We start from the raw sequence: 44547 nt of genomic DNA on the forward strand, positions 1-44547 counted from the left end.
AAATCCTCGCCTCACTGACAAACCAAGTCATTCTCGCTGAACCATGCATCTTGAGGTTACTTGGGTATATAAAAGCCGCGCCATCACTGCGCGGATCGCTTGCAGCAATTGAGCTGTCTGAAAAAATACGAACCGCGCCTGCATGACCAAAAAACTCGGCCAAATTGGGCGCGGCAACGGCATCATGCCCGCGCGCTAGAAGCTTATGTTGAACCCGCTCAAACAGTGGCGCGCCAACTTTAAGATTTTCTGCTGACTTGCCCCAGGTTTTTCCCAGTAACCAGCGCGGCGCGGCTATCGCCTCTGCAAGACTCATTTTCTGCACAAGATAGCGCCAAATGATCGCGGCCTGAGTTTGCGGTTGCCCTTCTCCCCCCATCGTGCCATAGAGCAGACGAGAGCCGTCACTGAGCAGTGCCAGGGGCGGATTTAACGTGTGCATTGGCTGTCGATTTGGCCCTAATCGATTGGGATGGTTCACATCAGGGTGAAATCCAAGACAGCGGTTATTCCACACCACACCCGTGCGCGGATCGGCGAGCCCAGAGCCAAATTCCCAATAAAGGCTTTGAATGTAGCTCACCGCTAAACCATTTTTATCGGTAACGCCCATCCACACCGTATCGCCACACGGCCCCGGCTCAGGCCAAGGTCTCGCGCTCTCGTCTATGCGTGAATATTGCTCAGCCAGAGCAGCAGGTGTGAGGCGAGCTTGCAATTTTTGATCACAATCGGCATCACAGCTTAAGTATGCATTACGCCAAGAAAAGGCCTCTTTTACTGCCTCAACCAGAAAGTGCAGCGCCGCTTCTTCCCCGTCATCACTCTGCCAATACGCTAAAGGCTTAGCCGCACGCGTCACCATTTGGTCCAATAAGCCAATGATGTTCAATGAAGCGCCGCCTTGCGTCGGCGCGCCTAAGTTGAAAAACTCACCCCACTGAGTTTTGATAGACAAGGGAGTCATCCAGCGGGCTTGAGTAGCAGCAATATCGTCAGCGCGAACTGGACTGCCTTCGCTTTGTAAAAACTCAGCATTTTGCGCCGCTAATGAACCGTCATACCAGCTTGTTAAACCTTGCTCAGCCAATTGCTGATAGGTTTTGGCAAGCGCAGGTAGTGTTAACGTATCACCGACTTGTCGCGGTTGACCGTCTGCGAAAAAAAGCGACACCAAACCCGGGTGTGGGTATTCTCCCGCCAACTTGACCATGGCGTGATGTAAACTGGTACTGACCGCAAAACCGTTTTGCGCACACTCTATCGCGGGGGCAAAAATTTGACTCAGCGGCATTTGAGTTGAATATCGGCCTAACGCGGCTTGCCAGCCTGCCACCGCGCCTGCTGTGGTTAACGCCACATTAGAGCCTCGTTGATGGTTTCCAAACTCAACGTCGGTTAGGTTTTGCGCCGCGTGGCCTGCGGCATTGATTGCCACTGGCCTATCTCCGGGGCGATGAATTAGCCAAAATCCATCGCCTCCTAACCCCGTCATATGGGGATACACCACAGTGAGCGCGCTCGCCATTGCCACACACGCCTCCACCGCATTGCCTCCTTGGGCCAAAATTTGTTTGCCCGCTTGCGCGGCCAGATAGTGAGGCGCCGTTACGGCAGCTTGATAACTCATGCTCCCTCCTTAATATGAGGTGTCTTGGGTTGAGGAGTCTCACATTGCACCGGTGAAGACGCTTGAGGTAGCACCGAGTTAAGCTCGTCTATATCAAGCGTGCTAAACACGCTTTTCGCCATAGCAAACAAACTCATATCGCTCCCTTCTCGGCCAAGTAAGCTCAAACCGTGTGGCAAGCCATGCACACCATTTTCTGACGAATTCGCAGTGCCTGTTTGCTTTGCCGACTGCACATGCACCGGACATTGCAATTGAGGCCAACCACTAAGACCTGCGATAGAGGTAAGGCCCAGCAATGTATTGCGATAATCGGTTGAGTGACTTTCGGTGCCAATTGGCTCAGGTGAGCAGATAAGCGGCGCAATAGATGGCACCGTTGGCAGAATCAAGATCGAATCCAACGGAAGCCAATTGCACTTTTGTTCAGACCAACGCTGATACAAGCGGTTAGCTTTAATAAGCTCTATCGCCCCATCCTCGGTGGTTGTCAGCCACTGCCCCCAACGCAGGCGCTGAGCAATGTCAGCGCCAAAGTGCGTTAAATGATCGCTAAGCCATACGCCATGAGTTTGCCATATCGCCTCGGCCTGCAACGCAGCAAAGCAGCTTTGCCGTTCGGTGGTGTTCAATGGCGGAGACGCTATCTGGCGCTTTGGTCCATCAAATTCACAATACCTGCGATAGGCTTCTGTTTTTAATTCGCAGTCAACGCCATCCCAAAGCGCTTCGCACCATAACAAAGTTTGCTCAGCGAAAAGTGATGCTGCGGTATCAAGCGGCCTATTTTCACCCAGCAGTACTGATGTTCCTTGCTCCAAAACAGATAATCTTTGGCTCATCAGTCCCGCCGTATCAAAACGCGGTGCTAATGGTATGAGCCCATCGACAGGCACTCTCCCGTGAGTCGGCCTGAGGCCATACAAGCCACAATAACTGCTCGGCACTCGAATAGAGCCGCCCGTATCGGTCGCCAATGCCAAATCACACGCTTGATTAACCAAAGATACTGCAGCACCGGAACTTGAACCACCACTGGCCCGCGTAGGTGCTAAGGGATTGCGTGAAACCCCATATTGAGCGTTATCACCAGCCAGTGAATACGCCAGTTGATCAAGCTGAGTTTTGTGAACCAATTGCGCGCCCTGCTGAACTAAGCGTGTCACTGCGCCAGCGTGTTTTTGCGCAGGCGCTGCGCTATCGCGCCACACCGTAAGTCCTGCGCCAGTTTTAAACCCCTTCACATCAAACAGATCTTTCACCGAGACACGAACATGAGCCAGGGTTCCGCTGGTGTGATGAGACGCTAGCGCGTGGTGAGATGAAGAAATATCGGCGACTTTGTAGGCTTGCGTTTTCCCTTGTTGAATCGTTTTCTCACAAGGCGTCGTCTTTGCCGCAAACCGAGCATGTTCAAGCTTAACTTCCTCAGGCTTAGCTTCCTTAATTTTAACTGCCTTAGTTTTTACTGCCTCAGTTTCAGCTATCTCAGTGTTCGCATCCGTAGCGCTCTCAGTTTTAGACAGGGTTAAAGGAGCACGTTTGGGTTTGGCATCATTTGGCGCTGGGAATTGATTCAGCCAGTGATGCGCGATTTGCTCTCGTGTGGCGTACCAAACATGGTCAAATTGACGAGTGTATTCGATAAAACGGCGCAATCCGGCCAAACGGCCCGGACGCCCGATAAGGCGGCAGTGCAAACCAATACTGAGCATTTTGGGGCAATGTTCGCCTTCACGATACAGCTCATCAAAGGCATCTTTGAGATAGTGAAAAAACTGTTCGCCACTATTGAACCCCTGCGCCGTGGCAAAGCGCATGTCATTAGTATCTAGGGTATAAGGCACCATCAGTAATGGATTGGCATAATGCTCATCCCAATAAGGCAGGTCATCAGCGTAGCTGTCGGCGCAGTAGAGCAAATCATCGCGCTCTGCAATCAATTTTAATGTGTTTGGGCTGGTGCGCCCGGTGTACCAGCCTTTTGGCTTGGCGCCGGTAACTTGTTCATGAATGGCTATCGCTTGTTCAATATGAGCGCGTTCGTCCGCTTCGCTCATATGTTGATAGTGAATCCAGCGCAAACCGTGACAGGCAATTTCCCACTCCGCGGCAAGCATCGCCTTAACCGCATCGGGATGCTTTTCTAGCGCCGTCGCGACACCAAACACGGTAACGGGAAGCTGCTGCTGGGTAAACAGTCGATGCAAACGCCAAAACCCAGAGCGACTGCCATATTCGTATATCGACTCCATACTAAGGTGCCGAGCGCGGTAAGACTCCGCGCCTATGATTTCAGAGAGAAACTGCTCCGAGCCTGCATCGCCGTGCAGTACACAGTTCTCCCCGCCCTCTTCAAAATTGACAACAAACTGTAATGCGATCTTCGCGCGGCCTGGCCACTGCGGATGAGGCGGTTTTTCACCATAGCCAATCAGATCCCGTGGGTACTCCTTGAACATTTCGCCTCCTTGCAAATCCATTCCCAAACCTAAGTTAAGCAAGAATCTGACCAAATGTTCAACTTTTGTTAAAAAAGTGTATTTGTGACGACTGCGCCGCCCAATTGAACTTAAATGAGCGACTTAAATTAAATCCAACCCTTTTAGAATCATAGTGACGTTAAATTCTTGCGCCTCGTAAAACTCAGAGTCACTTAATGGACGCGATTTCAATAAGGCAATCTCTGTATCAAAATCGGCATAGAACTGTGTGGAACCCCAAATCATAAACAGCAGATACAGAGGCTCAATAGCAGGCAGTGAGCCCTGCTCTACCCAGCGCTGAATAACATTCGATTTGTCTTTGCTCCACCCTATCATTGGGCGCTCTAAAATGTCGCGCACCACAGGGGCACCTTGGATAATCTCCATTGCAAAGATCTTAGACTCCATGGGATGTGAGCGGCTATAACGCATTTTCTCGCGAATATAATTACCAATCACATCGGCGGGGGCTTTAGCACCATTGTCATCCGAAAAACCTTGGTTCCACATCTCAATGATGTCAGCCAAAAGCGCTTTGTATAAGCCCGTTTTTGATTTGAAATAATAAAGAATATTGGCCTTGGGCAGTGCGACTCTATCGGCAATCGCTTGAATCGATGTCCCTTTAAATCCATGTTTAACAAACTCTTGCGCCGCAGCGCGCAAAATCAGGGTTTGATTTTTGCGTCTGATCGCCCCTTCAGGCGCTCCCTTAACCTTGGGAAGTGACTCAACCGTCTCTGTCATTGTGCAGTCCTTGCGTTTTTATTCATTCTATCTGTTGAGATTCAGCAATCTTTGCCTGCCTGTCAAGGGGATTAAAACGCACCAAACCTGTGCCACTGCACCAAAATTGCACTGTTTAACACCACCGTACTATCTCAATTCACGATAATCTCTTCGCATAACAATGCAGCAACAATAAGGTAACGCAACATTTCTGAACACTTGGTCAGGTTATTGCATCTGAGGGTGGCATGGAGATAAGGCGATAATGGAAAGGATACCACTTACTATGCACAAACCACCTCTGCTGGAACTTTGGAATGTCAGCAAATTGTTTCCCGGAGTCATTGCCAATGACAAGGTCAACCTCAAGCTCGCAGAAGGCGAGATTTTAGCGCTGCTTGGAGAAAATGGCGCGGGAAAGTCCACCTTAGTGAAGATGATCTACGGCGTTAACCAACCCGACCACGGCGCCATTTTATGGCGTAACCGCGAAGTGACGATACACTCGCCTAACCAAGCTCGCGCCATGGGTATCGGCATGGTATTTCAACACTTTTCCGTGTTTGAAACTCTAACGGTGCAAGAAAATATCGAACTGGGCTTAGACCAAGATTTTGTCGCCAAACTAGATAGTTTACGCCAGCGTATTATTGATATTAGCCAAGAGTATGACTTGCACGTTGATCCAGACCGTTATGTTCACAGCTTAAGTATTGGCGAACGTCAACGGGTCGAGATTTTGCGTTGCCTGATCCAAAACGTCAAACTCCTCATTTTAGATGAGCCAACCTCCGTGTTGACGCCACAAGAAGTGGCGGGACTGTTTCGCGTGTTAAAAAGCCTTGCCGCAAAAGGTTGCAGCATTTTATTTATCAGCCACAAGTTGAAAGAAGTTACTGCATTGTGCGACCGCGCTGTTATCTTACGTGGCGGCGTGGTCAGCGGCTCATGCGAGCCCGCCAATGAAACCCCTGAGTCAATTGCGCGCATGATGGTCGGTAGCGACGCTGAGTTATCCCAAAGCTACCCTAAACGGTGCGGGAACAACCCAATTTTCCAAACCCATCAGCTCAATTTAAAACCCACCCACCCCTTTGGCTGTGGCTTAAACCAGCTCTCACTCACCTTGAATCGAGGTGAAATTCTTGGCATTGCAGGTGTTGCCGGCAATGGACAAGAAGAGCTACTTAACGCGCTAAGCGGAGAAATCGTCGATACCACCGCCAATGCCATCACCTTTGGTGGTCAAGCCATTGGTCACTTAAATGCTGGCGCTCGCCGCGCCCTAGGCATGGCGTATGTTCCAGCGGATAGGCTCGGTCAAGGCGCCGTTCCAGAGATGAGTTTGGTTGAGAACACTCTGCTTACCAATGTCGGTCGCTTGACTCGACTTGGCGTAATTATGCCCAAAGCGTTACAAGCGCTCACCAAGCAGTTAATTGATGGCAATCACGTCAAATGTCATAACGGCTTATCTGCAGCCAAAAGCCTTTCTGGCGGTAATCTACAAAAATTCATTATGGGCCGCGAGGTCGAGCAGCAGCCAAGCGTATTGATTTGCGCTCATCCTACATGGGGCGTCGATATTGGCGCTGCCAGCGCCATTCATCGCCAGTTGATTGCGCTGCGTGATGCTGGCACCGCCGTCTTGGTTGTATCCGAAGACATTGATGAACTCTTTATGATCTGCGATCGCATGGCGGCACTTTACGAAGGCCACCTTTCTGAAGCCGTCGCCACTGAGCAAACCAATATTGAACAAATTGGCCAGTGGATCGCGGGCAGTTTCCTCACAGATAGCCAAACAACAAACCATAAGGTGGCGACTCATGCTTAAAATCGAACCTCGAATCGAAAGCTCAAAATTAATGGCGTGGTGCTCCCCCCTTATCGCAATTACGCTCACCGCACTGCTTTCCAGCGCAATGTTTATTGCATTGGATGTGAGCCCACTGCACGCATTTGATGTTTTTATTCTGCAACCTATCAGCGATCCGTACAATTTGGGTGAGTTACTGGTTAAATCCACTCCGCTACTTTTATGCGCGATTGGCCTTGCTCTGTGTTATCGCGCAAATATTTGGAACATCGGCGCCGAAGGGCAGCTGTTATTAGGCGCGGTCGTCGCCAGTGCGATTGCGGTACAAGCCGATAGCAATAGCAGTGGCATGATGCTGGTGTTTGCCATTTTTGGCGGTATGGCTGCTGGCATGTTTTGGGCGGCGATCCCAACGTTACTCAATCGCCTATTTCACACTAACCTCATCCTCACCACCATCATGCTTAACTACATTGGATTGTATCTTTTGCTGTGGGCGGTCCATGGGCCACTTGCCGATCCTCAAGGCTTTGGTTTCCCCGAATCGGTTATGTTCACCGATTCGGTGCTCATGCCAACATTAATGGACGAAGGCCGTGCCTCCGTTAGCATCGTTATCGCGATTGTCGCCGCAATCGTTGCCGCTTTTGTATTATTGAAAACACAACCTGGGTTTCAATTGCGGGTCTTTGGCGCGTCCCAGGCAGCCGCCCGTTACGCTGGTTTTTCAAGCCATCGCATCGTCTGGGCTGTCATGCTATGCGCGGGGGCGCTGGCAGGGTTTGCAGGCGCAGCAGAAGTGACAGGGCCGATAGGTCAGTTGATCCCATCGGTCTCACCAGGTTATGGCTACGCGGCAATCATTGTGGCATATCTGGGCCGTTTAAACCCGCTTGGCATCATTCTCGCCGCTTTGTTTATGGGCATGCTCTATATGGGCAGTGATTTAGCTCAAATTGAATTGGCGTTACCGATGGCGATAACTGGGCTGTTCCAAGGCACACTGCTGTTTTTCTTACTCGCGTGCGATTTCTTAATTTATTACCGAATCACACTGTCCCCCAAATTTAGTGCCGCTTCAGAGCACAACCAAATTCATGCCAAGAAAGAGAGTCACACCGCGACTCCGTCATCACGCCCTCAAGGAGTCGTATAATGGACTTATTACTGATTCAACCTATTTTGTTAGCCGCGCTTAAAACCGGAACGCCGCTTCTTATCATCGCGCTGGGTGAGCTGATATGCGAAAAAACCGGTGTGTTAAATTTAGGGCAAGAAGGCATGATGCTGATGGGTGCCATGGCAGGCTTTGCAGGTGCATTTTATACGGGCAATCTTTACGTTGGCATCGCCCTTGCCATAGGGGCTGGCATGGCAATGGCGTTGTTATTTTCACTGCTTACCTTAACGTTAAACACCAATCAGGTGGCGACCGGGCTGGCGCTGACGATTTTCGGCACCGGCTTAAGCGCCTTCTTGGGCAGTAGTCTTGTCGGCTCAACCTTAGATGGATTTCAGCCAATAGCGATACCGCTCCTCAGCCAACTGCCGTTTCTCGGCCCACTGCTGTTTAATCAAGACATTTTGGTTTATACAAGCTTTGCGTTGGTAGGAACGGCGTGGTTTGTCATGCACAAAACTCGAATTGGCTTAACCATACGTGCGGTGGGCGAAAATCCTCATTCGGCGAATGCCCTTGGCATTAAAGTGCGTCACGTACGCTACGCAGCCGCCTTATTTGGCGGTGCAATGGCCGGGTTAGCGGGCGCGTATCTATCACTCGCCTACACGCCAATGTGGATGGAAAATATGACCGCAGGCCGTGGCTGGATTGCACTCGCACTCGTGGTATTTGCCTCATGGCGCATTGGCTATTTGGCGCTCGGCGCGTATTTGTTTGGTTTTGCGTCGATTTTGCATCTAGTGATGCAAGGCTTTGGCTTTTCGATTTCGCCAAACTTACTCGCGATGACGCCCTATGTTGCGACTATCGCGGTGATGGTGATCATTAGCTCCAATGCGTTAAAACAAAAATTGGCGACACCAATGAGTTTGGGCAAACCGTTTGATCCCAAATTGAACTAAAGAGTGTTCTTCTTAATCACTTGACGTTGCAAATAGCTGATAAGCCAACAAAGCCTCTGAGCGTGAGCGCTCTAGGTAATATGAATGCCAGTCAGCAGCGCTGCAACGTCAAGTTGAACGGGTCTAGAACCAAAATCTAGCAACCGCTGATATCTTTGCGGATCAAGTCACTTAAGTTTGATACTTTATGATTGTAATAAACTCGGCATTTGCTGCTTCGAACAGTCAGTGGTTTATTATTCTCGTCGACACCGTCAAAACGGTAGCCGATATAAGCTTGATTTATGTCATGTGACAGGTCTACTTCAAATTGCGGATCCAGTGTCACCAATTTGTGAATTTGATAGTTGTCGGGCACCCAACCAAGATCGCCTCCCCCTTGAATCATAAAGATGTCGATACCATTATTTTTGCTGGCATCGGTATCTGACCCATTGCCATCGTCATCTATTTGACCATTGCCATTAATATCCAACCAAACTTGCTTACCACCGGTATCAAGTAAAGCATTCGGCATTGTGGATTTCACTCTTACCAGGCGCAGCCCATCTTCAAAAGCCGCTTCTAACGCTTCAATCGCCGCAACCCGCGCCTCGCTCTTCATATCCAGATACTTAGGCACCGCCACTGCAGCCAATACACCTAAGATGACAATCACCACCACCAGTTCTAACAAGGTGAAGCCCTGTTTTTTATTCATGTTGCCCTCATTAGCGAGAAAAATCGGCGATAGTGTACCGCCAATTTTTCAGTTTATCCTCTGGCATCAGCGTGAATTTACGCTAGATCGGTAAATTTGTGATTAGGTGACGCTGCCTCTGTCGCCTTATCGGCTTAACATTGATAATAAACATTAATAAATATTTAGCAGCGCAAGTGGATTTTATAGTTTTCGACTTGAATATTGGGTACTTTTGATACTCTTCTAAATGTCAATCAATTCGCATTTTCGATTGTCGAAGCCTACACTTGCGCTGTGTACACCGCACTTAATTTATTTTCACACGCTTAAGTTTAACCAATTATTCATAGTGGAGAATGCTTATGCAACTGAGTAACAAAGAAAAAGTAGTCGCGTTGTTGAAAGGTTTAGAAACAGGCGATAAGAGTGCAATTGAATATATAAACCCGAATAAATACATTCAACACCGTTTGAATGTTGCTGATGGGTATGCAGGCTTTGAAAAGCTTATGTCCGATTTGCCCCAAGGTTCGACAAAAGTTAACGTCAAAAGAGTATTTGAAGACGGTCCTTATGTATTTGCGCATATGGACTACGACTTTTTTGGCCCTAAAGTTGGTTTTGATATTTTCAAAATAGAAAATGGGTTAATTGTAGAGCACTGGGATAACTTGACGGAAAAAGCGTCATCCCCTAATCCCAGTGGTCGTACTCAAATTGATGGCACCACGGAAATAGTCGATAGAGATAAGACCGAAGAAAATAAAGCCTTAGTATCTAACTTTGTGAAAAACATTCTTATTGGTGAACACTACGACAAAATCACCGATTATATAAATCCTGGCTCATCTCACTATTTACAACACAACCCTGTAATAGCCGATGGTATTGATGGGCTTAAAACAGCGCTCGAAAAAATGGCTGAACAAGGACTAAAAATGTCCTACAGTAAAAATCACAAAATACTCGGCGAAGGGAATTTTGTTCTGAGTATTAGCGAAGGCAATTTTTGCGGCGATCATGTCGCTTATTATGACATGCTAAGAATTGAGAACAATAAAATAGTTGAACACTGGGGGGCCATAGAAACCATTCCTCCAGAGTCTGAGTGGAAAAATAGCAATGGAAAATTTGGGTTTAATTGAGAGTGATTCTGTGTAACTCAAATAAATAACACCTCAACACAGAATTTCACTGTGTTGAGGATGACATGATGCAAATGAACAACACTGCAAGTTCAAATGAAAACTGATACAAGCCTTAATGCTCCAAACACCACGCCTGCAACGCAAAATCGATGAGAACTTGCTGTCGCCTTGATATTGAGCCTCGAGTCCAACAGCCCTCCTCTAAAAAGGATTCAAGTTCATTCTGAGCTTTAAATGGTGCCTTTAGAAAATACCCACTATTTTTGCAGTCAAAATCTAAATTCCCTTTGCTGGCATTTGCGCTCAATGGATCAATCGTCAAATTTCCTAAACTGTGTAGAAACTGCTCTTCAAATTCGTCATCCACTTCTGGAAGAATAGAAATATCATTTACCACCACTTTGCGAGGATTTTGCGCAGCGATATGTTCAATAGACAACTTAAGTTTACTGCTATCACTGACAAGCTCCTGCTCAGACATTGGCGACGCTTTTGGCTGCACCATAGTGCGCAAATGGTTTTCATACTTCCAGAAAAAATAGTTCAAGTCCTTACCATAAATCCATTCATAGAGATCAGGGTAGGATAAGTTGGTTCTAAACGATTTATCATCACAGTACTTTTTTATGATAGCGATGAGTGTGTCATTGAGTTTTTCAAAATTGCCACCAAAATGCTTTGCTAGTGAAAAAAGCTTAGATTGCCCGGTATTGCCGCGGTTTTGGTTAACCGCATAAATTCTAAAACTAAAGTTAACAAGAATTTTAACTACCTTTGAAAAATCCACTTTATTTTCAGATTTATCGAATTTGTAGGTCTTTATTAACAATGGCCAAAAGTTACCCATTCGATTTAAAATCATCAATTCTTTCATTTCAATTTTTTCAGATTTAATGATTTCATGAACCGTATAGAAGGTTTCTTTTAAATCTTGAGTGTAATCATTGACATAGGATAACGCTGACGTATTATCGCCAGAGGAGATCATTTGATTGACATGGCTTTTTATTCCTTGCACATGCTGCTGATACTCTTTACCAGACCATTTTTCATGACAGATATAGTGATATTGCAAAATAGAATCCTCATCTATTTTGCTACTGAACTGTTCATATTCTTTATAAATATCACTAAATCGCGTTCTGATTTTTTTTAGCAGCTCTTCAGGAACATCTTCCGACGCAACATAGCTTCGATACATCATGAAGCTTTTGATTTTTTCTAAGTTGGTTAATCCTTTACCACGGTCATTGGTGGTTTCAAAAATGAGCGTCGCTTCCGCCGTATCTTGAACCGAGTAAACCAGAACCCTCGAGTGCTCATCAAGCTTAGTTTTCAGTGTTTGCAGCGCTGATTTGTCAAGTAAGTTCAGCTTACTTGTAAAAAATTGCTTTGCGTTATGTAACCGACGCTGAGCGGGCGTCCTGATGAAAGGCTTACCATCTTTATTGCCTAAAATATAACTGTGGAAAAAATCGTTATCTTCCTCAAGCGCTCTCAACTTAAATTGACGACGGTGCTTTACGTAGGTTTCATAAAGAAGCTCTAACTCATCCTTTTCTTCGACTGACGAAGAAAGCAATGTTAGTTTTTCGATGAGGCATGTCATAAATATGATGATTGTTGTCAGTCTTTGTTGCCCATCAACAATATCAATAATCTTATAATTACTCTCTAAGCCCTTTTCTTCAAATAATACGGTGCCAAGAAAATAACTTCGACCCAATTTCTGATTGTGAAGATCATCCAAAAATTCGGTTAGCTGAACTTCTGACCAAGCGTAAGCTCTTTGATATTCTGGAATGTTAAATATCGTTCTACCGTCAAATAAACCTGATAGTGTTTTTTCACCATTATCCAACTCAGTCACTCCTATAACATAAACCATTGATTTATTTATTATACTTGATCATTTTGCTGTTTATATCATCTGCCCAACGTTCAAATTGAAACACTTCAAAATTGGTTGATACATAATTGACGACGTACTCATCCGTCATCACAGCTTGCACCGTTATATCATTATTCACACAGACAACGTTAAACTGAGCTTTATCCGATCCCATACGACTTGATATCGACCCGATATGCGCTGACAAATCACCATCGGGGCAACGTCCATTTGATTTCATCGATTCAAATACTTCACGTGATTTTTTAGCATAACGCACTAATGTGTTCGCAGAGAGACGATTTAAGTTATATAGAGCCACAAAGTCTGCACCTTGTCCTTTATAGAACGAAAATGTGGCACGGTCATTGACGATTCTTAATTCAGCGCTGGGAAGTGCGTAATTATGACCTTTAATCCTGATCTGTTTTTCAACGTTGGCGGCCAAAACGCCACTCGATACACATAAGATCAGGCTAAGAAGGATGCTTTTCGCTCGACTGTTTTTCATGGTCACTCCGATGCTTTGAATATTTAGTGCGCATTTTACAGAATGGCGTACCAAAAGCAAACATTCGAAATCGATACGCTACGTATCATGAAGACGTTCATGTTGTCAGCGGCTCGCAGCACACGATTCCAAAATAGTGCAATGCCTCATCACAGTGCACGGATGCGATTTATCATCAGCGCTCAACCACGTAAATCAATGCTAATTTGTCCCCTTTTCACGCCATTAATAAATTTTTAATAGCCGCTTAAGCCTTACCGCATAAGGGCGCGTGAATAATGGTTGATTTTCTTCGGCAAAAAATACGACCAATTGGTCAACTTTTTGCACTAGTGCGATATATGCCGAAAAAATACCTGCACCTTCAAATAAGACGGTTATCAAATAAGGCGAGTATCGGAATTTTTCAAAAGGGAAATAACAACAAAGCATGGAGAGAACAATGAGAATAACCACCTGGATGAAGGCAACCGCCCTCTCAATCTCAACCTTATTATCGACATCGGTATTGGCTGACGATCCATTAAAAGTTGGGTTTGTGTATGTTGGGCCGGTTGGCGATCACGGCTGGAGTTACGAGCATGACCAAGGCCGAATTGCGATGAAACAGCATTATGGCGACCAAATCGAGACCACGTATGTCGAAAATGTCGCAGAAGGCGCCGATGCCGAGCGAGTGATCACTCAACTGGCAAAATCAGGCCATGATTTGATTTTTACCACATCGTTTGGCTTTATGAATCCTACGATCAAAGCCGCCAAACGCTTTCCCCAAGTCAAATTTGAACACGCTACGGGTTATAAACGCAGCAAAAACGTCTCGACCTATACGCTGCGCACATATGAAGGGCGCTATGTGTCTGGCGTCGCCGCTGCAATGGCAACCAAAACCAATACGATTGGCTATATTGCCTCGTTTCCCATTCCAGAAGTCATTCGCGATATTAACGCCGTTTTTCTTGGGGCCAAAAGTGTCAATCCTGAAGTCAAAATCAAAATTGTTTGGGTCAATACTTGGTATGACCCGGGTAAAGAGTCCGATGCTGCTAACGCGCTAATGGATCAAGGTGTGGACATCATTTTGCAGCATACCGACAGCCCAGCACCTTTAATTGCTGCGGAAAAACGTGGCGTGATGGGCATTGGACAAGCGTCAGATATGAGTCACTTTGCTCCCAAATCACACATGTTCTCAGTACGCAATGTATGGGGGCCTCACTACATTCGTAGCGCCGAGAAAGTGGTCAACAAAGATTGGCAACCGGAAGATTTTTGGGGTGGCTTTCAAGACGATATTTTACAAATCGTATCGATTAATCCCAGCTTACCACAAGAGCTACAAGCTGCGATTAAAGCAACTCAAGCCAAAATTAAATCCGGTGAGTTTCACCCCTTTACTGGCCCCCTTCTCGATAACACAGGTAAGGAGGTCGTCGCCGCTGGCTATACGCTAAACGACACAGAGCTTGCGAGTATCAATTGGTATGTGGAAGGCATCGACGCCACCATTCCAAACTGATCGCATTTATCGTCCGCGCTCAGTCAATCAGAGCGCGGACATTTTTTGATACGAAAACTGACCATTTGGACAGAAAATTCACCAGCAGACGCAGGGAAGCTTATGCTAGAACTTATGATTAACGATGAAATCATCACCGTTGACAACTCGGCGCCCGATACTATGTTGTTGCCCTTTTTGCGCGAGCATCAAGGGTTAACCGGAACAAAAGAGGGATGCGGCAGTGGCGATTGTGGCGCGTGCACGGTTGTTATGGTCGATAATGCCTTAGATGCCGTGTCAATCAATGATTCAAGCTCAACCGGAAGTTCTGCGCGCGCTGAGAGCCATAACAAGAGCACCTCGCCACTGCAATATCGCCAGATCAATGCGTGTATTACACCGCTTCACGCTCTGCACGGCAAACAAATCATCACAGTGGAGCACTTAAAGCAAGGCGATACTCTACACCCAGTGCAACAGGCACTGGTCGAGCGCCATGGCACCCAATGCGGCTTTTGCACTCCAGGTATTGTGATGTCACTTTACGCGTTATCAAAGCAGCAGCATGTCGCCAACCCAATGGATTTTCTAGCGGGTAACCTGTGCCGCTGCACCGGGTATGGCCCAATCATTGAAACGGCCAAAACGGTTGCCGGTGTTGACTACTACGACCCAGCTCAGCCTGATGAAGATAAAATTGAGCAATGGATGGCAAGCTGCTCATCCCAGCAAACACCGAACTATTTAAAACCGCGCAATCGCACTGAACTGGCAAAGGCAAAAGCGGCGATGCCACAAGCGGCACTTATCGCAGGCGGGACGGATCTTGCGTTAGAAGTGACTCAACAGCTCAAAGACATCAAACAAATCATTGATATCTCTGAAGTAAAAGAACTACTTACTGTCGACGACACCGAAACCGAATTACGCATTGGTGCTGCGGTACCACTGCATCGTGTCCACCAGCTGTTACAGCAGTATTTCCCAACGACCGACGAAATTATCGAACGACTGGGAAGTTTAACCATTCGCCATCGTGCGACCTTAGGCGGAAGCTTAGGCCACGCATCGCCCATCGGTGATATTGCTCCGTTGCTTATCAGTCTCAATGGCACTATCGAACTGGACGATGGCAATCAGAAAACGCGCTACGCGCCAGAAGATTATATTACCGGCTATCGTCAAACCCGGTTAAAACCAACGCAATGGATCAGCGCCATTTACTTGCCCAAATTGCAAGCAGATCAACACCACGCTATTTACAAAGTCAGCAAGCGATTTGAAGACGACATCGCGACGGTAGTTGTCGCGCTTAACGTTACATTAAGCCGCGATAATACCGTGACAGACTGCGTCTTAGCGGCAGGCGGTGTTGCAGCAAAATCAACGCGATTAACCGAGCTTGAAACGCGATTGCGTGGTCAAAAATTGACTCAAGCTGTGATAGATAAAGTGAAAGCGGATGTGCCAAACGTGATTCAACCCCTTTCTGATGTGCGCGCCAGCGCCGCATATCGTGTGCAGTTGGTGCAAAACCTGATTCAACGTTTTTATCTGCAATTCAATCACATTCCAACAAGGTTGGTGCATCATGCGTAGACTCACACACATTACTTCGGTGGCGCAAACTGAGCCTCAGCTGCAACATGGCGCGGTCGGTCAGTCTCATCGCCATGAAAGCGCCGCAAAACAGAGCAGCGGCGAAGCGCAATTTATTGATGATCATCCGATGCCTCGCGGTGCTCTTCACGCGGCAGTTGTCGTCAGTGAGATTGCAAAAGGCATTATTAGTCAAATAGATATCAGCGCAGTCGAGGCCGCCGAAGGTGTGGTGCAAGTACTGACATTTGATGATATTCCCGGCGAAACCGACATTGGCCCCATCCTCAAAGGCGATCCTTTACTCTCTGATGGTTCCATTCACTACCACGGCCAACCCATCGCACTGGTATTGGCACGCACTCACCGCCAAGCATGGCAGGCGGCCAAATTGGCGCACATTGACTATCAGGCGCAGGCTGCGATAACTGGGGCTGACCACGCGCGTCACCAGCCGCACCTATTGCCCTCACGCCGTTTTACCGCCACTGAGATGCCTCATGACGCGCCGGTTTACACCATAGATGGCAGCTTACAAATTGGTGGCCAAGAGCATTTTTATCTCGAGGGCCAAATTAGCCTTGCCGAGCGCACTGAAGATGGCGGCATTTTTGTCCGTAGCTCAAGTCAGCATCCCACTGAGGTACAAACCTTGGTTGCAGAAGTATTAAATCTGCCCTTTCATTTGGTCACGGTTGACATGCGGCGCATGGGTGGTGGTTTTGGCGGTAAAGAGTCTCAAGCTGCACAATGGGCCTGCCTTGCCGCGCTGGGCGCTTTTCATACAGGCAAAGCGGTGAAGTTACGCCTACCGCGCAGTGTCGACATGTCGATAACCGGCAAACGCCACCCTTTTTACAGCCATTATCAATTAACCGCAGACAAAGACGGACAGCTGCTGAGTGCCAATATTGAACTTAACGGCTTATGCGGTCATTCAGCGGATCTTTCTGGCGCCATTGTTGATCGCGCTATGTTTCACAGTGATAACGCGTACTGCCTTGGTAACGCGCACATCGTTGGCAATCGGCTAAAAACCGACACCGTGAGCCACACCGCGTATCGCGGTTTTGGTGGCCCACAGGGCATGATAACCATTGAAAAAGCGATGCAGGCACTGAGCATTCATACTGGCCTTGACGCGCTAGAGTTACGACGCAAGAACCTTTATCGCCAAGGGCGCAACACCACGCCGTACGCGATGGAAGTCGAGCAAACCGAGACCATAAAAACGGTGATGGACCAGCTTGCTGTCTCGGCAGAGTATGCCAAACGACGCCAACACATTGAGAAGTGGAACCGAGATAACCCAGTGTTAAAAAAAGGGCTCGCCCTCACTCCGGTTAAATTTGGCATCTCGTTTACCGCGACTCACCTCAATCAAGCTGGCGCATTGATACACATCTATACCGACGGCAGTGTTCAGGTCTCTCATGGTGGTACTGAAATGGGCCAAGGCCTGCATACCAAAATTCAGCAAATTGTCGCTCAGACGCTCAGTATTCCGATAGAAAAAGTCCTCGTCACCTCAACACGTACTGACAAAGTCCCCAACAGCTCACCCACAGCGGCCTCGTCAGGAGCCGATCTTAATGGCATGGCCGCTCACAATGCCGCGCTCATTTTGCGCGAGCGACTGCTTAATTTTGCTAAAGAACACTATTTAACCGAAGCGGTTGAAATCACACACGGTAAGGTGCAAATCGGTGACACTCAGCTCGATTGGGGCGAGTTAGTACAACAAGCGTATCTGGCTCGCGTCTCGCTCTCTAGCAGCGGTTTCTATAAAACCCCAAAAATTTGGTTCGACATGGAAAAATCCGTTGGGCGCCCGTTTTTCTATTTTTCCATCGGGGCGTCGTGCTCGGAAGTAACCATTGACACTCTCACCGGAGAAATGCGTCTGGAGCGGGTTGATATTCTTCACGATGTTGGCAATAGCTTAAACCCAGCGATTGATATTGGACAAATTGAAGGCGCGTTTATTCAAGGTGCGGGTTGGCTTACCACTGAAGAGCTGGTGTGGAATGAGCAAGGCGTACTTTTGAGCAACAGCCCGATGAATTACAAAATTCCGACCATAGGGGACTATCCCCAAGAGATGCACATCGCGCTGTATGACAAAGCCAATCCGGAGCACAGCATTTACCGCTCCAAAGCGGTGGGGGAGCCGCCCTTTATGCATGGGATCAGCGTTTGGTGTGCCATTTATGATGCCATCGCATCAATTAGCAACCATCAAATTGAACCCACTTTGCACGCTCCTGCGACCGGAGAGCAAATATTAAACGCCTGTGAGGCGCAACGCGCCGCACTGCAAAATCAGTTGGATGCTGCCACAGTGAGCGACGTTGATGCGCACCTAGATAGAAAAACTCAGGAGGTTCAAGATGCTTAACGATGCGTTAACTCAATCACTTGGACGTCATGGTGAGCTAAACTGGCTCAATGCCTGTCATGCGTTAAGTCAAACTGGCGAACCCTATTGCCTTGTCACCGTGCTGGCAGATGTCGGCTCCGTGCCGCGAGCGCGTGGGACCAAAATGGTGATCACGCCGCAAAGTCAGTACGACACGCTGGGAGGCGGCAATCTCGAATATCAAGTCATTGCTCAAGCGCGCGAAGGGTTGGCACAAGGAAACACAACGCCTCAGGTTGAACGGTTTTCATTGGCGGCCGATCTAGGACAATGTTGTGGCGGCGGTGTACAGGTGCTCTTTGAGTTTATGCAAACCCACTTGCCGAAAGTGGCGATATTTGGCGCCGGCCATGTCAGCCAAGCGCTTATCACCATTTTGTCTCAGCTTCCGTGCCATATTAGTGTGATTGATAACCGTCCTGACTGGCTTGAGCGGTGCAATAACCAGCATAACACCATGCAACCTAACAACATTCAAAATGGCCATATTGCTACCCACTGCGTCGAATCGCCAAAGACATGGGTCGAGCAGCTAGCCAAAGAGAGTCATGTGGTGGTGATGACACAAGATCATCAGCTCGATTTTGAAATTGTGCGATTGGCGTTAGAGCGCGGCGATCTGCCGTTTATTGGCCTGATTGGCTCGGCCGGCAAAAACCAGCGCTTTCGTTTTCGCCTCAAAGAACAGCTTCAAGCGCCAGAGCGCCTCGACGCGCTCACCTGCCCGATTGGTCACCCCGATATTAAGGGAAAACTGCCGATGCAGGTGGCGGTTTCTATCGCCGCGCAACTGATGAGTCAATTTGACGCATTAACCACTGCTGATGCCACTCAAGAACAGGCTTTAGCTCAAGAGAATGAACGTCAGTGGCGCCACACAAGCACCTTAGCCAAAACGCTTCAAACATTTTCTGCCGCGCCACAACCGCAAGCAAAAGCCATACGAGAGGAGGTGAAATGACCGTATCTGCTACTTCACATTCAATACCATTAACGGGCAATCAATTGGCTCAAATTTGTACCAGCGTTCGCTGGCAACAAGCGATGCAGGCGCAAGCACCCTTTCACTCTCATAAGGCGCTAACAGATGCTGCGGACAGTGCGTTTGATCAATTAGACGAGCCAGATTGGCTCGAGGCATTTTATGGTCACCCTATGATAGGCGATTTGCACACCCTGCGCGCCAAATATTCCCAAGGGGCTGCGCTTAGTCAAAGTGAGCAAGCGAGCATTGCTGGGGCAAGTGACGCTGTGCTTACGTCGCTGCTTGAACTCAATCAGCGTTATCTGAAAAAGTTTGGCTTTATTTTTATCGTTTTCGCCAGTGATAAATCAGCCAGCGAGATGCTAAACCTGCTGACACACCGCATTTCACTTTCACGCTCTCAAGAGCTAAAAAACGCCGCGTTGGAGCAACGCAAAATCAGTCATCACCGCATGGAGAGCTACCGATGAGCCAGCTAAGTTGTCACATACTCGATACCGCAAACGGCCAACCTGCGGCGGGGGTCCCCGTCTCCTTGCACCGTTATCCGCCAGCTCAATCTTCCCATGATGCGTTGGCAACACCAACGGTCAATACCGCGATTGAGCATGCCACGACCGATAACGATGGGCGCGCTCGTTTTAGCGCCCGCCTCACACAAGGCGAAAGTTACACACTTCGGTTTGCAAGTGCAGACTATTGTCTGCGTCATTTTAATCAAGTGTTTTTCCCGCTGATTGAAGTGCATTTTTGCGCCGATGATCCGCGTCATTATCACATTCCTGTGCTGCTTTCACCTTACTCATACACCACTTATCGAGGCAGTTGATTATGATAAAACACTCCTCTCCTTTCGCTAGCGGCGCGGTGCAACGTTCGGTACATCGAGGCAGTATTTTGCATTTTCCAAAACGCACCAACGCCCCTGAGTCTCACTACCAATATTTCAGTGATGGTGTGATGGTCATTGAAAATGGACGTATTCAGCATTTGGGCGAAGCACATGCCTTTTTTCAGCATCCCGATAACCAGCAGTTGCTCAATTACGGCGGCGTGGAAATGCACAAGGGACTACTGATCCCGGGCATGATTGATAGCCATGTGCATTTTCCTCAAATCGAGATGATCGCCAGCTATGGTAGTCAATTGCTGGAATGGCTCAATACCTATACCTTTCCTACCGAAACACAATTTGCAAATGAAGCGTATGCCAAAGCGCAAGCGGCCTTTTTTCTCGACCAGTTGATGGCGCATGGCACCACCACCGCCAGCGTCTTTGCTACGGTACATTCTCAATCCGTGGATGCGTTTTTTAGCGCGGCAGAAACATTAGACGCCCGCATGATTTGCGGCAAAGTGATGATGGACCGCTTTTGCCCCGCGGAATTACAAGATACCCCCGAGCAGAGCTACCGCGATAGCAAGGCACTTATCGAGCGCTGGCATCACCGTGGCCGCGCCATGTATGCAATCACGCCACGTTTTGCGCCCACCAGCACGCCAGAGCAATTGGCTAAAGCCGGACAGCTTGCTAATGAACATCCCGACACCTTTATTCAAACCCATCTTAGCGAGAATCTAGGAGAAGTTGCGTGGGTGCGTGAGCTCTATCCTGAGAGCCAAGATTACCTGAGCGTTTATCAAGCGCACGATCTGGTGCGCGACCGCGCGTTGTTTGGTCATGCAATACATCTCGACGCTCGCGAGTATCAGGCACTTGCAGCCAGTGGCGCGAGCATCAGCTTTTGCCCTTCTTCCAATCTGTTTCTTGGCAGTGGCCTGTTTGACTATCAACGCGCCAAAACCGAAGGCATTCCAGTCGCGATTGCCTCTGATGTCGGCGCTGGCACCAGTCTGAGCCTTTTTGCCAATCAAGCCGACGCGTACAAAGTCTGCCAACTGCAAAATACCCCACTCAACCCCTTTGAATCGCTCTACCTCTGCACCCAAGGGGCAGCGGCTGCTATGGGCATTGATCACTTAGTTGGTAACTTGAACCCCGGCAGCGAAGCCGATTTTATCGAACTGGATTTAATGGCATCGCCCATGCTGCAACAGCGCCTGCTGCGCTGCAAAACCTTACGCGAACAACTTTTTGCCATTATCACACTCAGCGACGAACGCATTATTGAGCGCACGTATGTGTGTGGCAAAGCGGTTTATCACAAACACGCAAATAAAAAATTCGAACATAAAAAACAAGGAAGTCAATTATGTGGCCACAACTCTATGAATGGATTGCGTTATTCATCAAATGGTTTCATGTGATCTGCGGTGTTGCATGGATAGGGGCGAGCTTTTATTTCACCTGGTTAGATAACAGCCTAGAAACACCGCCTAAATGGAAAAAAGATCGTGGCATCAAAGGCGACTTATGGGCGGTCCATGGCGGCGGTTTCTATGAGGTGGCCAAATATCAAGTTGGCCCGAAAACGATGCCACAAAATCTGCACTGGTTTAAATGGGAAGCCTACACCACATGGCTTACCGGCACGGCGCTCCTCATCTGGATGTACTACTTTAACGCCCAAGCTTATCTTATCGACCCTCGCATCTTGGTTCTCACCAGCGCTGAAGCAATAACGCTTGGAATTGCTGGTGTCATCAGCGGTGTACTGTGTTATGAATGGCTGCTTCGCTCACCTTTGGCAAATTCCCGTACGCTCTTTGTGGTCAGTTTAGTGACGCTGGGAGGGCTATTTTTCTATGGCTTTAGCCATGTTTTCAGTGGTCGCGGCGCGTTTATCCACATGGGCGTTTTGCTCGGCTCAATCATGGTCAACAATGTGTTTTACAAGATCATTCCCGGCCAACGAAAAATGGTGGCTCAAGTCGCCGCTGGCGAGCCCGTTGACCCCGCGCCCGGTTTGGAAGGAAAAAAACGTTCAATTCACAATAACTACCTAACCCTGCCCGTCATTTTTTTAATGATCAGCAACCATTACCCGATGATATACCAGCACCAATACAACTGGCTTGTGGCGCTTATCATCATGCTAATCAGCGCCGGCGCGCGTCACTATTTCAACTTAAAGCATTCCGGTCAGCATCGACCAATGGTATTAATCAGTAGTGCGGCGGCAATGGGCGTTCTTGCGGTGGTAGTAAGCTGGCCAATGACGCGCTCAGCGCCCACGCCCGCAATAGTGTCATCGTCGGCATCAAAAGCTGCACCGCCTGCATCAGAGGCCACCACTCAAACCAAAGCGCAAATCACACCATCGCAAGAGAGCCTCGAGTTGGTGAACATGGCAAATACCGACAGCATTGAGCAGCAAGTGATGACCATCGTTAAGACACGCTGCAGCACTTGTCACAGTGTCACGCCTTCGGATGACGTGTTCACCATGGCCCCTGCAGGCGCCACATTTGACAATTGGCAAGATATTGAGCGTTGGTCGGGTCGCATTATTGCGCGCACGGTCGACAGCGCCGACATGCCGTTTCTCAACAAAACAGAAATGACCTTAGAAGAGCGCGATACACTCAAACGCCTTCTATACCCAAGTGACCTCAAGATGCTGGATTCAGAGCCGGCTCACTGAGCTGAGAGCAAGGCAAACAACGCAGCGAAATAGCGAGTCTATTTTCAAGTTGTTTAACACCGCTATCGGTTCAGTGATTGGCTCCCAAGGGGCCCTATTGGTTATAAACAAGGTCTTGGCTCATCAGCTTTGTTGACGATTTTCGATTGAGAACCACTCAATCTTCAAATCCTCGCCTCACTGACAAACCAAGTCATTCTCGCTGAACCATGCATCTTGAGGTTACTTGGGTATACACTCACTATTTGTATGTTTATATGATTATGAGATCACATTCTTACTCACGCAAAAGTGCAGCTCTCTCGTATGCACAAATGCGAATATCCAACTGAATTTGTGACACTATTATTAGTTTCGACCTAACAATTGATTACTTTGTGACTTAGATCATCGTGCGTAACATTTCGGTTTGCCGCCAAATTTTATTTGTCTAACAATAACACCATTAAACTTACCCACGTGACGAAAGAGAACAAGGATATGAACATTTCAAAAGTTGCTGCTGCAGTTGCACTCTCTACCGGTTTGCTTTTTGGTTGTGATGGCTATACTCTGCCATCAGAAGACCCCACACCACAATTACCCGATGAACCAAGCTCACTTCTTGAAGGCGGTTATTGGCAAATCGCTCAGCAAGCTAGTCCTACTACTATGTCTGCTGCCGATTTGCCAAACGTGTATGTTTTCGATAATGGTACGCAAAGATATTATTATGACGATAAAACCCCTGGCGTTTATGAAGTCAAAACTGCAACATATGAAGAAAATCTAGATGCTGAAACACTTAAATTTACCTTCTATGACAGTGATCTGAATGGCATAGAATTAGATGATCATTACAGCGTAGAAAACGGTGCATTCTCCATGCCTAACCTCAACGTGCCTTTAACAGGCAGTGATGAGGCAGATAACGCAGATGTTAAACAGGCGGTTATCGATGCGAACAAGGATTCTGGCGTCAATAATGCAGTTAACATCCTTGATACCCTTGGCGGTGATGGCGGTGATACTGGTGAAATGCGCCTCAAATTGGCTGAGGGTTCTGATGTTGAAAGTATTGCAAGCGGTAAACTGACCGTAGACTTCATCTACCAAGAAGATGCTGATACGGCGCAAGATGCCGATGACACGGGTGATAACGCTTACATCTCCTTCTATGCTCAAGCGGAAAAGAACGCGAACCTTCACGGTGAAGTCATATTTGAACACAACAAAATCAAATACCGCGACAGCGACAGCGTGATGCAATACGCAAAAGATCCTGAGACGGGTGAAGATGCTACCTTTACGCCAGGTGAAGAGTTAGAAGTTGAAGCCAACTGGGGACCTGAAACGTTTTCGTTCTCAGTGAACGGCGTTGAATACGCAAAAGACATTACTGTGGCTGACGGCACCGCTGTGAAAACCGTTGCGCTTCGCCTTGGCGATAATGGCAACACCACCAACTACGAAGTGGTCGCGGATAACTTAAAAATCTATTCACACGACACTGAAGCGGATACATTGGTATTTGAAGATGATTTCGATAGCCGCGCCGTTGGCACTGTTCTAACCAGCAGCCCATACAGTTCAAATGGTTCACAGGCAACTGTTATTACTGTTTCAGGTGAAGCGCCAACGCCAGATCCAGAAGAACCAACAGATCCTGAAACGCCAGCAGTAACGGATGATTTTGAGTCGTATACCCTTGATACCACAATTGTTTCACCATGGGAAACGCCTAACGTAGATGGTAGTACACTTTTGGCAGAAGTTGTTTTAGATTCATCTATTTCAGATTCAAAAATCCTGCATTTGGCAGACCTAAGCACCGCAAACAAGCCGTTTGCAACTCGTGAATTTACAGATGGTCCAGCAACCGCTGGCTCTGTTACGATTGATGCTTATTTCCCATCAAGCAACGCTAAGTCAACGTACATCAATATCGGTAGTGGTAAAAATAACGCTGACCGTTATTTTGAGCTGAACCAATCAGGCACATCACTGAAGTACGAAGCGGGCAGCGTCGATCCCGTGCTCACTACTATTGTGCAAGATAAATGGTACACCATCACATTAGCATGGACTGAAGCTGGAATGATTACTGTGTCAATCGATGGTGAAGTACTTACTACGGTTGATCAAGCAGACACTGGCCTTGACAGTTCAAATGTACCAAGCCAAATCACGCTATACAGTGGTGACAATTCAGGTGCAGCAAACCACTCTTACTTTGATAACCTAAAATCTGATCTGTTTTAATCTGTGCCTCGCTGATTAAAACCCTCCCCCAAAAGGCCGACATTTCGTTGGCCTTTTTTTATCCTATATATACCCGCCCTACTTGACGTTGCAGCGGTGCTGAGCGGCGCTCATAAACCTCATCACAGAGCGCATCTATGTTCATCACGATATATTCAGAGACTTTGTTCGCAGGTCGCCTACCTGCCCCTTTAAGTCGTTTGGGTATACCTAAGTAGCCTCAAGATGCATGGATACTCAAGATGTATGGGAATGAGATAAGCACAACAAACTCAGCACTGATTACGTCGCAATCAGCCCAAGCGATGTCAGCACCATGACCCCCAAAGAGCAAGTGAATGTCGACAACAAAGTCGTTAGCGCAATAATATTGGCCGCAAGCGCCGCATTGCCCCCCATGCTTCGCGCCATAACATAACTTGCAGCGGCCACAGGCGCGGCATTCATGAAAAACAGCACCGCCAACTCAATATTACGAAAGCCAAGCCATGCGCCGCCAAGGGTAATCAACACCGGCGCTAGCACCAATTTAAACAACGTCGCAAACCAGGGCGCTCGAGCGCTGGCGCGCATGGCACTGAGGTCCAGCGAACCTCCTGTGCACAGCAACGCTAAAGGCAAGGTCATTCGGGCTAAATATTGACCAGACTCTGTCACTATGCTTGGAACAGGCACAGACAAACCATAAACCACGCCACCGGCAACAATAGAAATGATGAGTGGGTTTTTGGTTAGGCTTTTGCCCATCAGCTTTGCCAACTGAAAGCCAGAAGCGCCCCCTTTTGGCGTCAAGCAGAGCGTGGCTAGCACGTTATACAATATCGTCGTTACCGCCACATACAAAGCGGCCACTGCAACGCCTTGCGCGCCATAGGCATTGGCAACGTAAGCGATACCAATAATTGCCGTATTGGCGCGAAAGCTGCCTTGAATAATAACGCCACTGTCCGCTGACTGAGGAAACGCCGCCTTCACGGCCACGCTAGTAAAAACAAAAAACACCACACTGGCTAATAAGCCGTACAAGATAAAAGGTTGCGCTAAAGACAAGCCGCCACCGGCATTGGCAATGCTTAAAAACAGCATGGCAGGTAATGTCACCTGAAAGACCAGCTTGGAACCAACTTCAATAAAGTTTTCATTAATCAAACCCATGCGTTTAAACAAAACGCCTAGCACTAACATTAGGCAAATTGGGCCGGTAATCGAGAGCGAAAAAAGCAAGATAGGCAACATAAATAAGGCGACTCCTTGTCGCTCAGTAATACATTCAAAGTCAATATCGATTGGGGATATACCCATGGGTAAAACAATATAGTGTTTTTACCCAAAACAATCACCACCGCCAAACGCGATGGGTAGGTATGACAACAAAAAAAAGCGGCCGATGAAGGCCGCTTTGTAACGTTGTGGAGGAACGTTAATAATTAATCAAGTTTGTAGATTATGCAGTTTGCTCAGTCGCTTCTGCGCTCTCAGCTTTCGCATCTACCGCTTTCATCAATAGCAGACCGACGCCAGCTACGATGATACCACACAGGATGAACACGAAGCGGCCCCACATTGGGTTAGACAGTAGAGCCATCAGCATGATTGCAACACCCGCCAACATGTGCAGTTTACCAAGCATTTGACGCTGTTTGTTGTCCAGTTTCTTCTGCTCTGTTGAGTCAGATACAAGTGGCGTATCCAAGTTTTCAAAGAACTGATCCAAGTCCGCTTGACGTTTTGGTGATAGCGGTTTGTAGAACAGCATTGAGAAGATGAAGAAGCCACCTGTTATAGTGATGTGCGCAATTAGACCAATTGCTACTTTCACATCAGACCATTCACGTTTAGTCAGCTCTTCAAGACCAAAGAACGACGACACCATGTCAGCTGTGATAACAAAACCAACAACATAAGAGACGATACCACCGACAATTAGCGTACCCCAACCTGCCCAGTCTGGCGTTCTCTTAATAAAGAAGCCTAAGAATGCTGGAATGGTCATTGGGAAGCCAATCAGAGCACCGACGTACATCATGGTGTCAAATAGGCTCAAACCTTTTAGCGAGTTAATAAACTGGGCGATAAGAATAATCGCAATACCAAATACCGCTGAGGTGATTTTTGAAACAGTTACCAACTCTTTTTCACTCGCCTCACCCTTACGGATGATTGGCTCGTAGAAGTTTTTAACGAAAATACCAGAGTTACGGTTTAGACCTGAGTCCATTGAAGACATGGTCGCTGCGAACATTGCTGCAATCAGCAGACCCACCATACCCGCTGGCATGTACTGTTCAACAAAGTAAAGGTAGGCAAAGTCACCGGCTTTACGGCCCGCTTCTGGGTACGCTTGCGCAAGGTTAACACCTTGACCTGCAATGAACCATGACGGCATGAACCAAATAAACACACCCACAAGCATCAACACACACGCCAGTAGCGCTGCTTTTTTCGCATTGACTGAGTCTTTTGCTGCCAAGTAGCGGTATGAGTTCAGCATGTTGTTGGTGATTGAGAACTGTTTCACGAAAATAAAGAATGCCCAGATACTAAAGATGCTTAGGTAATTCAAATTTTGCCCTGAAACGAATGATGCACCTTCTTGTAACGGGAAATTATCAATTACCGAAGTAACACCACCACCTTGAACGACAGCAACTACGGCACAAGTCACCGTTACCGCCATGATGATAACCATCTGCATAAAGTCAGATGCGATAACCGCCCATGAGCCGCCGGTTACTGACATTGCCAGTACTACTAAACCGGTGATCCAAATGGTTGCTGTCATATCGAAACCGAAGATGCCCGATGCAATGATAGCCAACGCGTTTAGCCACACGCCCGCAGAAACGATTGAGTTAGGCATTGATGACCAAGTAAAGACTTGCTCGTTCGTTGCACCAAAACGCATACGAATAGCTTCAATTACCGTCACAACACGTAGTTGGCGGAATTTAGGTGCAAAATACGCGTAGTTCATAAAGTAACCAAACGCGTTTGCCACGAAGATAATCGCAACAGCAAAACCATCGCTGTATGCTTTACCCGCAGCACCTGTAAACGTCCATGCAGAGAACTGCGTCATAAAGGCAGTTGCCCCTACCATCCACCACAGCATATTACCGCCCCCACGGAAGTAATCACTTGTGGTGTTAGTAAATGTTCTGAACATCCACCCTATCGCAATTAGAAATAGGAAGTAGATTCCTACAATAGTAATGTTGAGATCCATAACTCAAACCCTTTGTTGAATTGTTATTTGTACAGACCAACTCATCATAATCGAGTTTAAGTTTATTTGTAGTACAATATGTCAATTGTGTGATTGCCGACATACTATCGAGCAATGTGTGATTAGCCTCATGTTTTTCAGGGCAATTTGCCGCTGATACCGTTCCATTTTTCAATGAATGATTAGCACAGCAATAATCACCACCAATAGTTCACCCATGTATAAAGCTGCTTACGCAATTTATACCCAAACAACTTGGAGCTGCAGGTAGGCGGCAAACGAACAAAGTCTCTGAGTACTTCGTGAATATAGACAAACCATGTGATGAAGTTTGTGAGAGCTAGCTCCCTAATTTTTTTGAAGAAAATCCCTACAGCTTCAAGTAGAAAGGGTATATGAATTTAAAAGAGATACTCTCGTCATTATCATTAGATGTCCGGCCAGAAATCACTGAGTTATACAAAAATGTTTAGCTCCGCTTATTGACCAAAAACACATTAACGTGAGCATTGAGTAAATTAATAGTTAAAATCTTGCATCGGATCACGATTCAAAAACCAAAGTGTCCGATATGCTCACAAAACCCAACACGATTAAGTAATACAATATCGCCAGTCGACATTACGAAGTTGTTGGCGCAGCGATGTGATTCACTTTCAATCCGCGCTTTGCATCATTGCCGTCGAATCATTTTCCACTTTCGAAAAAAAGCGAATAATTCTATGAACCTATCTAAAACACGCTTTCAACTCGGATTTAAAAGTAAACTCATTCTCATGGTTTCTTTTGTCAGTCTGATCTCCATGCTCAGCTCAAACTGGTTCTCCTTTGACCTGGCCAAGGAGCAAGTTGAAGAGACGATTTATAACGAAATTTCTAACTCTCTCAATGTGGAAGTTACTGAAATTGAAGGAAACGTACAGCGCACCATCGATACGGTCAATGCGGTTGCAACCGAAGTACGTTTAGGTAAATTCGACACACCAAACGAAGTTTTGATGCACTATGCGGCTATGCTGGGTGGCATCGATAAAATGGTGATCGGTTTTGATGATGGACGTTCATTTACTTCACGTCCTTCAGAGTCGTTTCCGAATGGCATCGGTATTCCAGAAAAATACGACCCGACAAAGCGCCCGTGGTATCAAGCGGCAAAACAACAAATGGGGCTCTCATTTAGCGATCTCTTTTTTACTCGAGAAACCAATATTCCAATGATTGGTGTGATGTACGGCTTGCCAGATCGCGTCATTATGGCGGATATCCGTTTTGATGAGTTGACCAATCAGCTCCTAGAACTTGAAGAGATTTACCAATCCAAAGCGATCATGGTTGATGATAAAGGTATGATTATCGCGTCAACAATGGAAGGCATTGAGGCACAAACTGCGATTTCTGCCCAGCCAGAAACCAGCGGTTTTATTAATGCGATGAAAGCGCCCTCGACCTTCGTTGAAGGGCAAATCGGAGGACAGACTCTTTTATTAATGGCCAAAAAAGTTCAAATTGGTGATTACAAACAGTGGTACATGATTTCAGCCATGGACCCATCATTAGCGCTAGCAACGCTTGATCGCGTATTGTTTAACGCGCAATTAATGATTTTCTGCATGATCGCGGGTTCAATTGGTTTAATGATGGTGCTGCTCAATAAACTCTACTCACCAATTGTCTCACTGCGCCGCATTGTGACGGATCTATCTCGTGGCGATGCCGACCTCACTCAGCGCTTGACCCTGCGTTCCAGCGATGATCTTGGCAAAATTGCTCAAGACATTAACCACTTTGTTGATGGCTTACAAACCATTATCAAAGAGGTGAAAGCGAAAAATGTGGAGCTAAATAGCAAGGTGGTGAGCATTGAATCAGGTTGTCTTGAAAGCCACAAACAGCTAACAGTTCATGCGGGCGAGACCACCCAAGTGGTGGCGGCGATTGAAAGCTTATCGGAAACCTCAGCAGATGTAGAACGCCATTCTCACGATGCGGCCGAAGTGGCGCAAGATGCAACCAATTACATTGAAAATAACCATAAGATCAACAATCTTGCGAAAGTGTACGTTTCTGAATTGAAAGATCAGGTTGATGCCACCTCAGCCAACATTATGGCAATGGCCAATGAAACTCAAAGCATTCAATCGATTGTAACCGTCATTGGCAGTATTGCAGAACAAACCAATCTCCTAGCGCTCAATGCCTCAATTGAAGCGGCGCGCGCCGGTGAGCATGGCCGTGGATTTGCTGTGGTAGCAGATGAAGTTCGCGCGCTCGCCAATCGTACTCAAACGAGCACATCGGAAATTGAACACGCACTGTCAAGCTTACAAGGTCAATCGAATGAATTGGTCAATTCGATTGAACAGACTAAGATCAACTGCGATAAAACCCAAAGTCAGATTGACCAATCAGTACAAATGCTTGGCAACTTAAGTGAAAAAATTGATAACTTGAGTAGCTTCAATCAGGACATTTCCCAAGCTTCGGTGAGCCAAAACTCGCTCACTCAACGCATCACGAAAAACTTGCATGAAATTGAACGGATTGTGCAATCGCTCAATAACTTCAGCCAACATCAGGTTGATGAGTCTTACGAAATTAAGCAGCTTAACGACAGTGTGGTTGCGTTAATGGCTCGATTTAAAGTGTAATATTCCTGTTTTATACCCAAACAACTTGAAGATGCAGGTAGGCGACCAGCGAACAAAGCCTCTGAGCATAGATAAACTATGTGATGAGGTTTGTGAGTGCCCGTCAACACCGCTGCAACTTCAAGTAGGACGGGTATACTTAAGCGAGAAAATAAAAAAGGCGACCAACAACGGTCGCCTTTTTTTGTTTATACCCAAATTATTATTCAGCCTTAAATGTCACGCGATATTCACCAAGGCCTTGGTAACAAATTAAGATCTCTTTATCAAACGCCACTTCAACAATGCCGCAGTATGAACCAGTGATAATCGCTTGGCCCGCCTTAAAACTGACGCCACGACGGCTCATAAAATTAATCAGCCAGTAAATCGGTGCAACGGGATCGCCATTAGGGTGATGACCGGCAAAAGATTTGGTGGTTTCGCCCTGAATCACATCAATTTCAATTTGTGATGCGGCAAACGCTTTCGCACGATCGATTTGTGGCCCAAGAAACAGGCCTTGGTTCACTAGACCATCTGCTAGACGCTCAAAAAACTCAGCGCCACTGTCGTCAGCAAAACGTGATTGCATCAATTCAAGCGCCATATGGCAGCTGCCAATCGCGTCGTTGATTTGTGACTCATCATAACCAACATCGCTGGCAGGCAGATCTTGTGACAATACGAAAGCAATTTCCGGCTCGATACGCACACAATCGTTGTCCGCCATCATAAAGCACTCGGCACTTTGTTTTTCCGTATCAGAAAGACGTTTTACCGTGTCAGAAAAAATCGGCGCAACAATCATTTGCTGCTCTGAAATGGGCAATAAACACTTCCAACCTCCGATGGCATCACTGCGCTGCTGCGTCATCGCTGCTTGAATTTGCAAAGCATCCTCGATAGAGGCAGGGCGCACATTCTCAGCCAAACGTGGCGCTTTCATACCAGCCACACGGCGGCTCAGCAACTCTTTTGCTGCCAGTTCAAACTTTTCCATTATCGTTTCCTTTATGAATCGAGTGCACTCGATATTTTCCCATTAAAAAAGCGCTCGAGAATATCAAGCGCTTATCAATTGAGGCGATGGTGATACCACCACCGCGACTGTTTATACTAGTCGCTATAAATAGCTGACTGGATTATTTCTTTAAACCCACAAAATAGTCAAAGATTTCTGGCACATTGCCATTACCTAGACCCGCATCTAGTGCCGCTTGCAAGTTTGCAGATGTGCCTTGAGCGATTTGCGACTCAGTGCCAAGATCGCTGACCATTTCCAGGAAGTAGCCAAGGTCTTTATTCGCGTTTGCAATTGAGAAACCAAGGTCGCTAACACCATCTACCGCGTAATTCTTACAGAATTGCATAAATGGCGAGTTTGATGGGCCAGCTGACATAATGTCAAACAACTGTTGACCATCCACACCAGCCAGTTTTGCAACTGCAAAGGCTTGAGACATGGTCGCAACTGTTGTCATACCCATAAAGTTATTAACCAACTTCGTGGTGTGACCCGCGCCAAGCGCGCCAAGGTGGAACACATTCTCGCCCTGCTCTTCAAGCACAGGTTTGACTTTATTGAACACTTCAATGTCACCAGCAGCCATGATGTTTAGCAGGCCTTGTTTTGCGTGAGCAGGCGTACGGCCAAGAGGAGCGTCAACCATGCCTGCGCCTTTCGCTGCTAAATCAGCGCCAATTTTACGAGTAGATGCTGGAATTGAAGTACCAAAATCAACCAATACGGCACCAGGTTTAATGCCCGCGAGAATACCGTCATCGCCGTAAACTAACTTCTCAACAACCGCTGATGTTGTTAGACAAAGCATTACGATATCAACATTTTCTGCTAACTCTTTACCTGTCTTCGCTTCTTTTGCACCGCGCGCAACACAAGCGGCAACGGCATCAGCGTTAAGATCCATCACAGTTACTTGATAATCACGGTTTTGAAGGTTCTCAACCATGCTACCACCCATTAGGCCTAACCCAATAAAACCAATTGTTGGTTTAGTCATCTTACTCATCCTTTTCATCACTCAGTAATATTGTATTACTTAATTACCATTAGATTACTCTGACTCACGGAGAGTCGCAATGCAAACTTGCCTGATTTGAGATCTAATTTGAGATTTTGTGATAAGGGTAACACTGATGGTATTGACAAGGAACGCTTGTTAATTAACTAAATTTTATAGAAAAGAGTTGCACATAGGCGCGTTTCTAATCTAATACTGACTGGCATAAATTCAAATTACACTCTGCAAACACAATTGCATTTATTCCATAGACAAAAATAATACAATATGATTTACTTTTGATAAATCTATTATCATTTAGACAACATATAGTACAGGATTCCGTTAATTTTGTCTGCTTTTTGGCGCAATCTTCCACTAAGTAGAAAATAAACGGTATACCCATGTGACCATAGTTATGACTCGCTTACTGACTTCTTTACTTTTATCTGGCGGGAGATTGGCATCAACACCTGTGGTTCCTATTGCCGATTACCCTGCACGCAGGCTTAGACTGGTTGTGCCATTTGCCGCTGGTGGTGGTACCGATGCAGTCGGTCGAATGCTAGCTAGAGCACTTCCCGATCACCTTGGCCAATCTATGTCAGTGCTGAATCTCACTGGAGGTGCAGGGGCACTTGGTATGAGTTTTGGCGCCAATCAGCGACCTGACGGGTACACTCTCACTTTGGTAACGCGTGAAATCGCGGCATTACCTCAAATGGGTCTTATGGCCCATCAAGCCAGCGACTTTCGTTTGATTCGCATGATCAGCCACGAACCGGCGGTAGTGTTGGTAAATGCGCAAAGTCGCCTCCATACCATGCATGATTTGCTGGCATTAACCCGGCGGCAGCGTGCACCGCTGCAATTTGCCTCTACGGCGACACCCAACGTCTATTTGATGGCATTAGAAAAAGCCCTTGGCATCGGCCTTAATGCTCGCCCATACAATGGCGCAGTGGAAGCGACGCTCTCGGTGGTTCGTAACCACAGTCATGTCACTATGGTGAGTGTTGGAGAAGCAATGACTCACTTGCGTAGTGGGCAGCTTAGAGCGCTAGGCGTGTTAGCAGAAAACCGCATTGGGTATCTACCCCAGGTTCCAACGCTAAAAGAGCAAGGCTATGGCGTTATTACTGGGACATGGCGTGGAATTGCAGCGCCCAAGCATACACCAAATGATGTCGTCGAAGCGCTTGGCGCCGCGTTTGATAGTGCGATGGAAAGCCATGAATTCATTCGCTGTAGTCAACTGAGCGCGTTTAATTTACATCGTTTAGATGCACAGGATTTCACCCGTTTTGTTGACAAAGACACTCAATTAATCAAATCACTGATTGAGCCCAAAAGATAAACTCAAAAAAAGCCGAAGCATGGCTTCGGCTTGGCTGACGTTGTTTCATAAAAATGGATTGATAAACTCAATTTGTTAGGCTGGTGCCTGGTTAAGACTCTCTGATTGCGGCTCGATCATAATCGCGGCATTTTTCATCGCGTGTTTGGTGGAACATTCAAACACATTCGACTGCGCAAAACGGTCTGCATCTTTTACGGGTATGTCATGAGCTAAAATAACCAGACGCGCGTTGGCGATATCGAGTGAGGAAAGGCGATTTTGAACGCCATTTTGCCCTTGAGTTTCCACTTTGATCTTGATTCCCGCAGCCACCCCAGCTTTTTCTAGTGCTTTAGCGGCCATAAAGGTGTGCGCCACTCCTGACGGACAACATGTAACGGCGACGACATCGTACTCCCCTTCTCCTGCTTGAATCGGTGTTTTTTCTGGTGCCATGCTCGTTTGAGGCTCAGACTCTTGCTCTACAACTGGCTTCCACAAACCCACAATGACTGCAGTCGTCAATGCGCCAGCGGCGATACCCACAATATAGGCGATACGTCCTTCGACAACGGGCACCACAATTAGGCCACCCCATGGCGCGTGGCAAAGCACATTGGTCATAAATCCAATGATATTGCCGACAATACCGCCAGCCACAATCGCAGGTAACACACGCATCGGGTCGTTCGCAGCAAAAGGAATCGCCCCTTCCGAGATCCCTATCGATCCCATAATCACTGCAGCTTTACCCGCTTCTTGCTCTTCTTGAGTAAATTTCTTTTTAAATAAAAACGTTGCAAGAGCGAGTCCTAGCGGTGGCGTACAAATTGCGATGGCGACACCGCCCATCAACCAAGGCTGAGTATCAACTTGAGTTTGCGCAAATAGCGTAGCGACCTTATTGATTGGTCCTCCCATATCAAACGCAGTCATGCCGCCAAGAATGGCGCCCAATATTGCTTTTGACGCGCCCGCCATCGACGCCAAAAATTCATTCATCGACGCCATGAACAGTTTAATTGGCTCGCCGATCCCCCAAAGTACAAATCCAGCAGAAATTAAGGTGCCACAAAGTGGGTAAATAAAATAAGCACCAAGCGCAGTCATTGTCGGTGGCAATGGTATTTTTTTAAGTTGTAATACAATGCCACCAGCTAAAAACCCAGCGATAATACAACCTAAGAAACCGCCTCCCATATCGGCCATAATCGCCGATGCGATCATCGCAGGCGCCAATGCAGGCTTGTCTGCTATGGAATAACCAATATATCCACCAAGAATAATAGGGAATAGTACTAACCCCTTAATACCAATAGTAGAAATACCCGCTAGAACGCCATCCGCTGGGACTGCGCCTTTGCCTGACACCATCACAGCCAGCGCCAAAAGCACGCCACCAGCAACAATAAATGGCAACATATGCGAGGTACCAAAGAGCAAGTGCCCCTTTAAAGTCGACAGTGTTTTTTTATAGTCACTCTTATTCGTAGTTTGAGCGGTTAGGGTACTCATAATTACGACTCCTTGTTCCAAGTTTATTTTAATTTGCCCTATTAATAGGAACATTCATTTCACTTATTTAATTTAGGCTTCGATGCTGCATCGCGAAATAGCAAAATAAACTCGAACACTGTACGTTTGTACCCTTGGATTTTAAGTGTGATTTCACTCCAATTTATTCTGAGTGAAGGCATATACCCAAACGACTTGAAGATGCAGGTAGGGGTTGCGAGCGCCAGTCACTCACTTTGGTAAAGAAAGGCGCTGCAACTGGGATAGTAAGCTTATAAAGAGCCACCGAGTGAAATCAACAAACCGGCAATGGTACCGCTCATCAGGTTGGCTAAAATCGCCGCGACCAGCGCGCGCCCGCCAATGTGCGATAACTCTTTGCCGCGAGTAGGTGCCATGGCGCGCAACCCGCCAATCACTAAGGCTAATGAGCCGATATTGGCAAAACCACACAATGCAAAGACGACAATGGCTTGCGTTTTTTCCGATAGCTGGTCGGCAACTTCGATAAAACTAACGTAGGCAATAAATTCATTGACGATGATTTTTTGGCCAATAAATGACGCAGCTTGCGCGGCTTCATCCCACGGTACACCCAAAATAAACGCCAGCGGTGACAGCAAGTAGCCGAGTAACATTTGAATCGAAACGCCATCAAAGCCCAATAGCGCCGCGGTTCCACCAATAATACCGTTCAGCATGGCCATAAGTGCCACAATCGCAATCAATAGCGCAGTAACGCAGGCCACTTGGTAAAGTCCCACCATTGAGCCTTGTGTGATTGCATCGAGCAACGTTTCTGGTTTGTCGTCGCTTTCATCGGCAATTTTATCCAGATCACGACGCGGCGTTTCGGTCTCAGGACACATCAATTTTGCAAACAGGAGTCCTGCTGGCGCGGTCATAAAGCAGGCGGTAAGAATGTATTTCACATCAATCCCCAAATTGATGTAGCCAATCATGGTGCCTCCTGCTACCGAGGCCAATCCACCGGTCATTATGGCAAACAACTCTGAGCGCGTCATAGTGGCGATAAAAGGACGTAACGTGGATGGGGCTTCAATCGGTCCAACGAAAATATTTGCCGTCGCAGACATCGATTCGGAATAACTGATCCCCAGCAGTTTTTGCAGTCCAAAACCCAACACTGCAATTATCCGCTGCATGATTTTCAAATAGTACAAGACCGAGATAAGCGCTGAGATAAAAATCACAACACACAGTACGTTAATAAAAAAGATGAAACCAACTTTGTACTTGGCGAGATCGCCAAACGCAAAGCTCAATCCCTCATTTGCGTACGCTATGACATGATTGACGCCAGTGGCGATACCTTGCAACATCGCCTGCCCTGCTGGGACATACATAACGAAGGCACCAAAAAAGATTTGAATCAACAACGCGCCAATTACCGTCCGCAAACGGATTTTAGCGCGATTGTCAGACAGCAACACAGCAATGGCGACCAAAACAGCCATGCCAATCAAGCTCATTACAATGCTCATAACGTAAAGCTTCTCTGTATAAATTAAGGAGCAGACAAGCCCGCAGGGTCAGGCTTATCAGGGATCGGCGTGATTGTTAGCGCTGACGAAAACAAAAAAAAGGACAAATGTCCTTTTTTGACGAAAACGTTTGCCTTTTGCTGAAATCACCGCCAACTTAACGCTGATTAATAATGTCCAGCTCAGCTAAAAACCGCTTGAGGTCGACGATCTGATAGCGCCCTTTTTGCTTTTCCAACCCTTTTTCATCGAGCAGTTCTTTGATAACTCGTCGCAATGCTCTTGGCGTAGCGCCTAGCTCTGCCGCATGCTGCTCTATGTTGAAATCAAACCAACTCGAAGAGGCGAGTTCAGACTGCTTGACCAATAAGCGGACGGCATTAAAGCGTAAGCTGTGCAAAATATTATCTAGGGTGTGACCGATAGATTCTTCGTAACGATGAGAAATAAGCTGAAGGAACGCGACAGCTAAGCTCGGCTCGGCCATAACCGCTTCGATTAATTTGACGCGACTGATTTGAAATGCATTGGCTGGGCTTGATGCCACAACACTAAAGACACTTTGCCCTCCTTGGCGAAAAATCTCCATCTCTCCAAGAATGCCCGAAAACGCTTTTTGGCTACTTACAGTATATCGTTTGCCTGCTGGGCTTAAATAGCTCACTGAAAAGTCTGCCTTCGTGACCAAAAAAAGCGTATCGCTTGATTCTCCCTGCACAATAAATGCCTGCCCTGCACTTAACTTGATGGGGCGGCAACACGGAAGTGCGAGCAAGCGCTGATATAAGGTTAAAGACAGAGTCTGAGGCATAAATAATCTCACATGCAAAAATGCAAAATCCATTTTGCGGCGGTAACGGACAACTGTCCTTTTCAACGCGGGAGCTTATCCCTACAGTGCTCACGTCTCAAGTCTTTTTCATCAGGAGTAAGCCCCACTATGGCAACCCCACATATTAATGCGCAATCGGGCGATTTCGCCGATACCATTTTAATGCCAGGCGACCCGCAACGAGCAAAGTACATCGCGGAGAATTTTCTGGAAAACGCGGTTGAAGTGACTAACGTGCGCGGCATGCTTGGATTCACTGGATACTATCGTGGCAAGCGTCTCTCTGTCATGGGCCACGGTATGGGCGCGCCATCAGCGTCCATTTATGTTCAAGAGCTTATTACTCATTATGACGTGAAAAACTTCATCCGTATCGGTAGCTGTGGCGCGATTCATGATGATGTCCAATTGATGGATTTGATTATTGCGATGGGTGCAAGCACCGACTCTAAAATCAATCGTATTCGCCTGCGCGACCACGATCTTGCACCACTTGCAAACTACGATATGTTGCACACCGCCGTCACACTGGCCAAAGAAAAACAGTTGTCGGTCAAAGTGGGGAATGTTTTCTCTTCTGACCTTTTCTATCGTCCTGATGAAGATTTCTATCCTTTACTTGCTCAATATGGCATTTATGGTGTGGAAATGGAGGTCTCGGCATTTTACAGTTTGGCAGCCCAATTTGGTGTCAAAGCACTGGCGATTTGTACTGTGACTGACCACATTTTGCGCCATGAAGCGTTAAACGCCGAAGACCGCGTTACCACACTTAACGACATGATTGGCTTAGCGCTCGATACCGCTATCACGCTGTAAGCGTTTAACCTCATTCTTGACCCGAAACAGAAAGGGGACGTTTTCGTTAACGGAAAACGTCCCCTTCGTTTTATCAATGCATCGCGATGAACAAATGCAACTTCAAGTGGGACGGGTATAGAATTACGCCACAGCGGCTTCAGTGCGTATGCGACGTAGATTTTTCAGTGCAAGACACACTATCGCAGTCACAATCGCCCCGGTTGCCATTGCCAATAGCGCTAATAAGGGGGAATTCATTGCGCCAAGCAGCGCCACGACCGGGCCACCATGCGCCACGCTGTTTGTGATACCAAATGAGAACGCCATTACCGCCGCCACCATAGAACCAATAACGTTGGCAGGGATCACAGACATCGGATCTTGCGCGGCAAATGGAATTGCGCCTTCTGAAATTCCGACAAGCCCCATCGCACCGGCGGCTTTACCCGCTTCAAGCTCTGACGCTTCAAACAAATCAAATTTGCGTGCCATAAACGTCGCCAGTGCCATGCCTAAAGGCGCAACCGGAATCGCGCACGCCATTGCGCCCATAAATTGAGTTTGGCCACTGGCAATCATGCCAACTGAAAACAGAAATGCCACTTTATTAAATGGCCCACCCATATCAAAACCGGCCATGCCGCCAAGCACAATTCCCAATAGCACAACATTACCGGTGCTCATGCTGGTTAATAAGGCATTAAGCCCTTCCATCAGCTCCGCAATTGGCGCGCCTATGACGAAAATAAACAGTCCGGCAATAAATAGCGAACCTGTAATTGGCGCAATCATGATCGGCACGAGTGGGCGAATGAACTTGTGGTATTCAATGGATGTTATCGCTTTAACAAAGTAACCCACCAATAAGCCGGCCACGATGGCACCAATAAACCCAGTCCCAGCTTCCGCCCCATAAAACGAGCCGTTGTTGGCAATCCAACCACCAATCAGCCCCGGTGCTAATGCTGGACGGTCGGCAATCGCATAAGCGATGTAACCGGCCAAAATCGGGATCATCAAGGTGAATGCCACCACCCCTACATCCAAAATCGAGTTCCACATACTGCCTGGCGGAATCGCCATTCCTGCCGTAGATGGTTCGCCCCCAATGGCCAGCGCAAGGGCAATCAACAGACCGCCCGTCACCACAAAAGGGATCATGTGTGATACCCCATTCATCAAATAGCGATAGAGATCGCTGCGCGCTTGTTTTGCCTGATTTAAGGCGCTCTGATCGTCAGTTGCTACACTGCTGCCACTCTCTTGATATTGCGGCGCGCGGCACGCCTGTTCAATGACCGCTTTGGCATCACGAATAGGGGCTTTCACATCAGTCATGAGTACGGGCTTACCTGCAAAACGCGACATTTCAACCTGTTTATCACTCGCCACCACAACCGCCTTAGCCCGTGCGATTTGCTCGGTAGTCGGGCTGTTTTTCACCCCTATCGAGCCGTTGGTTTCAACGATGATTTCGTAGCCAAGTGCCGCAGCACCCGCTTCTAATGCTTCTGCTGCTAAATAGGTGTGAGCCACCCCGGTAGGGCAACCCGTCACACCAATAATCAGCCCTTTGTCACGTGGCACAAATTCGGTTTCGGCCACTTTTTGGGGTTCACCCAATAATAATGCCAATGCCGCTTGTGAGTCTGGGGAGTCAATAAACGCCTCAATGAATCCGTCTTCAATTAGCTTTGAAGACAGCTCTGCCAACACTTCGATGTGGTGGTTGTCGCCACCATCAGGGGAGGCGATCATAAAAAACAATTTGGATGGCAAACCATCATCTGCGCCGTATTCAATCCCCTCTTTATGCACACCAATGACTACCGCAGGTGAAACCACTGCCGCACTTTTGGCGTGAGGAATCGCCACGCCATCTTCAAACCCGGTATTGCCTTGCGCTTCGCGCGCTTCAATATCCGCGAGGAATTGCGCCTTATCGTGAATGCGGCCTTGAGCGTAAAGAAGGTCGATAAGCTCATTAAACACCTCTGCTTTGGTGTTGGCTTGTAGGTTGAGCTGGATTAAATCTTGGTTAATAAGTGTGGTGATCATGAGCAACCTCATAAAACAATTGTTGTTATATATACCCAAGTAACCTCGAGATGCGAGGTTCAGCGAGAATGACTTGGGTATACCCATGCGACTTGGCACTGCGGCAGGGCATCAAATGGGCAGCAATGAGTGTGCGCTGATATAACAAAACTGCGTAGTGAAGAATTGGCTCATTCTCTATAAATTTGTACCACCGTTATGACATTGTGACTTCCCTCGCGACTTTAATTCGTAGGACACATGTCCCACTTACTGGATTTTTGTATCCTTAGTGCCAATTTGTGACCGCTCACCAAGCCAAACTGACCACAACACGTTATACCTGCAGCTATTATTTTCAATTCCATGACCCTATGAATTTTCATGATCTGATCGAGCGCGCACTTTGCGACCGTCCACCGACTCATCGCCTTCTTTTTGCTGGTGACTTTCATACCCCGCCAGCTTTTAGTTATCAGGTCAATTTTCCACGTCTTGAACTCGTCCTTGCGGGGGAATATGTCAATGAAATTGAGAACCATCAGAGACAGGTTGTGCGACAATCGGCAATGGCAGGCGATGCGATCTATATTCCGCCAAACTGCTGGAATAAGCCCGATTGGGACCACGACTGTTCGGTATTAAGCATTTTATTTGGACGCCGCCAGTTAGGCTTAAGTTTGGTGAATAAGACCCATCAAGAAGATGGCTTTACTGACGTACACAAACACAGCATTCAGACTCGCTCTGGCTTTGCGATGGACAACATTTTGTCAGCGCTCAACTCGCTGGCGCGCGAAAATCACAAAGCACCGATGGACGATTTACTGCTGCAGGCGTTATTGCGATACTGTCAAACCATGTTAGTCGCGCCACCCGCCGCCACGCATAACCGAGTGCAAGATCTCTATCAAGGGATCTGTATCTATATTCAAGAAAATTTTCATCGTGCGATTACGCGAGATTCCATTGCGGAGCGGTTTAGCATTTCAGCCAATCATCTTTCACGTTTATTTCGCCAGCAGGGGCACATGACATTGGCCGATTACATTACTTGGGTACGTGTCGACCGAGCCAAATTTATGCTGAAAAAATACAACTTCAAATTAAGTGATGTCGCTCTGCGCTGCGGCTTTAAAGATGTGAACTATTTTTGCCGTGTGTTTAAAACCCGTACGGGGAAAACCCCATCAGAATATCGATGTACACTCTAGCTTCATGCGGTAGCAAGCAGCCCCTTAATTTCTCAAAGAGAAGCGCTGCAGCTCCAAGTTGGACGGGATATACCCAAGTAACCTCAAGATACAAGGTTCAGCGAGAATAATCAGTGAAGCGAAGATTTGAAGATTGAGTCGCTCTCAATTGAAAATCGTCAACAAAGCTGGTGCAGATCAGACCTTGTTTATAACAAATAGGCCCCCTTCGGGAGCCAATCACTAAACCGCTTTTTGTTGTAAAGAAAGTGCGTTAAACAACTTGAAAATAGACTCGCTATTTCGCTGCGTTGTTTGCCTTGCTCTCTGCTCAGTGAGCTGGCTCTGAATCCAGCATCTTGAAGTCACTTAGACATATAACAATCCATTAGGCTTGTAATGCCATTGGCATCTCTTCTTTTTCGCTTGTATACCCTTTCTACTTGAAGTTGCAGCGTTGTTGGCTGGCTCTCACAAACCTCATCACATAGGTCGTCTATGCTCAGAGGCTTTGTTCGTTTGCCGCCTACCTGCATCTCCAAGTTGTTTGGGTATAGATAGCGTCAAAAATTCGTGAGCGTGACATCACAACCTCAATATAACTGTATTTATATACAGCTATAAGTGGTTTTTGGTGAAAATGCGAACGAGATTTGGGATAACCGTGCAAAATAATGCACGGTTATCCCAGCTCAATTTTTATATCTATCTGAATCTAAAAGTAAATTTTGATAGGCATGAGATAATCGAGCGCAGCGTTAAGCGCAATGCTCGCTTTTGCCAGAAGTAAGTACTCAAAATTGCGAACCCAATGCTATTCAACTGATTGATTAAAAAACGATTTCGGGAGTATAGTGAGAGGAAAAGTGAAGCAAGCACTCTGCGTGATAAACAGAATGCTGTTTAATACACTGTTATACACTTTAAGGAAAATAATAATGAGAAAGTTGGTTGGTTCGTGCCTTTGCCAGAAGGTACAAATAGAAGTCCCAGATGATTTTGAGTATATGGGTAATTGTCATTGTTCAGAGTGTCGCAAGTTCACAGGCTCGGATTACTCTTCGGTTGGAGGCTTAAGCTCGGAGAATTTTAGTTTTAAAGCTGGTGAAGAGTTTGTGTCTGTGTTTCCTAAAAGTGAGGATACGGAACTAGCATTTTGCAGTAGCTGTGGCTCTAGCTTGTATTCAAGAAAGCTGAAAACAGGTAAACATAATATTCGTTTGGGTATCCTAGATGACATCCCGACACATAAGCCGAGCTTTCATATTTTTACAGTTTCTAAAGCTCCTTGGAATGAAATCACTGATGGCTTAAAGCAGTTCAAGAAAGGGCCCGTAAAATCATAATCACTTTGCCACGTGTATAACAAAGCAATCAAGGTGACCCGTTACACTCGGCGGTTTTGGTGTGAAGTTTAGTGTGCTTTGTTGGTTCCGTGCTGGGCACCTTATTGCAGGCGTTAGGCTTCTAGGAGGAGCACTAGATGATAAGACAGGCGGTTTGGGCATTTCTACGTCTTGTAGCTGTTTTATTTCTATACCTGCCCGTAGCGTATGCGTTTTTGATCATTATTCAAATATCTCGTCCTCGATTCCTCGAAATGAACTGGGATGCTTATATTTGGTTTACAGTCTTGCTATTGGTTGTAGGCTATTGCTTGTTTCATTTTTCACGTACAAAAGAGTTTGGAAAACTGTTTCTAATTAGCGTACTCGGGGTCTCTGTGCTAATGATGTATGAAGGTCAGTCTTATACAATCAGCACCCTGGACATATCAGCGAATGCCTTGTACGTAGCTTTTCTGTTCTTGATTCCAGCAATTCACTTTATATTGCCTTCAGTATGGACGAGACCGTTTTTGTTTTTGCTTCCTGTTAGTGCTTTGAGTTGGTTTTTACGAATGTCTATATATCAGCCGGTTTGTTTTTCTTATGAGCTATACGTAAGTAAGTCAACGTTGAGTCCAGAGCAGTACGATAAGGTTTTTGAATTAGTGCTACAAAGTTTCCCAACCACGTTTATCGGTGGATCAATGGCATTTGGGCTATTAATCCCATATTGGTTCGCTTTGTATGGTCCTAACCCTGCCTCAACGTACAGAAGCCTAACAAGAGACTATGGCGTCAATAGTTAATTTTTGACGCTATCTTTATTCCACATTGCGCCGTCTCTTAGCA

General features: G+C 47.0%; 33 protein-coding genes and 1 pseudogene. 19 read left to right on the forward strand and 15 right to left on the reverse strand.

Annotation, left to right across the window (positions count from 1 at the left end):
• The 4 genes and pseudogenes from HGP28_RS17290 to HGP28_RS17300 form a co-directional block, all read right to left on the reverse strand.
• On the reverse strand, nucleotides 1-1630 hold a 1630-nt coding region (locus HGP28_RS17290), incomplete at its 3' end, for a gamma-glutamyltransferase family protein (RefSeq protein ID WP_168837712.1).
• Complete coding sequence (locus tag HGP28_RS19270) at nucleotides 1627-3156, reverse strand: amidase family protein (protein ID WP_281355598.1); 1530 nt, start codon at nucleotides 3154-3156, stop codon at nucleotides 1627-1629. The genes HGP28_RS19270 and HGP28_RS17290, both read right to left, overlap by 4 nt.
• A gap of 24 nt (nucleotides 3157-3180) precedes the next feature.
• Nucleotides 3181-4092, reverse strand: a pseudogene (puuE, locus tag HGP28_RS19275) (allantoinase PuuE); the annotation flags it as partial.
• A 123-nt stretch (nucleotides 4093-4215) separates the two neighbouring features.
• A complete protein-coding gene (locus HGP28_RS17300; RefSeq protein ID WP_168837714.1) occupies nucleotides 4216-4863 on the reverse strand; it encodes a TetR/AcrR family transcriptional regulator in 648 nt (215 codons plus the stop codon).
• 268 nt (nucleotides 4864-5131) lie between these two features.
• On the opposite strand from HGP28_RS17300, the gene HGP28_RS17305 reads away from it, so the two are divergent.
• The 3 genes from HGP28_RS17305 to HGP28_RS17315 are packed head-to-tail and all read left to right on the forward strand — an operon-like array spanning nucleotide 5132 to nucleotide 8749.
• Complete coding sequence (locus tag HGP28_RS17305) at nucleotides 5132-6682, forward strand: ABC transporter ATP-binding protein (RefSeq protein WP_168837715.1); 1551 nt, start codon at nucleotides 5132-5134, stop codon at nucleotides 6680-6682.
• On the forward strand, nucleotides 6675-7820 hold the full coding sequence (locus HGP28_RS17310) for an ABC transporter permease (protein WP_168837716.1): 1146 nt from the start codon (nucleotides 6675-6677) through the stop codon (nucleotides 7818-7820). Before HGP28_RS17305 ends, HGP28_RS17310 begins: the two co-directional genes overlap by 8 nt.
• Nucleotides 7820-8749 (forward strand): ABC transporter permease, encoded by a 930-nt coding sequence (locus tag HGP28_RS17315; RefSeq protein ID WP_168837717.1) that lies wholly within the window; start codon nucleotides 7820-7822, stop codon nucleotides 8747-8749. Before HGP28_RS17310 ends, HGP28_RS17315 begins: the two co-directional genes overlap by 1 nt.
• A gap of 136 nt (nucleotides 8750-8885) precedes the next feature.
• Here the strand turns inward: HGP28_RS17315 and HGP28_RS17320 are convergent, their stop codons facing one another.
• Entirely contained in the window at nucleotides 8886-9449 is a 564-nt protein-coding gene (locus HGP28_RS17320) for a prepilin-type N-terminal cleavage/methylation domain-containing protein (protein ID WP_168837718.1), read from the reverse strand.
• 344 nt (nucleotides 9450-9793) lie between these two features.
• Between HGP28_RS17320 and HGP28_RS17325 the strand changes: the two genes are divergently transcribed.
• On the forward strand, nucleotides 9794-10576 hold the full coding sequence (locus tag HGP28_RS17325; protein WP_168837719.1) for a nuclear transport factor 2 family protein: 783 nt from the start codon (nucleotides 9794-9796) through the stop codon (nucleotides 10574-10576).
• Nucleotides 10577-10691: 115 nt separating this feature from the next.
• Here HGP28_RS17325 and HGP28_RS17330 read toward each other — a convergent pair whose 3' ends face one another.
• Both HGP28_RS17330 and HGP28_RS17335 read right to left on the reverse strand, forming a co-directional pair.
• The gene (locus HGP28_RS17330; protein WP_168837720.1) at nucleotides 10692-12440 is read right to left on the reverse strand and encodes a DUF262 domain-containing protein; all 1749 of its coding nucleotides are present in this window, start codon (nucleotides 12438-12440) and stop codon (nucleotides 10692-10694) included.
• Nucleotides 12441-12471: 31 nt separating this feature from the next.
• Nucleotides 12472-12981: a hypothetical protein gene (locus HGP28_RS17335; RefSeq protein ID WP_168837721.1), complete on the reverse strand. Its 510-nt coding sequence runs from the start codon at nucleotides 12979-12981 to the stop codon at nucleotides 12472-12474.
• Between the two features lie 442 nt (nucleotides 12982-13423).
• On the opposite strand from HGP28_RS17335, the gene HGP28_RS17340 reads away from it, so the two are divergent.
• From HGP28_RS17340 to HGP28_RS17380, 9 genes are all read left to right on the forward strand, one after another.
• Nucleotides 13424-14500: a BMP family ABC transporter substrate-binding protein gene (locus HGP28_RS17340; protein WP_168837722.1), complete on the forward strand. Its 1077-nt coding sequence runs from the start codon at nucleotides 13424-13426 to the stop codon at nucleotides 14498-14500.
• Between the two features lie 102 nt (nucleotides 14501-14602).
• Entirely contained in the window at nucleotides 14603-16081 is a 1479-nt protein-coding gene (xdhA, locus tag HGP28_RS17345) for a xanthine dehydrogenase small subunit (RefSeq protein WP_168837723.1), read from the forward strand.
• Complete coding sequence (gene xdhB / locus HGP28_RS17350; protein ID WP_168837724.1) at nucleotides 16074-18479, forward strand: xanthine dehydrogenase molybdopterin binding subunit; 2406 nt, start codon at nucleotides 16074-16076, stop codon at nucleotides 18477-18479. Before xdhA ends, xdhB begins: the two co-directional genes overlap by 8 nt.
• Nucleotides 18472-19461: a xanthine dehydrogenase accessory protein XdhC gene (xdhC, locus tag HGP28_RS17355; protein WP_168837725.1), complete on the forward strand. Its 990-nt coding sequence runs from the start codon at nucleotides 18472-18474 to the stop codon at nucleotides 19459-19461. The genes xdhB and xdhC overlap by 8 nt, the downstream gene beginning before the upstream one ends.
• A complete protein-coding gene (locus tag HGP28_RS17360) occupies nucleotides 19458-19955 on the forward strand; it encodes a 2-oxo-4-hydroxy-4-carboxy-5-ureidoimidazoline decarboxylase (protein ID WP_168837726.1) in 498 nt (165 codons plus the stop codon). The genes xdhC and HGP28_RS17360 overlap by 4 nt, the downstream gene beginning before the upstream one ends.
• Nucleotides 19952-20314: a hydroxyisourate hydrolase gene (gene uraH / locus HGP28_RS17365; RefSeq protein ID WP_168837727.1), complete on the forward strand. Its 363-nt coding sequence runs from the start codon at nucleotides 19952-19954 to the stop codon at nucleotides 20312-20314. Before HGP28_RS17360 ends, uraH begins: the two co-directional genes overlap by 4 nt.
• Nucleotides 20315-20316: 2 nt before the next feature.
• A complete protein-coding gene (gene guaD / locus HGP28_RS17370; RefSeq protein ID WP_168837728.1) occupies nucleotides 20317-21753 on the forward strand; it encodes a guanine deaminase in 1437 nt (478 codons plus the stop codon).
• Nucleotides 21699-23030, forward strand: coding sequence for a urate hydroxylase PuuD (locus HGP28_RS17375; protein WP_168837729.1), 1332 nt, complete (start codon nucleotides 21699-21701; stop codon nucleotides 23028-23030). Before guaD ends, HGP28_RS17375 begins: the two co-directional genes overlap by 55 nt.
• Before the next feature lie 480 nt (nucleotides 23031-23510).
• Nucleotides 23511-25271, forward strand: a complete 1761-nt coding sequence (locus HGP28_RS17380) for a hypothetical protein (protein WP_168837730.1) — start codon at nucleotides 23511-23513, stop codon at nucleotides 25269-25271.
• A 282-nt stretch (nucleotides 25272-25553) separates the two neighbouring features.
• On the opposite strand, the gene HGP28_RS17385 is transcribed toward HGP28_RS17380, so the two are convergent.
• Entirely contained in the window at nucleotides 25554-26507 is a 954-nt protein-coding gene (locus HGP28_RS17385) for an AEC family transporter (RefSeq protein WP_168837731.1), read from the reverse strand.
• 208 nt (nucleotides 26508-26715) lie between these two features.
• Nucleotides 26716-28497, reverse strand: a complete 1782-nt coding sequence (locus HGP28_RS17390) for a sodium:solute symporter family transporter (RefSeq protein WP_168837732.1) — start codon at nucleotides 28495-28497, stop codon at nucleotides 26716-26718.
• A gap of 722 nt (nucleotides 28498-29219) precedes the next feature.
• Here HGP28_RS17390 and HGP28_RS17395 point away from each other — a divergent pair.
• Complete coding sequence (locus HGP28_RS17395; RefSeq protein WP_246225774.1) at nucleotides 29220-31145, forward strand: methyl-accepting chemotaxis protein; 1926 nt, start codon at nucleotides 29220-29222, stop codon at nucleotides 31143-31145.
• Between the two features lie 202 nt (nucleotides 31146-31347).
• Here HGP28_RS17395 and HGP28_RS17400 read toward each other — a convergent pair whose 3' ends face one another.
• Both HGP28_RS17400 and HGP28_RS17405 read right to left on the reverse strand, forming a co-directional pair.
• On the reverse strand, nucleotides 31348-32130 hold the full coding sequence (locus HGP28_RS17400; protein WP_168837742.1) for a hydratase: 783 nt from the start codon (nucleotides 32128-32130) through the stop codon (nucleotides 31348-31350).
• A 139-nt stretch (nucleotides 32131-32269) separates the two neighbouring features.
• Entirely contained in the window at nucleotides 32270-33148 is an 879-nt protein-coding gene (locus HGP28_RS17405; RefSeq protein WP_168837733.1) for an NAD(P)-dependent oxidoreductase, read from the reverse strand.
• A 418-nt stretch (nucleotides 33149-33566) separates the two neighbouring features.
• On the opposite strand from HGP28_RS17405, the gene HGP28_RS17410 reads away from it, so the two are divergent.
• Nucleotides 33567-34505 carry a tripartite tricarboxylate transporter substrate binding protein gene (locus HGP28_RS17410; RefSeq protein WP_168837743.1) on the forward strand — a complete coding sequence of 313 codons (939 nt, stop codon included), beginning with the start codon at nucleotides 33567-33569 and terminating at the stop codon, nucleotides 34503-34505.
• A gap of 75 nt (nucleotides 34506-34580) precedes the next feature.
• Here the strand turns inward: HGP28_RS17410 and HGP28_RS17415 are convergent, their stop codons facing one another.
• From HGP28_RS17415 to HGP28_RS17425, 3 genes are all read right to left on the reverse strand, one after another.
• Entirely contained in the window at nucleotides 34581-36002 is a 1422-nt protein-coding gene (locus tag HGP28_RS17415; RefSeq protein WP_168837734.1) for a PTS fructose transporter subunit IIBC, read from the reverse strand.
• Between the two features lie 272 nt (nucleotides 36003-36274).
• Entirely contained in the window at nucleotides 36275-37507 is a 1233-nt protein-coding gene (locus HGP28_RS17420) for a NupC/NupG family nucleoside CNT transporter (RefSeq protein ID WP_168837735.1), read from the reverse strand.
• Nucleotides 37508-37664: 157 nt separating this feature from the next.
• The gene (locus HGP28_RS17425) at nucleotides 37665-38318 is read right to left on the reverse strand and encodes a Crp/Fnr family transcriptional regulator (protein WP_168837736.1); all 654 of its coding nucleotides are present in this window, start codon (nucleotides 38316-38318) and stop codon (nucleotides 37665-37667) included.
• A gap of 129 nt (nucleotides 38319-38447) precedes the next feature.
• On the opposite strand from HGP28_RS17425, the gene deoD reads away from it, so the two are divergent.
• The gene (gene deoD, locus HGP28_RS17430; RefSeq protein ID WP_168837737.1) at nucleotides 38448-39158 is read left to right on the forward strand and encodes a purine-nucleoside phosphorylase; all 711 of its coding nucleotides are present in this window, start codon (nucleotides 38448-38450) and stop codon (nucleotides 39156-39158) included.
• A gap of 123 nt (nucleotides 39159-39281) precedes the next feature.
• Here the strand turns inward: deoD and HGP28_RS17435 are convergent, their stop codons facing one another.
• Nucleotides 39282-41198 (reverse strand): PTS fructose transporter subunit IIABC, encoded by a 1917-nt coding sequence (locus HGP28_RS17435; RefSeq protein ID WP_168837738.1) that lies wholly within the window; start codon nucleotides 41196-41198, stop codon nucleotides 39282-39284.
• A 353-nt stretch (nucleotides 41199-41551) separates the two neighbouring features.
• Here HGP28_RS17435 and HGP28_RS17440 point away from each other — a divergent pair, with 353 nt between their 5' ends.
• From HGP28_RS17440 to HGP28_RS17450, 3 genes are all read left to right on the forward strand, one after another.
• Entirely contained in the window at nucleotides 41552-42391 is an 840-nt protein-coding gene (locus tag HGP28_RS17440) for an AraC family transcriptional regulator (RefSeq protein ID WP_168837744.1), read from the forward strand.
• 917 nt (nucleotides 42392-43308) lie between these two features.
• The gene (locus HGP28_RS17445; RefSeq protein WP_168837739.1) at nucleotides 43309-43716 is read left to right on the forward strand and encodes a GFA family protein; all 408 of its coding nucleotides are present in this window, start codon (nucleotides 43309-43311) and stop codon (nucleotides 43714-43716) included.
• 137 nt (nucleotides 43717-43853) lie between these two features.
• A complete protein-coding gene (locus tag HGP28_RS17450; protein WP_168837740.1) occupies nucleotides 43854-44504 on the forward strand; it encodes a hypothetical protein in 651 nt (216 codons plus the stop codon).
• The last annotated feature ends 43 nt before the right edge of the window (nucleotides 44505-44547 follow it).

Source organism: Vibrio agarilyticus (genome assembly GCF_012641465.1).
GTDB classification, from domain to species: domain Bacteria; phylum Pseudomonadota; class Gammaproteobacteria; order Enterobacterales; family Vibrionaceae; genus Vibrio; species Vibrio agarilyticus.

Coding starts and splice junctions, on each gene's coding strand:
- HGP28_RS17420 (WP_168837735.1), bottom strand. CDS start 37,507: ATGAGCATTGTAATGAGCTTGATTGGCATGGCTGTTTTGGTCGCCATT.
- HGP28_RS17360 (WP_168837726.1), top strand. CDS start 19,458: ATGACCGTATCTGCTACTTCACATTCAATACCATTAACGGGCAATCAA.
- HGP28_RS17320 (WP_168837718.1), bottom strand. CDS start 9,449: ATGAATAAAAAACAGGGCTTCACCTTGTTAGAACTGGTGGTGGTGATT.
- HGP28_RS17390 (WP_168837732.1), bottom strand. CDS start 28,497: ATGGATCTCAACATTACTATTGTAGGAATCTACTTCCTATTTCTAATT.
- HGP28_RS17410 (WP_168837743.1), top strand. CDS start 33,567: ATGACTCGCTTACTGACTTCTTTACTTTTATCTGGCGGGAGATTGGCA.
- HGP28_RS17415 (WP_168837734.1), bottom strand. CDS start 36,002: ATGAGTACCCTAACCGCTCAAACTACGAATAAGAGTGACTATAAAAAA.
- HGP28_RS17435 (WP_168837738.1), bottom strand. CDS start 41,198: ATGATCACCACACTTATTAACCAAGATTTAATCCAGCTCAACCTACAA.
- HGP28_RS17340 (WP_168837722.1), top strand. CDS start 13,424: ATGAGAATAACCACCTGGATGAAGGCAACCGCCCTCTCAATCTCAACC.
- HGP28_RS17395 (WP_246225774.1), top strand. CDS start 29,220: ATGAACCTATCTAAAACACGCTTTCAACTCGGATTTAAAAGTAAACTC.
- xdhC (WP_168837725.1), top strand. CDS start 18,472: ATGCTTAACGATGCGTTAACTCAATCACTTGGACGTCATGGTGAGCTA.
- HGP28_RS17315 (WP_168837717.1), top strand. CDS start 7,820: ATGGACTTATTACTGATTCAACCTATTTTGTTAGCCGCGCTTAAAACC.
- xdhA (WP_168837723.1), top strand. CDS start 14,603: ATGCTAGAACTTATGATTAACGATGAAATCATCACCGTTGACAACTCG.
- HGP28_RS17325 (WP_168837719.1), top strand. CDS start 9,794: ATGCAACTGAGTAACAAAGAAAAAGTAGTCGCGTTGTTGAAAGGTTTA.
- HGP28_RS17450 (WP_168837740.1), top strand. CDS start 43,854: ATGATAAGACAGGCGGTTTGGGCATTTCTACGTCTTGTAGCTGTTTTA.
- HGP28_RS17305 (WP_168837715.1), top strand. CDS start 5,132: ATGCACAAACCACCTCTGCTGGAACTTTGGAATGTCAGCAAATTGTTT.
- deoD (WP_168837737.1), top strand. CDS start 38,448: ATGGCAACCCCACATATTAATGCGCAATCGGGCGATTTCGCCGATACC.
- uraH (WP_168837727.1), top strand. CDS start 19,952: ATGAGCCAGCTAAGTTGTCACATACTCGATACCGCAAACGGCCAACCT.
- HGP28_RS17440 (WP_168837744.1), top strand. CDS start 41,552: ATGAATTTTCATGATCTGATCGAGCGCGCACTTTGCGACCGTCCACCG.
- HGP28_RS17405 (WP_168837733.1), bottom strand. CDS start 33,148: ATGACTAAACCAACAATTGGTTTTATTGGGTTAGGCCTAATGGGTGGT.
- HGP28_RS17300 (WP_168837714.1), bottom strand. CDS start 4,863: ATGACAGAGACGGTTGAGTCACTTCCCAAGGTTAAGGGAGCGCCTGAA.
- HGP28_RS17385 (WP_168837731.1), bottom strand. CDS start 26,507: ATGTTGCCTATCTTGCTTTTTTCGCTCTCGATTACCGGCCCAATTTGC.
- HGP28_RS17445 (WP_168837739.1), top strand. CDS start 43,309: ATGAGAAAGTTGGTTGGTTCGTGCCTTTGCCAGAAGGTACAAATAGAA.
- HGP28_RS17375 (WP_168837729.1), top strand. CDS start 21,699: ATGTGGCCACAACTCTATGAATGGATTGCGTTATTCATCAAATGGTTT.
- HGP28_RS17335 (WP_168837721.1), bottom strand. CDS start 12,981: ATGAAAAACAGTCGAGCGAAAAGCATCCTTCTTAGCCTGATCTTATGT.
- HGP28_RS17380 (WP_168837730.1), top strand. CDS start 23,511: ATGAACATTTCAAAAGTTGCTGCTGCAGTTGCACTCTCTACCGGTTTG.
- guaD (WP_168837728.1), top strand. CDS start 20,317: ATGATAAAACACTCCTCTCCTTTCGCTAGCGGCGCGGTGCAACGTTCG.
- HGP28_RS17425 (WP_168837736.1), bottom strand. CDS start 38,318: ATGCCTCAGACTCTGTCTTTAACCTTATATCAGCGCTTGCTCGCACTT.
- xdhB (WP_168837724.1), top strand. CDS start 16,074: ATGCGTAGACTCACACACATTACTTCGGTGGCGCAAACTGAGCCTCAG.
- HGP28_RS17310 (WP_168837716.1), top strand. CDS start 6,675: ATGCTTAAAATCGAACCTCGAATCGAAAGCTCAAAATTAATGGCGTGG.